Source organism: Pandoraea sp. NPDC090278 (genome assembly GCF_044772185.1).
Lineage (GTDB): Bacteria > Pseudomonadota > Gammaproteobacteria > Burkholderiales > Burkholderiaceae > Pandoraea.
The window spans coordinates 1,895,515-1,952,842 of record NZ_JBIVYJ010000001.1 but is presented as its reverse complement, the minus strand read 5'-3'; the positions used below and the strand labels follow the sequence as shown (position 1 = coordinate 1,952,842).

At 62.6% G+C, this 57,328-nt stretch carries 45 protein-coding genes, 1 tRNA gene and 1 pseudogene (1 of these 47 cut by a window edge); 25 read left to right on the top strand and 22 right to left on the bottom strand.

Going from position 1 to position 57,328, the window contains the following annotated elements; translation table 11 throughout:
* The 8 genes from ACIQWO_RS08410 to ACIQWO_RS08375 all read left to right on the top strand — a co-directional run.
* A protein-coding gene (locus ACIQWO_RS08410; protein ID WP_402821703.1) for an AMP-dependent synthetase/ligase crosses the window boundary here: on the top strand, window positions 1-1,390 show its 3' portion. Its footprint begins 584 nt before the window's first position; only the last 1,390 of its 1,974 coding nucleotides appear in the window; its start codon lies beyond the left edge, outside the window; its stop codon occupies window positions 1,388-1,390.
* Between the two features lie 70 nt (window positions 1,391-1,460).
* The gene (locus ACIQWO_RS08405; protein WP_402821700.1) at window positions 1,461-2,267 is read left to right on the top strand and encodes an ABC transporter ATP-binding protein; all 807 of its coding nucleotides are present in this window, start codon (window positions 1,461-1,463) and stop codon (window positions 2,265-2,267) included.
* An 80-nt stretch (window positions 2,268-2,347) separates the two neighbouring features.
* On the top strand, window positions 2,348-3,262 hold the full coding sequence (locus ACIQWO_RS08400; RefSeq protein ID WP_402821697.1) for a branched-chain amino acid ABC transporter permease: 915 nt from the start codon (window positions 2,348-2,350) through the stop codon (window positions 3,260-3,262).
* 67 nt (window positions 3,263-3,329) lie between these two features.
* A complete protein-coding gene (locus ACIQWO_RS08395) occupies window positions 3,330-4,406 on the top strand; it encodes a branched-chain amino acid ABC transporter permease (protein WP_402821694.1) in 1,077 nt (358 codons plus the stop codon).
* An 80-nt stretch (window positions 4,407-4,486) separates the two neighbouring features.
* Entirely contained in the window at window positions 4,487-5,821 is a 1,335-nt protein-coding gene (locus ACIQWO_RS08390) for an ABC transporter substrate-binding protein (RefSeq protein ID WP_402821691.1), read from the top strand.
* A gap of 72 nt (window positions 5,822-5,893) precedes the next feature.
* Window positions 5,894-6,706, top strand: coding sequence for an ABC transporter ATP-binding protein (locus ACIQWO_RS08385; RefSeq protein ID WP_402821688.1), 813 nt, complete (start codon window positions 5,894-5,896; stop codon window positions 6,704-6,706).
* A gap of 67 nt (window positions 6,707-6,773) precedes the next feature.
* Window positions 6,774-8,012 (top strand): phenylacetate--CoA ligase family protein, encoded by a 1,239-nt coding sequence (locus tag ACIQWO_RS08380; protein ID WP_402821685.1) that lies wholly within the window; start codon window positions 6,774-6,776, stop codon window positions 8,010-8,012.
* A 298-nt stretch (window positions 8,013-8,310) separates the two neighbouring features.
* Window positions 8,311-9,666, top strand: coding sequence for an MFS transporter (locus ACIQWO_RS08375; RefSeq protein ID WP_402821682.1), 1,356 nt, complete (start codon window positions 8,311-8,313; stop codon window positions 9,664-9,666).
* 87 nt (window positions 9,667-9,753) lie between these two features.
* Here ACIQWO_RS08375 and ACIQWO_RS08370 read toward each other — a convergent pair whose 3' ends face one another.
* The 8 genes from ACIQWO_RS08370 to ACIQWO_RS08335 all read right to left on the bottom strand — a co-directional run bounded on the left by ACIQWO_RS08370 (window position 9,754) and on the right by ACIQWO_RS08335 (window position 17,701).
* Window positions 9,754-11,130 (bottom strand): MFS transporter, encoded by a 1,377-nt coding sequence (locus tag ACIQWO_RS08370; protein ID WP_402821680.1) that lies wholly within the window; start codon window positions 11,128-11,130, stop codon window positions 9,754-9,756.
* A gap of 72 nt (window positions 11,131-11,202) precedes the next feature.
* On the bottom strand, window positions 11,203-12,345 hold the full coding sequence (locus ACIQWO_RS08365) for an FAD-dependent monooxygenase (protein ID WP_402821677.1): 1,143 nt from the start codon (window positions 12,343-12,345) through the stop codon (window positions 11,203-11,205).
* 29 nt (window positions 12,346-12,374) lie between these two features.
* Entirely contained in the window at window positions 12,375-13,163 is a 789-nt protein-coding gene (locus ACIQWO_RS08360) for an Asp/Glu racemase (RefSeq protein WP_402821674.1), read from the bottom strand.
* Entirely contained in the window at window positions 13,160-13,666 is a 507-nt protein-coding gene (locus ACIQWO_RS08355) for an acyl-CoA thioesterase (RefSeq protein ID WP_402821671.1), read from the bottom strand. The genes ACIQWO_RS08360 and ACIQWO_RS08355 overlap by 4 nt, the downstream gene beginning before the upstream one ends.
* A complete protein-coding gene (locus ACIQWO_RS08350; RefSeq protein WP_402821668.1) occupies window positions 13,663-15,372 on the bottom strand; it encodes an AMP-binding protein in 1,710 nt (569 codons plus the stop codon). The genes ACIQWO_RS08355 and ACIQWO_RS08350 overlap by 4 nt, the downstream gene beginning before the upstream one ends.
* Before the next feature lie 67 nt (window positions 15,373-15,439).
* Window positions 15,440-15,706 carry a hypothetical protein gene (locus tag ACIQWO_RS08345; RefSeq protein ID WP_402821665.1) on the bottom strand — a complete coding sequence of 89 codons (267 nt, stop codon included), beginning with the start codon at window positions 15,704-15,706 and terminating at the stop codon, window positions 15,440-15,442.
* Window positions 15,707-15,708: 2 nt separating this feature from the next.
* Window positions 15,709-16,359: a VOC family protein gene (locus ACIQWO_RS08340; protein WP_402821663.1), complete on the bottom strand. Its 651-nt coding sequence runs from the start codon at window positions 16,357-16,359 to the stop codon at window positions 15,709-15,711.
* Between the two features lie 49 nt (window positions 16,360-16,408).
* Window positions 16,409-17,701, bottom strand: a complete 1,293-nt coding sequence (locus ACIQWO_RS08335) for an alpha/beta hydrolase (RefSeq protein ID WP_402821662.1) — start codon at window positions 17,699-17,701, stop codon at window positions 16,409-16,411.
* A gap of 208 nt (window positions 17,702-17,909) precedes the next feature.
* Here ACIQWO_RS08335 and ACIQWO_RS08330 point away from each other — a divergent pair, with 208 nt between their 5' ends.
* Window positions 17,910-18,593 carry a TetR/AcrR family transcriptional regulator gene (locus tag ACIQWO_RS08330; protein WP_402821661.1) on the top strand — a complete coding sequence of 228 codons (684 nt, stop codon included), beginning with the start codon at window positions 17,910-17,912 and terminating at the stop codon, window positions 18,591-18,593.
* 27 nt (window positions 18,594-18,620) lie between these two features.
* On the opposite strand, the gene ACIQWO_RS08325 is transcribed toward ACIQWO_RS08330, so the two are convergent.
* Window positions 18,621-19,241, bottom strand: a complete 621-nt coding sequence (locus ACIQWO_RS08325) for a PolC-type DNA polymerase III (RefSeq protein WP_402821659.1) — start codon at window positions 19,239-19,241, stop codon at window positions 18,621-18,623.
* Window positions 19,242-19,607: 366 nt separating this feature from the next.
* Between ACIQWO_RS08325 and dxs the strand changes: the two genes are divergently transcribed.
* The 6 genes and pseudogenes from dxs to ACIQWO_RS08295 all read left to right on the top strand — a co-directional run bounded on the left by dxs (window position 19,608) and on the right by ACIQWO_RS08295 (window position 27,074).
* Window positions 19,608-21,521 carry a 1-deoxy-D-xylulose-5-phosphate synthase gene (gene dxs / locus ACIQWO_RS08320; RefSeq protein WP_402821656.1) on the top strand — a complete coding sequence of 638 codons (1,914 nt, stop codon included), beginning with the start codon at window positions 19,608-19,610 and terminating at the stop codon, window positions 21,519-21,521.
* A 24-nt stretch (window positions 21,522-21,545) separates the two neighbouring features.
* Window positions 21,546-22,450: pseudogene (locus tag ACIQWO_RS08315) on the top strand (polyprenyl synthetase family protein).
* A gap of 60 nt (window positions 22,451-22,510) precedes the next feature.
* Window positions 22,511-23,431: a 4-hydroxy-3-methylbut-2-enyl diphosphate reductase gene (ispH, locus tag ACIQWO_RS08310; protein WP_402821927.1), complete on the top strand. Its 921-nt coding sequence runs from the start codon at window positions 22,511-22,513 to the stop codon at window positions 23,429-23,431.
* A 33-nt stretch (window positions 23,432-23,464) separates the two neighbouring features.
* On the top strand, window positions 23,465-24,808 hold the full coding sequence (gene ispG / locus ACIQWO_RS08305) for a flavodoxin-dependent (E)-4-hydroxy-3-methylbut-2-enyl-diphosphate synthase (RefSeq protein ID WP_402821653.1): 1,344 nt from the start codon (window positions 23,465-23,467) through the stop codon (window positions 24,806-24,808).
* A 12-nt stretch (window positions 24,809-24,820) separates the two neighbouring features.
* Window positions 24,821-25,996 carry a 1-deoxy-D-xylulose-5-phosphate reductoisomerase gene (ispC, locus tag ACIQWO_RS08300; RefSeq protein WP_402821650.1) on the top strand — a complete coding sequence of 392 codons (1,176 nt, stop codon included), beginning with the start codon at window positions 24,821-24,823 and terminating at the stop codon, window positions 25,994-25,996.
* 10 nt (window positions 25,997-26,006) lie between these two features.
* The gene (locus tag ACIQWO_RS08295; protein ID WP_402821647.1) at window positions 26,007-27,074 is read left to right on the top strand and encodes a terpene synthase family protein; all 1,068 of its coding nucleotides are present in this window, start codon (window positions 26,007-26,009) and stop codon (window positions 27,072-27,074) included.
* Window positions 27,075-27,151: 77 nt separating this feature from the next.
* Here ACIQWO_RS08295 and acnB read toward each other — a convergent pair whose 3' ends face one another.
* The 3 genes from acnB to ACIQWO_RS08280 form a co-directional block, all read right to left on the bottom strand.
* On the bottom strand, window positions 27,152-29,737 hold the full coding sequence (gene acnB, locus ACIQWO_RS08290) for a bifunctional aconitate hydratase 2/2-methylisocitrate dehydratase (RefSeq protein ID WP_402821644.1): 2,586 nt from the start codon (window positions 29,735-29,737) through the stop codon (window positions 27,152-27,154).
* A 165-nt stretch (window positions 29,738-29,902) separates the two neighbouring features.
* Entirely contained in the window at window positions 29,903-30,688 is a 786-nt protein-coding gene (locus ACIQWO_RS08285; RefSeq protein WP_402821641.1) for an AraC family transcriptional regulator, read from the bottom strand.
* Window positions 30,689-30,872: 184 nt separating this feature from the next.
* Window positions 30,873-32,174 carry an MFS transporter gene (locus ACIQWO_RS08280; protein WP_402821638.1) on the bottom strand — a complete coding sequence of 434 codons (1,302 nt, stop codon included), beginning with the start codon at window positions 32,172-32,174 and terminating at the stop codon, window positions 30,873-30,875.
* 336 nt (window positions 32,175-32,510) lie between these two features.
* Between ACIQWO_RS08280 and ACIQWO_RS08275 the strand changes: the two genes are divergently transcribed.
* The 3 genes from ACIQWO_RS08275 to ACIQWO_RS08265 all read left to right on the top strand — a co-directional run bounded on the left by ACIQWO_RS08275 (window position 32,511) and on the right by ACIQWO_RS08265 (window position 36,192).
* Window positions 32,511-34,247: an FAD-binding protein gene (locus ACIQWO_RS08275; protein ID WP_402821635.1), complete on the top strand. Its 1,737-nt coding sequence runs from the start codon at window positions 32,511-32,513 to the stop codon at window positions 34,245-34,247.
* Window positions 34,248-34,323: 76 nt separating this feature from the next.
* A complete protein-coding gene (locus tag ACIQWO_RS08270; RefSeq protein ID WP_402821632.1) occupies window positions 34,324-35,289 on the top strand; it encodes a succinate dehydrogenase/fumarate reductase iron-sulfur subunit in 966 nt (321 codons plus the stop codon).
* Between the two features lie 24 nt (window positions 35,290-35,313).
* Complete coding sequence (locus tag ACIQWO_RS08265) at window positions 35,314-36,192, top strand: CoB--CoM heterodisulfide reductase iron-sulfur subunit B family protein (protein ID WP_402821630.1); 879 nt, start codon at window positions 35,314-35,316, stop codon at window positions 36,190-36,192.
* A gap of 28 nt (window positions 36,193-36,220) precedes the next feature.
* On the opposite strand, the gene ACIQWO_RS08260 is transcribed toward ACIQWO_RS08265, so the two are convergent.
* From ACIQWO_RS08260 to ACIQWO_RS08250, 3 genes are all read right to left on the bottom strand, one after another.
* Entirely contained in the window at window positions 36,221-37,108 is an 888-nt protein-coding gene (locus ACIQWO_RS08260; protein WP_402821627.1) for a hypothetical protein, read from the bottom strand.
* Between the two features lie 34 nt (window positions 37,109-37,142).
* Entirely contained in the window at window positions 37,143-37,661 is a 519-nt protein-coding gene (locus ACIQWO_RS08255; protein WP_402821624.1) for a nucleoside deaminase, read from the bottom strand.
* A 92-nt stretch (window positions 37,662-37,753) separates the two neighbouring features.
* Window positions 37,754-39,106, bottom strand: coding sequence for a nucleobase:cation symporter-2 family protein (locus tag ACIQWO_RS08250; RefSeq protein WP_402821621.1), 1,353 nt, complete (start codon window positions 39,104-39,106; stop codon window positions 37,754-37,756).
* Window positions 39,107-39,286: 180 nt separating this feature from the next.
* On the opposite strand from ACIQWO_RS08250, the gene ACIQWO_RS08245 reads away from it, so the two are divergent.
* Window positions 39,287-40,201 carry a LysR family transcriptional regulator gene (locus ACIQWO_RS08245; RefSeq protein ID WP_402821618.1) on the top strand — a complete coding sequence of 305 codons (915 nt, stop codon included), beginning with the start codon at window positions 39,287-39,289 and terminating at the stop codon, window positions 40,199-40,201.
* Between the two features lie 35 nt (window positions 40,202-40,236).
* Here the strand turns inward: ACIQWO_RS08245 and ACIQWO_RS08240 are convergent, their stop codons facing one another.
* The gene (locus ACIQWO_RS08240) at window positions 40,237-43,158 is read right to left on the bottom strand and encodes an autotransporter outer membrane beta-barrel domain-containing protein (protein WP_402821615.1); all 2,922 of its coding nucleotides are present in this window, start codon (window positions 43,156-43,158) and stop codon (window positions 40,237-40,239) included.
* Between the two features lie 388 nt (window positions 43,159-43,546).
* Window positions 43,547-43,636, bottom strand: a tRNA-Ser gene (locus ACIQWO_RS08235).
* A gap of 320 nt (window positions 43,637-43,956) precedes the next feature.
* Here ACIQWO_RS08235 and ACIQWO_RS08230 point away from each other — a divergent pair.
* Window positions 43,957-45,702 (top strand): acyl-CoA synthetase, encoded by a 1,746-nt coding sequence (locus ACIQWO_RS08230; RefSeq protein WP_402821613.1) that lies wholly within the window; start codon window positions 43,957-43,959, stop codon window positions 45,700-45,702.
* Window positions 45,703-45,774: 72 nt separating this feature from the next.
* Here ACIQWO_RS08230 and hemW read toward each other — a convergent pair whose 3' ends face one another.
* The 3 genes from hemW to rph are packed head-to-tail and all read right to left on the bottom strand — an operon-like array spanning window position 45,775 to window position 48,349.
* On the bottom strand, window positions 45,775-46,995 hold the full coding sequence (gene hemW / locus ACIQWO_RS08225) for a radical SAM family heme chaperone HemW (protein ID WP_402821610.1): 1,221 nt from the start codon (window positions 46,993-46,995) through the stop codon (window positions 45,775-45,777).
* 5 nt (window positions 46,996-47,000) lie between these two features.
* Window positions 47,001-47,618, bottom strand: coding sequence for an RdgB/HAM1 family non-canonical purine NTP pyrophosphatase (gene rdgB, locus ACIQWO_RS08220; protein WP_150737303.1), 618 nt, complete (start codon window positions 47,616-47,618; stop codon window positions 47,001-47,003).
* A gap of 2 nt (window positions 47,619-47,620) precedes the next feature.
* The gene (gene rph / locus ACIQWO_RS08215) at window positions 47,621-48,349 is read right to left on the bottom strand and encodes a ribonuclease PH (protein ID WP_402821606.1); all 729 of its coding nucleotides are present in this window, start codon (window positions 48,347-48,349) and stop codon (window positions 47,621-47,623) included.
* Window positions 48,350-48,561: 212 nt separating this feature from the next.
* On the opposite strand from rph, the gene ACIQWO_RS08210 reads away from it, so the two are divergent.
* The 4 genes from ACIQWO_RS08210 (at window position 48,562) to ACIQWO_RS08195 (ending at window position 52,952) form a co-directional block, all read left to right on the top strand.
* The gene (locus tag ACIQWO_RS08210) at window positions 48,562-49,491 is read left to right on the top strand and encodes a YicC/YloC family endoribonuclease (RefSeq protein ID WP_402821603.1); all 930 of its coding nucleotides are present in this window, start codon (window positions 48,562-48,564) and stop codon (window positions 49,489-49,491) included.
* 5 nt (window positions 49,492-49,496) lie between these two features.
* A complete protein-coding gene (gene gmk / locus ACIQWO_RS08205; protein ID WP_402821600.1) occupies window positions 49,497-50,174 on the top strand; it encodes a guanylate kinase in 678 nt (225 codons plus the stop codon).
* A 90-nt stretch (window positions 50,175-50,264) separates the two neighbouring features.
* Complete coding sequence (rpoZ, locus tag ACIQWO_RS08200; RefSeq protein ID WP_039397582.1) at window positions 50,265-50,471, top strand: DNA-directed RNA polymerase subunit omega; 207 nt, start codon at window positions 50,265-50,267, stop codon at window positions 50,469-50,471.
* Between the two features lie 60 nt (window positions 50,472-50,531).
* Window positions 50,532-52,952 carry a RelA/SpoT family protein gene (locus tag ACIQWO_RS08195; RefSeq protein ID WP_402821597.1) on the top strand — a complete coding sequence of 807 codons (2,421 nt, stop codon included), beginning with the start codon at window positions 50,532-50,534 and terminating at the stop codon, window positions 52,950-52,952.
* A 74-nt stretch (window positions 52,953-53,026) separates the two neighbouring features.
* Here ACIQWO_RS08195 and greB read toward each other — a convergent pair whose 3' ends face one another.
* Complete coding sequence (greB, locus tag ACIQWO_RS08190; protein WP_150574700.1) at window positions 53,027-53,587, bottom strand: transcription elongation factor GreB; 561 nt, start codon at window positions 53,585-53,587, stop codon at window positions 53,027-53,029.
* 219 nt (window positions 53,588-53,806) lie between these two features.
* Here greB and ACIQWO_RS08185 point away from each other — a divergent pair, with 219 nt between their 5' ends.
* Window positions 53,807-54,706, top strand: a complete 900-nt coding sequence (locus tag ACIQWO_RS08185) for a pirin family protein (protein ID WP_402821593.1) — start codon at window positions 53,807-53,809, stop codon at window positions 54,704-54,706.
* A 79-nt stretch (window positions 54,707-54,785) separates the two neighbouring features.
* Here ACIQWO_RS08185 and ACIQWO_RS08180 read toward each other — a convergent pair whose 3' ends face one another.
* On the bottom strand, window positions 54,786-57,248 hold the full coding sequence (locus ACIQWO_RS08180; RefSeq protein WP_402821590.1) for a cation:proton antiporter: 2,463 nt from the start codon (window positions 57,246-57,248) through the stop codon (window positions 54,786-54,788).
* Between the last annotated feature and the right edge of the window lie 80 nt (window positions 57,249-57,328).

Genomic DNA, 57,328 nt, shown 5'->3' with positions numbered 1-57,328 from the left:
GCCGAAAGGCGTCTGCCACTCGCATGCTGGCCTGATCGGTGCGGCATATCACGGCAGCACCTTCGACCGGCTTGGCCCGGGAGACGAGGTACTGTCCTATCTGCCGATGGCCTGGGTCGGCGACCACCTGTTTTCCTATGCGCAGGCGCTCGTGGCGGGTTTTACGGTCAATTGCCCCGAATCGCCCGACACGATCTCCACCGACATGCGCGAGATCGGTCCGACCTATTACTTCGCGCCGCCGCGGGTGTACGAGAACGTACTCACGCAAGTGATGATCCGCATGGAGGACGCGAACCGCCTGAAGCGCAAGATGTTCGCGCACTTCATGGACGTGGCGAACCGCTGCGGTGCGGCCGTGCTGGATCGTCGCCCGGTCTCGTGGCTGGACCGTCTGCAATACGCGGTCGGGAACCTCTGCGTGTATGGCCCGCTGCGCAACACGCTCGGGATGAGCCGTATCCGCACGGCTTACACCGCTGGGGAAGCTATCGGCCCGGACCTGTTCCGCTTCTACCGTGCCATCGGCATCAACCTCAAACAGTTTTACGGTCAGACGGAGACGTGCGCGTACGTCTGCCTGCAACCGGATCGTCAGGTGCGATTCGACAGCGTCGGCCCGGTCGCGCCGGGCATGGAAATCAAGATTGGCGATAACGGCGAAGTGCTCGTGCGCGGTGTGGGCTTGCTCAAGGAGTACTACAAGCGGCCGGATGCCACGCGTGAGGCGCTCGACGAGGGCGGCTATTTCCGCACCGGCGACGCCGGAATCATCGATGCTGACGGCCATCTGCGCATCATCGACCGCGCCAAGGATGTCGGCAAGCTCGCCTGCGGCTCGCTGTTCGCGCCGAAGTACATCGAGAACAAGCTCAAGTTCTTCTCGTATATCAAGGAGGCAGTGGCCTTCGGTGACGGCCGTGACGGCGTCTGCGCGTTCATCAACATCGATATGGATGCCGTGGGCAACTGGGCCGAGCGCAAGAACCTCGCGTACGCCGGTTACATCGATCTCGCCAGCAATCCGCTAGTCGCCGAACTGATCCTCGGTTGCATCGAGCAAGTCAACGCCGATCTCGCGAAGGAGTCGGCGTTTGCCGCCGCGCAGATCCAGCGCTTCGTGATTCTGCACAAGGAACTGGACCCGGACGACGACGAACTGACCCGCACGCGCAAGGTGCGCCGCGCGTTCATCGCCCAGAAATACGACGTGCTGATCGACGCCTTCTACACCGGCAAGTCGACGCAATTCATCGAAACGCGCGTGAAGTTCGAGGACGGACGCGAGGGCAGTGTCAGCGCCACGCTCACGATTCACCCGGCACGCGTGGTCGGGGTGCGTGCGCCTGTCGACGACCCTGCGCCTGCGAAGTTGCGCTGCGCGGCCTGATTGACCTGACCGACCTTGCACCCGACAAACCCAACGCTACCCCCGGCCCGGCATTGCCGCAGGAGAAGGTATGAGTGAGCACCGCAAGACTGGCGAAGTATTGCTCGATTTGCAGCACATCAGCTTGTCGTTCGGCGGCGTCAAGGCGTTGACGGATATCTCGTTCAACGTGATGACGCATGAGATCCGCGCCATCATCGGCCCGAACGGCGCTGGCAAGAGTTCGATGCTCAACGTCATCAACGGCGTCTATCACCCGCAACAGGGAACAATCGTCTTTCGCGGCGAAGTACGTCAGCGCATGCATCCGACGTCCGCCGCACGGCAAGGCGTGGCGCGCACGTTCCAGAACATCGCATTGTTCAAGGGCATGTCCGTGCTCGACAACATCATGACGGGCCGCAATACCCGCATGCGCGCCGGACTACTGGCGAGCGCTCTCTGGTGGGGGAAAGCGCGTCATGAAGAGATGGCGAATCGCGCCAAGGTCGAAGAGATCATCGACTTTCTCGAAATCCAGCACATCCGCAAGACGCCGGTCGGACGGTTGCCGTACGGACTGCAAAAGCGCGTCGAGCTGGCGCGCGCACTGGCCGCCGAGCCCGACCTGCTGTTGCTCGACGAGCCGATGGCGGGCATGAACCTCGAAGAGAAGCGCGACATGTGCCGCTTCATTCTCGAAGTGAACGAGGAGTTCGGCACGACCATCGTGCTGATCGAGCACGACATGGGCGTGGTGATGGACATCTCCGATCGCGTGGTGGTGCTCGACTACGGCAAGAAGATCGGCGACGGCACCCCCGCCGAGGTTCGCGCCGACCCCGAGGTGATCCGCGCCTATCTCGGCGCAGCACAGGGCATGCCTGCGGCGGCGTGATCGTCAGAGAGGTCGTCGGAAGCCTCGAACACCGAACATCGAATGGCAGTTGACTGAGCGTTGGCACACTGGAGACATCGATGCAGTTCTTCTTCGAAATCCTGATCGGCGGGCTGCTCTCGGGCGTGATGTATTCGCTCGTGGCGCTGGGCTTCGTCCTGATCTTCAAGGCGTCCGGCGTGTTCAATTTCGCGCAGGGCGCGATGGTGTACTTCGCGGCCCTGTCGGTCGTCGGTCTCATGGAGCGCGGCTTGCCGCTGTGGGCGGCGGCCATTGGCGCGTTCGTCGTGATGATCCTGATGAGCATGGCGACGGAGCGTTTCGTGCTGCGCAAGCTTGTGAATCAGTCGCCGATCATGCTCTTCATGGCGACCATCGGTCTGTCGTTTTTCCTCGAAGGTCTTGCGCCGCTCCTGTGGGGCAACGAAGTGCGTCCGTTGTCGCTGGGCATCGTGGACGAACCCATCGCCTCGATCATGGATTCGACGGGTGTGCTGGTGAGCAGCTTCGACCTTGCGGCCGCCGGGATTGCGGCGGTGCTGGTGGCGCTGCTGGCCCTGTTCTTCAAGGCGACCAGTATCGGCCGGGCGCTGAGGGCGGTCGCCGACGACCATCAGGCGGCGCTCTCGCTGGGCATCCCGTTGCAGCGCATCTGGGTGGTCGTGTGGAGCGTGTCGGGCTTCGTCGCGCTGGTGGCGGGCATGCTGTGGGGCTCGCGCAATGGCGTGCAGTTCGCGCTCACGATGACGGCCCTCAAGGCGCTGCCCGTACTGATTCTTGGCGGCTTCACGTCGATCCCCGGCGCGATTGTGGGCGGATTGATCATCGGCGCGGCGGAAAAGCTCGCGGAGATCTACGTGCCGCAACTGCTGCAAAGCCAGTTCGGCGGCAACTTCGGTGGCATCGAGGGCTGGTTCCCTTACGTCTTCGCACTGCTGTTCCTGCTGGTGCGCCCGGAAGGGTTGTTCGGCGAACGGCACATCGACCGGGTTTGACGGAGGCTGACCGCATCGGTCATTCGCATCGGAAAGCACGCGCAAGCATTCATCGCAGAGGCCACACATGTTCTATCGCGAAGCTGGGCAGTTCAAGACATCTTACGTCGCCGACAGCCAGATTTTCCCGATCCGGCAGGACCGGATCGCCGTTTGCAGCGTGCTCGTCGTGGCGTTCGGCATCCTGCCGTGGATCGCATCCGAGTACTGGTTGACGGCGATCCTCGTCCCATTCCTGGTGTTCTCGCTCGCAGCGCTGGGGCTGAACCTGCTGACGGGCTACGCAGGGCAACTGTCCCTCGGCACGGCGGCGTTCATGGCCGTGGGCGCTTATGCGTCCTACAACTTCCAGTTGCGTATCGAAGGCATGCCGATCCTGGCGTCGTTCGCGCTCGGGGGCGTGTGTGCGGCGCTCGTGGGCATTGCGTTCGGTCTGCCGTCGCTGCGCATCAAGGGCTTCTATCTCGCGGTAGCGACGCTCGCGGCGCAGTTCTTCGTGCTCTGGGTGCTGACCAAATTCCCCTGGCTCTCGAACAACAGTTCGTCGGGCGTGATCACGGCGCAGAAGATCTCGGTGTTCGGCGTGGACGTGGATACGCCGGTGCGCAAGTACCTGTTCGTGCTGGGAGTGGTGACGCTGATGGCGCTCATCGCGAAGAATCTGGTGCGCTCGCATATCGGCCGCGCGTGGATGGCCGTGCGCGACATGGACGTCGCCGCCGAGGTCATCGGCATTCCGCTCATGCGGGTCAAGCTGCTCGCCTTCGCGGTGAGTTCGTTCTACTGCGGCGTGGCGGGCGCGCTCTATGCTTACTGCTACCTCGGCTCCGTCGAGCCGGACGGCTTCTCGCTCGACCTGTCGTTCCGCATCCTGTTCATGATCATCATCGGCGGCGTGGGCAGCATTCTCGGCAGCTTTCTGGGCGCGGCGTTCATTCTGCTGCTGCCGATCTTTCTCGACAGCACGCTGCCGACGATTGCGACCTTCCTGCATTTGCCGTTCACCAATGCCACCGTCTCGCATATCCAGTTGATGGTGTTCGGCGGTCTCATCATCTTTTTCCTGATTGCCGAACCGCATGGGCTGGCGCGGCTCTGGCAGATTGCCAAGGAGAAGCTGCGCATCTGGCCCTTCCCGCATTGAGGTTTGCCACGCCGACGGCCTTTGTTACCGGTTGTCGGTGAATGTTCGGACACACACAAAACCACAGATGGAGACACAGCATGAACACGAAACAGTTGACGACATCGTTGGGCTCGCTGGCGTTGGCGCTGGCCCTCGGCGCGGGGGCGGTGGGGACGTCGTTCGCACAGTCGAACGATCAGTTCATCGCATTGGCTGACTATCGCGTTGGCCCGTACGGCGCGAACGGGCAGTCGTTCTACGGCGGGTTCATCGACTATCTGCAATACGTGAACCTGAAGAACGGCGGCGTGAACGGCGTGAAGCTCACGTGGGAAGAGTGCGAAACGGAGTACAACAACGCCAAGGGCGTGGAGTGCTACGAACGTCTCAAAGGCAAGAACCCGGTGACGAAGGGCACTGCGTATCACACGATGGCGACGGGCATCTCCTACGCGCTGATCGACAAGACGGCGACCGATCAGGTGCCGCTCGTCATGATGGGGTACGGGCGAACCGACGCGGTCGACGGCACCGTGTTTCCGTGGGCCTTCCCGTTGGTGACGACCTATCAGATGCAGGCGTCCGCCATCATCAAATTCCTCGCAGACAAGAACGGCGGTTCGCTCAACGGCAAGAAGATCGTCTTCCTGTATCACGACTCGGCATACGGCAAGGAGCCGATTGTCGCGATGCAAGCGGAATCGAAGATCAACAAGTTCAACCTGATCGAGATTCCGGTCGCACACCCGGGCAACGAACAGGGCGCGCAGTGGCTGCGCATTCGTCAGGAGAACCCGGATTACGTCGTGTTCTGGGGCTGGGGCGTGATGAACCAGACGGCGCTCAAGGCCGCGCAGAAGGTCGGCTATCCGCGCGAGAAGATCATTGGTAGCTGGTGGGCGGGCTCGGAAGAAGACACGATCCCGGCAGGTCCGGCGGCTAAGGGCTATATGAGTGCGACGTGGAACGTGGCGGGTAAGCAGGTGCCGCTGATCGCCGACATCGAAAAGGTGGTCTACGGCGCGGGCAAGGGGAATATGCAGGACCCGTCGAAGGTCGGCTCGGTGCTGTACAACCGCGGCGTCTCGGCGGCTGTGGCGACGGTCGAAGCGCTGAACACCGCGCAGAACAAGTTCGGCAAGGGGAAGGTGTCGACGCCGGTGCAGGTGCGCTGGGCGTTTGAGAACCTGAACATCGATGCTGCGCGCCTCAAAGCGCTGGGCGCGACGGGTCTGCTGCCGGACATCAAGACGAGCTGCGAAGACCACGAAGGCTCGGGCAAGGTCCGCATCCAGCAATGGGACGGCACCAAGTGGGTGATGGTGTCCGACTGGATCGAAGGCAATCGCCGTCTGATTCACCCGTTGTTCGAAGCGTCGGCCAAGCAGTACGCCAGGGAAAAGGGCATGACGCCCGCCTGCTTCAAGGGCTGATGAAGGGTTGATGAAGCGATGAGGATCCGCTGCCGGTCATGGGCACCGGCAGCACCGATTTCGGAGTGATGCATGGAAGCGAGTTTGCGCGTCAATAACATCGAAGTCATTTACGACCACGTCATTCTGGTGCTCAAAGGCGTGTCGCTGATCGTGCCCGAGGGCAAGATCGTGGCGCTGCTGGGCGCGAACGGCGCGGGCAAAAGCACGACGCTCAAAGCCATCTCGAACCTGCTGCATGCGGAGCGCGGCGAGGTGACGAAGGGCACCATCGACTATCGTGGCGAGCGGGTCGAGCAACTCACGCCCAACGGGCTGGTCAAGCGCGGTGTGATTCAGGTGATGGAGGGACGTCACTGCTTCGGGCATCTGACCATCGAAGAGAATCTGCTGACGGGCGGCTATGTGCGGCATGCGTCGCGCAGTGCGCAGCAGCACGCGCTGGAGCGCATTTACGCGCACTTCCCGCGTCTGAAGACGCGGCGCAAGTCGCAGGCGGGCTATACCTCCGGTGGCGAGCAGCAGATGTGCGCCATCGGGCGCGCCATGATGGCCCAGCCGTCGATGATTCTGCTCGACGAACCGTCGATGGGGCTTGCGCCGCAGATCGTCGAGGAGATTTTCACGATCGTGCGCGACCTGAATCAGCGCGAGAACGTCAGTTTCTTGCTCGCGGAGCAGAACACGATGGCGGCGCTGCGCTATGCGGACTATGGCTACATCCTCGAGAACGGGCGTGTCGTGATGGATGGCGATGCGACTTCGCTGCGCGATAACGAGGACGTCAAGGAGTTCTATCTGGGCATCGCCAAAGACGGGGCGAGCAGCGCGGGGAGTTTCCGCAACGTCAAGAGCTACCGGCGGCGCAAGCGCTGGATTGCCTGACGCTTGCTTGCGTGAGTGGTTCGCCCGCTCGTGATTCTTCGTTAATTCTCATCGTTGATCCGTTGATATGAACGATTACTTCGACACGCTGGAAATCCGTGCGCCAGAGGTTCGCGAGAAGGCGTTGCTGGCGGCGCTCCCGGCGCAGGTCTCACATGCGCGAACGCATGCCGCCTACTTTTCCGAGACGCTGAGCGATATCGACGCTGGCGAGATCGACTCGCGTGACGCGCTGGCCGGGTTGCCCGTCACGCGTAAATCGGATCTGGCGGCGTTTCAGGTGCGTCATCCGCCGCTGGGCGGTCTGAATGCGACGCCTGTGAGCGGTCTCGCGCACGTCTACCAATCGCCCGGTCCGATCTACGAGCCGGACGGGCGCGGCAGCGACTGGTGGCGCTTTGCACGGGCGATGTACGCGGCGGGGCTACGTCCGGGCGATCTGGTCTACAACACGTACTCGTATCACTTCACCCCGGCTGGCATGATGATCGAGACCGGGGCGGCACGACTCGGTTGCTGTGTGTTCCCCGCTGGCGTCGGACAGACGGAACTGCAACTGGAAGCCATTCGGCACCTGAAGCCGGGCGCGTATGCAGGCACGCCGTCGTTCCTGAAGATTCTGATCGAGAAGGGCGAAGCGGCCGGGGCAGACCTCAGTTGCATCCGTCGCGCCACGCTCTCGGGCGAAGCGCTGCCGCCGTCGTTGCGCGAGTGGTTCAACGGCCGGGGGATCACGGCGCGCCAGTTATACGGCACGGCCGATCTTGGGCTGATCGCCTTCGAGAGCGATGCACAGGCCGGGCTGATCGTCGACGAAAACGTGCTGGTGGAACTGGTCGAGCCGGGCGGCACGAAGCCCGTGCCCGATGGTGAGATCGGCGAAGTCGTGGTGACGAACTTCAACCCGGATTACCCGCTGATTCGCTTCGCGACCGGCGACCTGTCTGCGGTGGAGTCGGGCATCAGCCCTTGCGGGCGCACGAACATGCGTCTCAAAGGCTGGCTCGGGCGCGCGGATCAGACGGTGAAAGTGCGCGGCATGTTCGTGCATCCCGGGCAAATCGGTGAGATTGGAAAGCGCTATCCGGAGCTGGTGCGATTGCGTCTGCGTGTGGAAGGGCGGGTGGGGGACGACCGGATGCGTCTGCTGTGCGAGACGAACGACACGCCGCCGGATGGACTGGCGGCACGTCTGCAAGAGACATTGCGCGATGTGACGCGACTGCGCGGTGAGGTGGATTTCGTCGCCGTCGGATCGCTGCCGACCGATGGCAAGCTGGTGGAGGATGCGCGGGCTTACGACTGACGTGAGCGGATGGCGGTTCGATTCTCGCCAGGCCCCGATGCACTGTTGTGGTGCTTCGGGGCTTTTTACTTTGGGGCGACTGCGAACTTGTGACCTTGAATCGGGAGGTGCTGAGAAAAACGCATCACCCGATAATTTAATGTTGCTTTACCGCTGTGTCATGGTGTCCGAATAATACGCGACCCCCTTTTGACGGCTCGCGAACGACATCCAAAGACTCAGGCCTCGGCCGACGACACTTTGCCGTCGACAGAAGAGAGGGGGATAACAAGATCCGAAAACATCACCCCCGGAGACAATGACGTCGGAATTGAATCAATCGCAAGAGAAATCCCGTCAGGCAAGACGTGCTGCACTAGGGGCCTTCATCGGCACAACCATCGAGTGGTATGACTTCTACGTCTACGGTACTGCTGCCGCGCTGATCATCGGAAAACTGTTTTTTCCCTCAGACGACCATCTGGCGCAAACCCTCCTCGCACTCGGCACGTTCGCCTTCGGCTTCTTGCTGCGTCCCATTGGCGCTATCGTCTTCGGCTACATCGGGGACAAGATCAGCCGTAAATCGTCGTTGCTGATCACGCTGTTGCTGATGGGCGGCTCGACGATGTGTATCGGCTTGCTGCCGACCTATCAGTCGATCGGTATCTGGGCACCGGTGCTGCTCGTGCTGCTGCGCCTGGCGCAGGGCCTTTCGGTCGGTGGCGAGTGGGGTGGAGCGGTGCTCGTCGCGTCGGAGGCGGCACCGGCGCATCGCAAGGCGCTTGCGGCGTCGATGGCGCAAATGGGCTCACCTGCCGGTTCGTGTCTCGCCACGCTCACGTTCATGGCGATGAGCGACGATTTTCTGATCAGTGGCGGCTGGCGAATCCCGTTCCTGCTCAGCGGCGTGTTGCTCGTCGTCGGATTGTTGATTCGCATGACGCTCGAAGAGAACCCGGAGTTCATCGCGGCACGTGAGCGTCAGAAGAAAATGAAGGAGACGAGTGCGCCGCTGACCAATGTCCTCAAGCAGTTCCCGCTCACAAGCCTGTGCGTGTTCGTCGGATCGTTCGCGGTGTCGGGTGTCTACTTCCGGAACATCTTCGCGCTGAACTGGGCGACGGGGACGCTGGGCATCGACAAGAGCCTGTTTCTCAGTGCGTTGCTCGCTGGCGCGTTCGTGCAGATTTTCGTCACGCCGATGGCCGCGATGATCGCCGACAAAATCTCGGTGCAACGCGCACAGATCATCTTTACGGTGTTGTATCTCGTGTTCGTGCCGGTGCCGCTGATCGCGCTGGTCAAGGACGGTGGCGCGACCAGCATCTTCGTCGGCGTGATCCTGTCGTATGTCGGACACGGACTGTATTACGCGACGTTGTCGGGATTCTTTACGACGTTGTATCCCGTCGAGTTGCGATTCACCGGGATCTCGTTCGGCTATCAACTCTCGGGCGCATTGGTATCTGGCATCGTGCCGATGGGCGCGGTGGCGCTTGTCAGTGCGTACTCGCCGAGCATTCTTCCGATTCAGCTCTTTTACTCTGCGCTGATTCTCGTCAGCCTCGTCGCGATCTGGTACGGCCCGCGTGTCGCGCGTACGGAGCTTCAGAATCGGAGATTGCCTGAGGCAGTTGCGTTGCCCGTGATGGAGGAGGTGCGCGGGCGATAGAGCCCGCTAAAGCCCATGCAAGCACGCATTCCGATGCGGTAGAAGAACGGCCCGTTACGAGTGCATCTCGACGGGCCGTTTGTCTTTTTAGGAGAGCGCTGTCGGCGACGGCGCGCTGACAGCCTCCGGTGCCTGCGTCGCCCGGCGGTGCTTCGTCCCTGCCAGCAGAATGCCGAGCGCTGCGAGCATGGCCGGTATCGCCAGAATCGTAAACAGCCCGGCGTTGCTCCAGCCAGCAGCCAGCAGGAGCGCCCCGCCGAACGATCCCGCGACGGCACCGATACGGCCGATACCCAGCGCCCAGGCCACGCCCGTCGCGCGATTCGACGTCGGGTAATACGCCGACGCAATCACGTTCGCGCAGACCTGCGAGCCGCTCACGCAGAATCCCGTGATGAAGATGCCCACCGCGAGCCAGACTGCACTCTCCGTCAGCGCCAGCGACGCCAGCGACGCCGCCCCGAGCAGATAGGCCACCGCGACCACCTTGTAAGGATGGAAGCGATCGATCAGCACGCCCAGCACAATCGCGCCCAGTACACCGCCTCCTTGCAGCAGCCCGGCAAACATCGACGCCTGTTTGAGTGTCAACCCGCTACGTTCCGCGAGAATCGGCAGCCAGTTGATGAGCAGGTACAGGAGCAACAGGCTCATGAAGAACGCCAGCCAGAGCAGCAACGTGCCGCGCCGGTAGTCGCGGTGGAACAGTTGCACGACGGGCGAGGACGGCAGGCGGTCGTCGGCGGCGCTGTACGTCTGACCGGCGACGACAAGGCTCGGTGCCACGCGTTTGAGCGTCGCGGCGATCTGCGCCTGCGTACCTCCTCGGATGGCCAGAAAGCGCACCGACTCTGGCAACGTGAACCACAGCACGGGGACGAGCGCGAGCGGCAACAGTCCGCCAATCGCCAGCAGCCCGCGCCAGCCGACACCGGCCACCAGATATGCTGTGACCACGCCGCCGAGTGCGGAGCCGAGCGAGAACCCGCAGAACATTAGCGTGAGCAGCGTGCCGCGACGTCGCTCGGGACTGAATTCGGACGTCAGCGTGATCGCGTTGGGCATCGCGCCGCCCAGCCCGAGGCCAGTGAGGAACCGCAGCGCGATGAGCCACGCGACATTCGGCGCGAGTGCTGCGCCGACGCTCGCCGCACCGAACCACGCGACGGACAGGATCAGCACCCGGCGACGCCCGATCCGGTCGGCCATCGGCCCACTGCAAAACGCGCCGACCATCAGTCCCAGCAAGCCCGCGCTGAACAGCGGGCCGAGCGACACCATCGACAACTGCCATTCGCTGCGGATATGCGGCGCGATGAAGCCGATGATGGCGATGTCGAACCCGTCCAGCGCCACGATCAGGAAACACATCGTGCTGATCAGTATCTGGAAGCGCGACACCGGGGCCGCGTTGATGAAGTCCCGCACGTCGACTGACGTGTGCCGGGTGTCGTGCTTGTCCATGAATTGTCTCCTGTCCTCGGGTGGCGTTTTTGCCTTGTTATGGATGTTTTGGAACGACGGCCTGACGTGTTGTTACGCGGCGTGCGCCGGGGTGGTCAGCGCCTCCACCTGTGCGACGAACTCGGGATCGCGCGCCCGCAGGTCTTCGTGCGTCACACGTCCCGTGCGCAGCATGTAGTCGTAGGCGAAGCGCACCGGGTCGAGCTGCATGCGGGTGTCGACGGACTCGTACCAGTCGAGGCTGCGGCGAGCGGCATCCTGAAAACGGTCCGAGGCGCTGCGACGGCTCTGCTCGAAGGCCGCAAAGGCAGCGGGAACATCGCTGCGGTTCGCACTCAGGGCTTCGAACAGCGCAATGGCGTCCTGCATGGCCATACGCGTGCCCGAGCCGAGCGAGAAGTGGACGCTGCGCAACGCATCGCCCAGCAGCACCACGTTGCCGTGCGACCAGCGCGCGTTGCTCACCACACGCGCCTGGAACCAGTTGGAGCGGTTCGTCAGCAGCGAGTGGCCTTGCAGGTCGTCGGCGAAGATCTGTTCGCAGAAGGCGCGGCTTTCGTCTTCGGTGGCCGTGTCCAGCCCGCAGCGTTGCCACGTGTCGGGATCGACTTCGACCAGGAACGTCGACCGGTCGGGGCTGTACTGATACGCATGCGCCATGAACACGCCGTGCGGCGTCTGGCGGAAGATGAGCGACACAGGATGGAACGTGCGCGACGTGCCGTACCACGCGAACTTGTTGCGGCGCTCGTCGAAGCTCGGGCCGAAGTGCTCGGCCATGCGCGTGCGCACCTCGCTGTTCACGCCATCGGCCGCCACGATCACGTCGGCGTCTGGCAACTGCGCCGGATCGGTGACGTGGCTCTCGTAGCGCACCTCCACACCGGCCTCGGCGCAGGCTTGTTGCAGCACGCGCAGCATGTCGATGCGCGACGTGCGCGAGAAGTGGTTGTTGGACAAGCGCACAGGCACACCCTGATGCACGATCTCCATGTGATCGCAGCGCGTGTGATGCGCCGTGAACTTGCGGAAGAACGTTTCATCCGCGTCCTTCAGGAAGGCGAGGGCGATGTCGGAGAACACGACGCCCCAGCCGTAGGTGGCGTTCGCCGCGTTGCGTTCGTGCACGACGATTTCGTCTTCCGGATGACGTTGTTTCATCAACAACGAGAAGTACAGGCCTGCAGGCCCGCCACCGATGACGGCGATTTTCATGATGGGCTCCTTGATGGGATGCGGGGAGATCAGGCGACGCGCGCGGACAATGCCTCTCGCCCGGCGGCGAGCAGCGCACCGGCATCGGGAACCACAGGCGCGAGGCCGAGGTGGTCGAGCATCTGTCGCACCGTGCTGACGGCCGTGGACGTCACGGGAAGGCCGAGTTGGTCCTGCGCCAACTGAATGGCTGGCAGGGACGGCATCTGCACACACGCGGAGAGCACGACGGCATCCGCATTGGCCGTGTTCAGGCGCTTGACGTCGTCGAGCAACTGCATCGGGTCGCGACGGCCGACTTCAAGGTTGTCCGGGATTTCGAAGGACAGCGCATCGATCACTTCAATGCCTTCGTGCTCGATGTACTCGACCACGGCTTGCGTGAGCGGCTTCATGTAGGGCGCCATCAGCGAGATCTTGCGAGCGCCTAACGTCTTCAGACCGGCGACGAGTGCGCCCGCCGAGGTCATGATGGCGGCGTCGCAATGGTTCTCGCGCGCCACGCGCCGCAGGTCTTCCTCGACCTGACGGTGGTAGCCCGGTCCCATGGCCATGATGGCGACGAGGCAAGCCGTACTCATCACATCCACGCGTGCATCGGCGAGTTCGGCGGCGCAGCGCAGGCCTTGAAGGTTCATCGCGGCGAGTTCTTCCTTCACCACGCGATGCATGCGCATGCGGCTCGAATGGAACGTGAAGCGCTCGGGCAGGATCTGTTCGCGGGCGCGCAGCATCGCGGGAATCTCGGTCTCCATCGTGGTGTTGGAGCTGGGCACGATCTGGCCGATGCGGAAGGGCGTTTGCAGGGTTTGCGTCATGGTGTCGGTTCTCCGGCGAAAGCGGCGGAAGTGTCGGTGGCTGAGGCCGAAAGCGGGTCGCAGCGGGTTCGGTATTGGTCGAGCGCCGCACGCAGCACGACAGGCATCTCGATGGATTCGCGCACACCGCGCTGAATGCAGATCGGCGTGAGGCGGGCGATAAAGGCGATGTCGCCGTCTTCCTTGCGCGCCGTCATCGTCAGCGTGAAGGTTCGCGTGCGAATGTCGGTGACTTCGACGGTCACGTCGAAGACATCGTCCGGCCATAGCGAGCGGCGAAAGTCGAAGTCGAGCGCGCGGGTGGGCGTGCCGAAGCCGTGATGGTTCTTGACGGCTTGCGGCGTGCCGTCGAACAGCGAACCGTAGAACAGCTCGGCGATGGAGATCACGTACTCCGAGAACGTCACGGTGTAGACCACGCCCGCCGGATCGCAATCGCCCCATTTCACACGGCGACGGACGACGAACGGGCGCTCGCTCACCACATATTCGGTGCTGATCATGCGTCCTCCCGGGCAGGCTGGGCGGACGTGGCGAGGGCGGTCTCAGACGCGACGCGTCCGGCAATCGTCGAGCGCAACGACGCCTTGTCGACCTTGCCCACGCGCGTCACCGGAAACTCGTCGATGATCTCGATGCGCTCGGGACACTTGAACTTCGCCAGCCCGTGGCTCACGAGAAACGCACCCAGTTCGCCGACGGACGGCGCAGGCTGGCCGGGGCGCAGGATCAGATAGACGCAGCCGCGCTCGCCATAGAGCGGGTCGGGCATGGCGACGAGTTTGGCATCGGCCACGGCGGGGTGATGGCTCACGAACGCCTCGACTTCCTCGCAACCGATCTTCTCGCCGCCGCGATTGATGTTGTCGCGCAAGCGTCCTTCGAAGGCGAAGCAGCGCACGCCGTCGATCACCTTCGCCGTTACCATGTCGCCGGTGCGCACGAAGCCGTCCGGCGTGAGCGTCTGCGCGGTGGCTTCGGGGGCGTTGAAGTAGCCACGCAGGCTCGACGGGCCACGGAAGCAGAGTTCGCCCGGGGTGCCGTCGTCGACCGGCGTATCGGTGCCGGGCGTCAACACGCGGATCTCGTCGTCCTCACAGCCGGACAGCCCTTGCGTGTGATGACGAAGGTCCGGCGCGAGGTGCGCGCCTGCGCCCATCAGCAACCCCTCGGTCGTGCCGTAGAGGTTGAAACAGGGCACGCCGAGATGCGCTTCGAGCGAGTCGGCGCGGCTCATCGTGCCGAAGAGTTGCAACGACGTCAGATCGTGTTTGGCGATGTCCTTGTACGCGATCATCTGCGGCGCGACGGGCCCGATCGACAAGCCGTGCGTGACACGATGCGTCTCGATCAGCGTGAGCATGCGGGCGATGTCGACGCGCGGCATCAGCACTGTTGTCATGCCGCTGGCGACCGTCGACGCGAGGACATACAGTTGCCCGGCGTTGTGCAGCAACGGCAGCGACCAGATCATGCGGCTGTGCTCGGTCATGCCGATGTGACGCATCCACGCCAGCGAATGGCCGATGTACTCCGCGTGAAAGCGCGGGATGATCTTCGGCACGCCCGTGGTGCCGCCGGACAACTGGAAACTCAGGACGTCTTCACTGCCGATGCGGGTGTCGGCCAGCACGGCGCGCGCGCGCTCAAGCGGCATGCCGTCGATCAACTGATCGATGGCGCAGCTACCGGCGACGGCGTCGTGTTCAACACGGCCGCGCGCGACCAGCAGATGCTCGATCGATGCGTGCCGGTCCATCATCTGGCGGGCGAAGCCGACGAGGTCGAACGCCGAGAAATCGGCTTGCACGAAGTAGGCGCGGGCGTTCGATTGCGACGCCAGTTGGCCGATCTCGACTTCCCGGTACTGCGGCACGGCGCATACGGGCACGACGCCAGCCTTGTAAGCGCCCATTAGCGCCACGACCGTATCGACGTTCGTGCCCATCTGGAAGATAGCGCGGTCGCCCGGGCGCAGCCCCAGTCCGAGGAGCGCTGCGCCAAGCCGTTCGCTGCGTTCGTCGAGCGCGGCGAAGCTCAGCGTGGCTTCGTCGCTGAGGTAGGCCGGGCGGTCCGGCACACGCGCGGCGGTCGCGCGCAGGGCGTCGCCGAGGGTGATGTCGTACCAGGCGTTCGACGCGAAGTAGCGTTGCGCCAGATCCGGCGCACAGTACGTCACGCCGTCGATAGGGTGAAAAATACCGCTCATGGTGTCTCCTGCACGTACTTTGGCGACTTTATCGGGGGCGCCTGTGTTCAGTCAGTGGTTCGGTGGTTCAGTGGCTGTGACGAGGCGCGATCCGCACGATGTCGCGCTCATAGCTTTCGATCTCGCCGTCGAGCCCGCCGGTAAAGAGGCCGTACCAGACGGCAGGCTTCAGACCCAGCGCGCGACGCCCGAAGGTGATCGGCACGTCACTGGAAATGATGGTGTAGTCGCCGGTGTTCTCGACGCGGCACTCAGGCATCGCGCGGGCGGCTTCGGTCAGCGACGCAAACTCGGGCACGTTCAGCACGTAAATCTGCAACGGTTGTGAACTCATGATTAACGCTCCTGACGCAGGTGTTGGCCCAGACGCTGCGCCTTGCGCTGCCAGACGGCGTCGATCCGGGTGAATGGCGCACCCCCGGCGAGGGCTTCGTCTTCGATTTGCATGGCCGCTTCGAGGGTGCCGGCGGCGTCGCGTGCGTCGATGTCGGCCAGTGCGCGCAGCTTGCGCGTGATCTCGATGAAGTAGCCGTTCGGATCGCGGAAGTAGATCGACTCGATGACCTCGTGCGCCGTCTCAGCTGAGACCGTCACGCCGCGTGCTTCCAGACGGGCCTTCCACGCGTGCAATTCTTCCTGCGTGTCGACGAGCCATGCGGTGTGCGTCGCGTCGAACACATGGTCTTCGGGCAGCGGTGCGCGTCCCGGACGGTCGGCGAGCGCGGCGGGGACTTCGCCGCCGAGATAGTAGAAGAACGCGATGGTGCTGCCGTTGCCGCTATCGAAGAAAAAATGCAGGAAGTCGGGGTGCGTGGCCGGTCCCCAGCCTCGGGCGGAAATCGTGTGGATGAGCGGCAGGCCGAGCACGTCACGGTAAAACTCGACGGTCTCGCGCAAGCGCCAGGTCGGGCGCGCCGTGTGATCGACGCCATGCAGACGCAGCGCAAGATCGGCAGCGGCGGCGGCGGGGATGTCATTCAGTTTCATTGGGACTCCGGGAATTCGGTCAGTCAGTTGTTCAGGCAAATGGGGGATGTCACTGCGGAAACGTTTCGCGCATCCAGTCCTGCAACAGGCGTCCGGCGATGTAGCGTCCGGCTTCTTCACCGTCCGCTAACGCACGGCCGTGATGGTCGCCGCGCACGCGTCGGTGCGACTTCTGTGTTGCGCCGAGGCTCGCGTAGATGTCTTCGATGACGCTCGGGAAGCACGCCTGGTCGCCGGTGTATTCGATGAGCAGAGTGGGCTGCACGATGGCGGCCGCCGTCTTCGAGAGAAGCGCGTTCGAGGACAGTCCCGACCATGTCGAAAGCCATGCTTCCGGCGAACACACGCGGCCGAAGCCGACAGAGCCGTAGTTGGACGTGAACGGGTCGCTGCCCCACAGGGAGCCGTAGCGACGGTCGGACGGGTCGAGCGTCAGGTCGAAACAGCGCAGGTCGGCGTCGGTGCGCCAGATCGTCATCAGCGGCGTGTGTGCAGCCATGCGGCGCAGGCGGGCGTCGGTGCTTGCTGCGCCGGTATCGCGCTTGAGACGTTCGCGGGCGCCCTGGCGTGCGGCGATCAGATCGCGTGCGGTGGCGTCAAGGCGTGCGACGCGGGCACGTTGTGCGGCGCGGTAGCGCGTGACGAAGTCCACGTCGTAGCGTGATTGGGTCGCTTTGCCCGGCTGACGATGCACGTAGCCGTTGGCGGCGTCGAACGGATCGAGCGACGGATCGACGGACAGGGCGTCGTGTTCGTTCGTGACGGACGGGTCGATGCAGGTTTGCAGCAGCGCGCCTTGACCCGGATGCGGTGCCACGAACACGACACCATGCACGGGCGGCATGTCGAGTGACGCGAGCTTCGTCGCGCGGCCACCGGGCGTGCGTTCGATGCGCTGCGCCGGATCGAGATTCGACTGCTGGACGTAGAGCGCGTAAAGGCCGCTGCCGCCCGAGTTGCCGAGCATTACGATGCGCTTGAAGCCCGCGTCCCGCAGAAACTGCATACCGGCGGCGACGTCGTACAGCGCGAATTCGTGTTCGAGCCGCATGTCGTTGCCGACCGAGCGCGGTGCCTGCGTCCATGCGGCGAAGCCTGCGCCGACGATGTCGGGAATCAGGTAATGACAGGCCATGAACTCACGCGGATGCATGATGCACACCACGGTGTCCGTTGACCCGGAGACATACAACGATCCGCTCGTGGCCGCGCCGTCCGGCGTGCGCAGAACCACGTTGCGCGTGGTCGTGCCCAGCGGCAGATCCCGCGGATTCCAGTCGGTGTTCAGGAACCCTGCCGTCGCGCTCTGACCGTCACGGCGTTCCGCTTGCTGCTGACTCATCTCTCAACCTCCGTTTTTTACATCCTAGTTCAATTTTTTACGAATTGGTAAACATTTTTGTTGGAATTTGACGGATACGTAAAAACCCTGAGAGTCAGATGCCTTGGGGTTTTCTAGGGTGAGGAATTTGGTTATCGTTGGGTTTTCTGACACTTGCGTCAAAAATTTGGCAGGTGTCGATGCATCGGTATGAAACGAGGGAGAGGCGATGAGCAAAGCGCAGACCAAGAGCGACGCGTTGCGGGAGAACATTCTGGAAGTCGCGACGCGGCTGTTCATCGAACGGGGATTCGACGGGACGAGCTTTAACGACATTGCCGACGTGGTAGGTGTGACGCGTCCTGCGCTGTACTACTACTTCAAGAGCAAGGAAGCGATTCTGGAAGTACTGACGGCGGTGGTGACGCGGGCGGCGGGGGAGTTGGCGTCGGAAGCGATGCCGGACGATCTGCGGCAACCGTCGGCGATGCTGCGGCATCTGGTGCTGCGTCACGCGCATTTGATCCTGACGCATCCGCTGCAATTTCGCGTGGTCGAGCGCAACGAGGACAATCTGCCGCCCGAGCAGCGCCAGTTGGCGGAGCAGTCACGGCGTGCAGTGCTGGAGCAGTTCCGTCACGCGATCGAACTGGGCATCGAGCGCGGTCAGTTCCGGGTGATGGATGCAAAGGTCGCCGCGTTCTCGATCATCGGCATGTGCAACTGGACGGCCTGGTGGTTCACGCCGTCCGGCTCACGTAACGTCGAGGAGATTGCGGCGCAGATCGCCGACATGGCGCTTCGTTCTGTTGAACAGGATTCGGCGCGGCAGCTTGGCGAGCAGGGCGCTGCGGGTGTGCTGAAATTACTGCGGGACGATCTGGATTTGCTTGAACGGCATATCAAGCGGTAAGGGTGCTGGCTGGCGGAATGACGCCTGTTATGCCGTCGTTCCTTGTGCGAGCGTGCGCAACAACGTCGGTACTTTGTCCTTGCTGGTAGTTTGCACGCGGGCGAACAGCGCGTGATCCACGCGCTTGATGCCGTAGGTGCGTGAGATGTCGTCGTGCATGCGACGCCAAAGGTGCGTCGTCATCTCGGCGTCGACCATCGCCCGGTGGGCACGACCGGTCTTCGGAAGCTGAAGGAGATCGGCGAGGCTGGAGAGGCGGTGATTCTGGGCGTGCGGGTAGAGGCGTCGGGCGGTCAACATCGTGCAGGCGAAGACGTGATCCGAGCGCGCGCCCAGCATGGCGAGTTCGGCTTGCCAGAAGCGCTTGTCAAACCCCGCGTTGTGCGCGACGACCGGACAGTTGCCAACGAACTGCGCGGCCTCGCGCATGACCTGCGAGACGGGCGGTGCGCACGCGATCATGTCGTTCGTAATGCCCGTGAGCGCAGCGACGTCCGACGGAATACGCCGTCCGGCATTCATCAAACTCTGGTAGCGATCGACAATTTCCCCGTCACGCAAAAGGATGACGGCGATTTCTGTCGCCCGGTCGCCCTGTGTCGGCGAAAGGCCGGTGGTTTCGAAGTCGAGGATCGCTACTGTTTGCATGCCGTTTCCCAAGATGACGTCGTCGAGTCGGCGACAACGTGGGTCAATACCAGAATTTGCCCGTGATTCTACAGGGGTTAAATGATGTGCAGAACTTGACGTCACTTCCTGATCGCCCGACCCCAAATAGGAAACGCCTCAATTGGCGGAAAATTTCTTTGGTCTATATATCTGGCTACCTATCATTCAGCATGTCTTGAATTAAAAATTAAATAAATGAATTCTATATGATCGCGTAAATATAAAGATCGAATTGCACCATTCGTAGGAGTTGTTTAATTAAAAACAATTCTCCGTTAATGAAATATCAATAAATAAAAAAGTTAAATGACATAGGAATATTTCGCCAATAGCGATGCCCAAGCCATGCAAAAACTACTGCAATCGATAGACAGCCCAGTTAACTTGCGAGAACTCCCCTCGAACGTGCTGCCGCAATTGGCCGACGAACTGCGCGATTTCGTATTAACAAGTGTCTCCCAAACCGGCGGGCATTTGTCGTCCAACCTGGGGACGGTGGAACTCGCCATTGCTCTGCACTACGTGTTTGATACGCCACGCGACCGTATCGTATGGGACGTCGGGCACCAGAGCTATCCGCACAAGATCCTCACGGGGCGACGCGACGCAATGGCGACGATCCGCCAGCTCGATGGGATTTCCGGCTTCCCGCGCCGCAGCGAGTCCGACTACGATCACTTCGGCACCGCGCATTCGAGCACATCGATTTCCGCAGTCCTGGGCATGGCCCACGCCGCACGCCTGCGCGGGGAGGCCCGTTGGGCCATCGCGGTGATCGGCGACGGTGCGTTCAGTGCTGGCATGGTCTTCGAGGCGTTGAACAACGCCGGATCCTACCCGGACGTGCCGTTACTGGTCATCCTGAACGACAACGATATGTCGATCTCGCCGCCGGTGGGCATGCTGCGACAGTACTTCGCCAAGCTGATCGCCAGCCGAGCCTACGAGCGGGCCGAAGAAGCCACCAGACGACGTCTGTTCGCGATGCGGCCTGCACTGGAATCGACACCAACCCTTGACGTACTTGCCGATGGGCGCGTCCCACCTGCTGCCTTGTTTGAGGCGTTTGGCTTCAGGTACACCGGTCCGATCGATGGTCACGATCTGGATGCGTTGCTCCCGGCTTTGAACGACGTCAAGACTCGGCGAGGGCCGCAACTGCTCCATGTCATGACCCAAAAAGGTCACGGCTATTTGCCTGCCGAGCTGGACCCGATCCTTTATCACGGCCCTGGCAAGTTCGATCCGGCGCTAGGCATCCTGCCCAAGCCAAAGTCGGCCGGTAAGCGCACCTATACCCAGGTGTTCAGCGACTGGCTGTGCGACGAAGCCGCGCACGACGAACGCGTGGTCGCCATCACGCCGGCCATGCGCGAAGGCTCGGGCCTGGTGGAATTCGAACGGCGTTTTCCAGAGCGTTATTTCGACGTCGGCATCGCCGAGCAGCATGCGCTCACCTTTGCTGCAGGGCTGGCCGCTGAAGGACTCAGGCCAGTGGTCGCGATCTATTCGACCTTCCTGCAACGCGCCTACGACCAGTGCATCCACGACGTGGCGTTGCAAAACCTGCCGATAACGCTGGCCATCGACCGGGCTGGCATCGTGGGCGCGGACGGCGCAACGCATATGGGGGCTTTCGACATCGCGTACCTGCGTTGCATTCCCAACCTGACCGTCATGGCGCCCGCTGACGAAAACGAGTGCATGCGCATGCTGCACACCGCCTTGCATCACGATGGTCCGGCGGCCGTGCGCTACCCGCGCGGCACAGGCCCTGACGTAGGACCCGCATTGACATCGGAACCGCTGCGCCTTGGGGCAGGTGAGCTCCGGCGCGAATCGTCGCTACCGGCAGGCGAGCGCATCGCCATTCTGGCGTTCGGCTCTATGGTCGCACCGAGTCTGGCCGCAGCCGAACGGCTCGATGCGACGCTCGCCAATATGCGCTTCATTAAGCCGTTGGATGAAAACCTGGTCCGGACACTGGCCGAAACCCACGACGTGCTGGTCACTGTCGAAGAAGGCTGCATGATCGGCGGTGCCGGTTCGGCGTGCGTCGAATCGCTGGCTAGGCAGGGCCGCATCATCCCTGTGCTGCAGCTAGGCCTGCCGGACAAGTTCGTCGAGCATGGTGACCCCGCCAAGCTGCTGACAGCCTGCGGCCTGGACGCAGAGGGACTGGAGCAGTCGATCAGGGCATTCGCCGACATTGATCGATGCGCAGCACAGCCCGTGCCGCACATCGTCCCCGCTTTTTGAGTGGCCGCCATGACGTTCTCTTATATGGCATCTGATTCCGATCGAGCATTTGCGCAATGGGCCGAGCAAGCGGTCAATGGCACTGAGCAGGCGCTCAAAATCCATCTGCCGACATCCGATACCCCGCCCGCCTGCGTCAGGCCATGCGGTACGCCGCGCTGGGAGGGGGCAAACGCATCCGCGCGCTTCTCTGTCACGCTGCCGGGGCCGTTGTGAATGCCCCGCCGGGTGCGCTCTGCAGTGCCGGCGCTGCAATCGAGATAGGCCACGTCTACTCGCTCGTACATGACGACATGCCTGCCCTGGACAACGACAGCCTGCGCCGAGGCAAACCGACCTTGCATGTGCAATACGACGAGGGAACGGCCATGCTCGCAGGCGACGCGCTGCAGGCGCTGTCGTTCCTGATCTTGAGCGAATTGCCATTGCCACCGGAGCGTGGCATCGCAATGATCCGAGAACTGGCTTTCGCCCTGGGGCCTCAGGGCCTGGCGGGTGGTCAGGCACTCGATCTGCAATACGTAGGGGAAAAGCCAACCCTTCCGGCGATTGAGCAGATGCATCGCATGAAGACTGGCGCATTGATACGGGCGGCGGTACGTATCGGGGCGATGTGCGCCGTCACGCCATCGAGCGAATCCTCGACGCTGTACTGCGCGCTTGACGAATACAGCGCCGCGATCGGCCTGGCGTTTCAAGTGGTCGACGACATTCTCGACGTGGTCGGCGACACCGCCACGTTGGGCAAGACAGCTGGCAAAGACGCCGACGCGGATAAGCCAACTTACGTATCGCTACTGGGTCTGGACGCGTCGCAGGCACTCGCACGCGAGCTTCGCGAGCAAGCCCACGCCGCCATTGAGCCGTTGGGGCAACTCGCCCGTCGGCTCCGGAATTTGGCGGACATGATCGTCCATCGCATCAGTTAAACCGTCACGAGAGCCATCATGACCCAGTGCCTTGAACCACGGCCAAAGGAGCGAGCCTGCCTGCGCATCATCCTCGCTCAACCTCGCAGCTTTTGCGCGGGGGTCGTACGCGCCATCGATACCGTTGAGCATGCGCTGCAACGTCACGGCCCGCAGGTCTATGTGCGCCACGAGATCGTTCACAACAAACACGTCGTGGACAAACTCAAAGCGCAAGGCGCCGTATTTGTCGAAGAGCTGGCCGAAATTCCCACCCACGCTGTGGCCGTGTTCAGCGCCCACGGGGTGAGCCGGGATGTCGAAGCGGAAGCCGCAGAGCGAGGACTCCGCGTGCTCGATGCGACCTGTCCACTCGTGACCAAGGTGCACGAGCAGGGCCGACGCTATGCCGCTCAAGGCTACTCGCTGATTCTGATCGGGCACGCTGGCCATCCGGAAGTGATCGGTACGCTCAGCCAGGCGTGCGCGCCTGTCGTGCTCGTGCAGTCGGTAGGCGACGTCGAAGCGCTGACATTCCCCGCCGACACCCCGCTTGCCTACATTACGCAAACCACACTGAGCCTGGACGACACGCGCAACGTCATCGATGCGCTTCAGGCGCGCTATCCCCAGATCGTCGGTCCCGACACGCGCGACATCTGCTATGCCACGCAGAATCGGCAAGCTGCGGTGCGCGAACTGAGCCGCCTGGTCGACGTGGTGCTAGTGGTCGGCGCGTCCAACAGTTCGAATTCCGCGCGGCTGCGCGAGATCGCCGCGCAGGGCGGTGTGCCCAGCTACCTGATTTCAGACGGAAGCGAATTGGCACGCGACTGGGTGTGTGACGCCAAGGTGGTCGGCATCACGGCCGGCGCGTCGGCGCCGGAGGCGATGGTCGAAGACGTGATCGCCGCACTCGGCAGACTGGCGAATGTCGAGGTCACGACACTGCCGGGGCGCGAGGAGCGCGTGGTGTTTCGTTTGCCGAGCGATCTTTCGTAGGCCGAGGATCCAACGCCGAAGGAGAAACGCACTATGTTCGACGCCGAAACCACCACACCTTGTCGTCACCCACGTCGCGCTTCGCGACAGGTTCGAGTAGGGGCTGTCACCATCGGTGGCGATGCACCCGTCGTGGTACAGGCCATGACCAACACGGACACCGCCGACGCGCACGCCACAGCGGCCCAGGTTGCAAGTCTGGCGCGGGCTGGCGCTGAATTGGTTCGGATCACCGTCAACAACGACGAGGCGGCAGCCCAGGTTGCGCGAATCCGGGAGTTGCTTGATCGACAGAACATCTCCGTGCCGCTCGTGGGGGACTTTCATTTCATCGGTCATCGTCTGCTTGCGCACTATCCCGATTGTGCGCAAGCGCTATCCAAGTACCGCATCAATCCCGGCAATGTTGGCAAGGGCGCCAGACGCGACGAGCAGTTCTGCCAGATGATCGAATTCGCTTGCCGCTACGGCAAGCCCGTGCGTATCGGCGTCAACTGGGGCAGCCTGGATCCGGCGTTGCTGGCGCGCTTGATGGACGTCAACGCCAAGCGAGCGCGACCTCTGGACGCCAACGCCGTGATGCGCGAGGCGCTAGTGACATCTGCCCTGGAAAACGCGGCGCGCGCCGTTGAGGTCGGCTTGCCTGCAGAGCGCATCGTACTCTCCGCCAAGGTTAGCCAGGTGCAGGATCTCATCGCCGTCTACTGGGATCTAGCCGCGCGTTGCGATTATCCGCTGCACCTCGGCTTGACCGAGGCCGGTATGGGCTCAAAGGGCATCGTCGCATCGGCCACGGCGTTGGGCGTGCTGCTGCAGCATGGTATTGGTGACACGATCCGCATCTCGCTGACACCGGAGCCGAACGGCGAGCGTGAGCGCGAAGTCTGGGTTGCGCAGCAGATCCTGCAAGCCATGGGTCTGCGCGCTTTCAGCCCCACGGTCGTGTCGTGCCCGGGGTGCGGGCGCACCACCAGCACTTTCTTTCAGGAACTGGCCAGTCGGATCGAGACCTGGCTGCGTGAGCAGACGCCGATATGGCGTGGGCGGTTTCCCGGGGTGGAAGACATGCATGTGGCTGTCATGGGCTGCGTCGTCAATGGTCCAGGGGAGAGCCGACTGGCGCACATCGGCATCTCGCTACCAGGGTCCGGCGAGCACCCGGCCGCGCCGGTCTTCATGGACGGGGAGCGCGTGCTGACACTCAAGGGCGAATCCATCGCATCCGACTTCATGCGGCTAGTCGAAACGTACGTCGCTGCGCGGTATGGGGCCGACCTGCAGGCACAAACCAGACTCGCGAACTGGCTTGAACACCGTGACAAGCCCAGCGTCGAACACGCCACGTTAGCGCACGCGGCACCCATCATCGACAGGTAAGTCATGCCGCCTATGCAACGCCTTACGCTTCTCGGCGCAACCGGATCCGTCGGCAGAAGTACGCTCGATTTGGTCACGCGCCATCCTGATCGATTCTCGGTATACGCACTGACGGCACACCGAAATCTGGACGCACTGATTGGCTTGTGCCTCGCGTTTCGTCCCGAAGTGGCTGTCGCCGCAGATGCGCAGGATGCTGCGCGCTTGCATGCGAGGTTGCGCCAGGAAGGCGTGCGCTCCGAAGTCGCTCATGGACCTGAGGCGCTATGCGAAGTGGCCCGTTCGTCGGCATGCGATAGGGTAATCGCCGCCATCGTAGGCGCGGCGGGCCTGTTGCCCACTATGGCAGCGGCACGCGCGGGCAAGAGAATCCTGCTTGCCAATAAGGAGGCGTTGGTCATGTCCGGCGCGCTGTTGATGCATGCCGTCGCGGAATCCGGCGCGATGCTGCTGCCGGTGGACAGTGAGCACAATGCCATCTTCCAGTGTCTCCCGCAGCAGGGGACGGCACGCAATGGCGTTTCAAGGCTGACCCTGACAGCTTCCGGGGGGCCTTTCCTGACTCGTCCTCTGGACACCCTCCACGCTGTTACCCCCGACGAGGCCTGCGCACATCCGAAATGGAAGATGGGGCGCAAGATTTCAGTCGATTCGGCGACGATGATGAACAAGGGGCTTGAGGTGATCGAAGCCCGCTGGTTGTTCGACATGCCGGACGAATGCATTGACGTGCTAATCCACCCCCAGAGCGTCGTTCATTCGATGGTGACCTATGCAGATCAATCCGTGCTCGCGCAATTGGGCAATCCCGACATGCGCACGCCCATAGCGCACGCGCTGGCGTACCCCGAGCGCATCGATTCCGGTGTCGTACCGCTGGACCTTGCGCAGATAGGCGCGCTGACCTTCATGGCGCCGGATCCGGTGCGCTTTCCGTGCTTGCGCATTGCGTTGGAAGTCGTTCGCGCAGGCGCAAACGCCGTTGTGCTCAATGCGGCAAACGAGGTTGCCGTGGCGGCCTTCCTTGAAGGGCGCCTGCGCTTTACCGGCATCGCGGAGGTGGTCGACGCCGCTTTGCAGCGGACATCCGGGCCTGATCCCTATGACCTGGAGAGCATCCTGGCAACCGATCGCCGCGCGCGCGATATCGCAAACGCAATGGTGATTGGCACATCAACCACGAAGTAAGGAGGCAAATATGCCAACTCAATCCAGTCAACAGAATGCCAGCAAGCCTTGCCTCGGCGATAAGGTGTACATCCCTGCATTCGACTTTGCGTTACCAACCAAGCAACACCCCGACGCAGAGATAATGGAACGCCGGGTTGTAAAAGATATCTGGCCTTACATCTTTTCTCACTTCAAAAGCGAGGCGGCGGCCAAGGCATACGCAGCTCAGCGGTGCCCTTCTTTTTCCACTTTTGCGTATCCAAATACGTTGAAGGACCGAATCTATCTGGTGATGCAAGCGGCGGATGTCATCACCTTGATGGACGAGGAATTCACAAACCAAAAGGTGCGGGACGATGCGAGTCGGCGTATGACGTTGCGCGGACACTACCTTCATGCGATCGATGGCGTTCGCCCCCCCGACACCGTTCCGATTGCGCAATTGCTTTTCGATCATCTGCAAGCCATTCTTGCAACACTTGCATCCCGGCCGGGCGTGCGAAATTGCTTGATCAACGCCATCCGCGATCAGATCAATACCTTGACTGATGCTTCCGTCAACAATGTCCCTACGCTCACGTTCGAGCAGTACGTGGCGTGGCGCAGAATTGATGGGTTTGGCGAATGGCTTGCCACGTTGACCGAATATGCGCTGGACGTGGATATGAGCGCTGCGCTTAACGAGAGCTCCGCATTGCGGGAGATAAGAACCGCATCCATTGATTCCGTCACTCTTGTCAACGACCTCATGTCGTTCCGCAAAGAATTTGGCAGTCAAGACGCCACGAATGGGCTCTGGGCATTGATGCGGGAGCATGACCTTAATCTCCAGCAGGCGATCCTATGTCTCGTCGATCGGTGCCGTGAGAACGAAAAGAAGCTGATCGATGCACGCAATTGCTTACTGGCAACGCCACTCGGTCAACGCGCCGATGTCATTAGATACATGACGGAGCTGGAGCACTTGCATACAGGCAATGCCGAATGGTCTTCGTATACCACCCGCTTTCATGGCCTCGACTTTCACGGGCGATTTACCTCGGGCGAGATCACAATCGATCCAGTGTTACTGCCGCAACACATTGCGAATCAATAAAAAAGCGCCACCAGCATTTCGCTGGCGGCGCTTTTTCAAGCTACGGTGCAGACATCGCACCGTAGTCCGGCAAGTGCTTAGATCTGCACCGTGTCGGCGACTTCCTTGAAGTCTTCGATCTGGTCGAAGTTCATGTACTTGTAGATCTTGTCGCCGTTGGATGCGAGCACGCCCATGTCGGCCATGTACTCTTCCTTGGTCGGGATCTTGCCCAGACGCGAGCAGATCGCAGCCAGTTCCGCCGAGCCGAGGTACACGTTCGTGTTCTTGCCCAGACGGTTCGGGAAGTTACGGGTCGACGTCGACATGACCGTCGCGCCTTCGCGCACTTGTGCCTGGTTACCCATGCACAGCGAGCAGCCCGGCATTTCGGTACGGGCACCGGCCGTGCCGAACACGCCGTAGTGACCTTCTTCCGTCAGTTGCTTCTGGTCCATCTTGGTCGGCGGGGCGACCCACAGCTTGACCGGAATGTCGCGCTTGCCTTCGAGCAGCTTCGATGCGGCGCGGAAGTGACCGATGTTGGTCATGCACGAACCGATGAACACTTCATCGATGGTCGCACCGGCAACGTCCGACAGCGTCTTCACGTCGTCCGGATCGTTCGGGCAGGCCACGATCGGCTCATGGATGTCGGCCAGATCGATTTCGATGACGGCAGCGTATTCGGCGTCGGCATCCGGCGAGAGCAGTTGCGGGTCGGCCAGCCACTGTTCCATGGCCGTGATACGGCGTTGCAGGCTACGCGGATCCTGATAACCCTGCGCGATCATCCACTTGAGCAGCGTGACGTTGCTGTTCAGGTATTCGATGATCGGGTCCTTGTTCAGGTGCACCGTGCAACCGGCGGCCGAACGCTCGGCGGAGGCGTCCGACAGTTCGAACGCTTGCTCGACCTTCAGTTCGGGCAGGCCTTCGATTTCGAGGATGCGGCCCGAGAAGATGTTCTTCTTGCCTTGCTTGGCGACCGTCAGCATGCCTTGCTTGATGGCGTACAGCGGGATCGCATTGACGAGGTCACGCAGCGTGACGCCCGGCTGCATCTTGCCCTTGAAGCGGACCAGCACCGATTCCGGCATGTCCAGCGGCATCGTGCCGGTGGCTGCGGCGAAGGCGACCAGACCCGAGCCTGCCGGGAAGCTGATGCCGATCGGGAAGCGGGTGTGCGAGTCGCCGCCGGTGCCGACGGTGTCGGGCAGCAGCATGCGGTTGAGCCACGAGTGGATCACGCCGTCACCCGGACGCAGGGCGATACCGCCACGGTTGCTGATGAAGTTCGGCAGCGTCTGGTGCGTCTTCACGTCCACCGGCTTCGGATAAGCAGCCGTGTGGCAGAACGATTGCATGACGAGGTCGGCCGAGAAGCCGAGGCAAGCCAGATCCTTCAGTTCGTCGCGAGTCATCGGGCCCGTCGTGTCTTGCGAGCCGACCGAGGTCATCTTCGGTTCGCAGTACGTGCCCGGGCGGACGCCTTGACCTTCCGGCAGACCGCAAGCGCGACCCACCATCTTCTGTGCCAGCGAGAAACCCTTGCCGCTGTCCGACGGCTGTTGAGCCAGACGGAACAGCGTCGACGGAGCGAGACCCAGCGCTTCACGCGCCTTGGCGGTCAGGCCACGGCCGATGATCAGGGGAATACGGCCACCAGCACGCACTTCGTCGAACAGCACGTCGGACTTGACCTGGAATTCGGCGATCACGGCACCGTTCTTCAGCGCCTTGCCTTCGTACGGACGCAGTTCGACCACGTCCCCCATTTCCATCTGCGACACGTCGAGTTCGATCGGCAGTGCGCCGGCGTCTTCCATCGTGTTGTAGAAAATCGGGGCAATCTTGCTGCCGAGGCACACACCGCCGAAGCGCTTGTTCGGGATGAAGGGGATGTCTTCGCCCGTGAACCACAGCACCGAGTTGGTGGCCGACTTGCGCGAGGAACCCGTGCCGACGACGTCGCCCACATAAGCGACGAGGTGACCCTTTTCCTTGAGCGACTCGATGAATTTGATCGGACCGCGCTTGCCGTCTTCTTCCGGGGTGATGCCGGGGCGGGCATTCTTGAGCATCGCCAGGGCGTGCAGCGGAATGTCGGGGCGGGTGGTGGCGTCCGGGGCCGGCGAGAGATCGTCGGTGTTGGTTTCGCCCGTGACCTTGAACACGGTGATGGTCAGGCTTTGCGGGACTTCCGGGCGGCTCGTGAACCATTCGGCATCGGCCCAGCTTTGCAGGACGGCGCGTGCGTTGGCGTTGCCCTTGTCGGCGAGTTCCTTGACGTCATGGAACTGGTCGAACATCAGCAGGGTTTTCTTGAGCGCGTCGGCCGCGACGGTGCCGACTTCGGCGTCCGACAGCAGTTCGATCAGCGGGGCGATGTTGTAGCCGCCGAGCATCGTGCCGAGGAGTTCGGTGGCGCGGGCGCGGGAGATCAGCGCGCAGGCCGTTTCGCCCTTGGCGACAGCTGCGAGGAAACCGGCTTTCACGCGGGCGGCTTCGTCAACACCGGCGGGCACGCGGTTCGTGATCAGATCGACCAGCGTCTGCGCTTCGCCAGCGGGCGGGTTGGTCAGCAGTTCGACCAGTTCGGCGGTCTGCTGAGCGGTCAGCGGCAGGGGAGGAATACCCAACGCGGCGCGGGCGGCCACGTGTTCACGATAGTTTTCAAGCATGAGGAGACCTGCTGATGTTGCGTTTCGGGGGAGGTTTTGAGGCCTCCAGGGCTTGTTCCAGTACGGCTTTTGCCCGTGATTTTAGTCCCTATGCAACGTAAGGTCAAATGTCTTATGTCTTATATAAGACTTGATGCGAAAGTCGGTGCCGACCGCTGCCCTGGATCAGGCGAAGTACTGGCCGGGCGTGCGTCCGAGGGATTTGCGGAACATCTCGATGAAGCCCGTCGTGCTCTCGTAGCCCAGCTCGTTGGCGACTGCGGAGACGGCTCGGCCTTCGGCCAGCCGGTACAGCGCTTCTTGCAGGCGGACGTGGCGTCGCCATTCGTCGAACGTCTGATTGAGTTCGCGGGTGAACAGGCGCGACAGGGTCCGCGAACTGGCTCCGACGTGATCGCCCCATTCCTGGAGCGTCCGGTTGTCGGACGGCTCGCGCAGGAATTCGGTGCAAAGGCGGGCGAGACGTCGTTCACGCGGGATTTCGAGGGAGAGCGGGATTTCGTCGCTGAATTCGAGTTCGTCGCGGATGATCTCGAAGAACTTGTCCACGTGACGCTTGCGCAGCAGCGGTTCGTCGGTGGATGCCGCGCGCAGGATCAGTTCGCGCATCAGATTGGAGACGACAAGCGGCTCGCATGTCTTGGGCCAGTCGGCGACGACGTGCGGCGAGATCAGCAGATTGTGCATGCCGAACGATGCCCGCAGCCGTACGGCGTGCAACGTCATCGGAGGAATCCAGACGGCGCGCTGCGGCGGCACGACCCAGGTGCCGCGCGGCGTGTCGACGCACATGATGCCTTCGCCACCGAACAGCACCTGCCCGTAGGGATGGACGTGGGGTTCGACGCCGCCGCCTTCGGGAAACTCGAAAGCGAGTCCGACCATAGGGGCGGGGGAAATTCGCGACTCGAAAAACTCGACGTCCTGTGCGGTGATGATCCGGGTCTGCATGACGGCCCCCGAGGCGTTAACGTGCGGTAACGGACGTTAAGAGACGTTAAAGGAAAGAAATGCTCGTTTCATTCTTTCCTTAACATCGGTCGTCGGACATGGGGGTTAACGTGGGTGGAGGGTGGGATAGGACAGAAGGCGGGGGGCGGCGCCGGAGGAGCGTGCTGCCCTCCGGCGTCATGGCTCATTCGAGCGGTTGACCGCGAGTCTCGGGCATCCGGACCACAGCGAGGACCGTCAGCAGATTGAGTGCGATCAGATAGGCGGCGAACCACGCCAGATGGCCATGATCGGCCATCCAGTTCTGAAGGTAGGGGGCTGTGCCTCCGAAGATCGCGACCGTCAGCGAGTACGGAATGGCCACGCCGGTGGCGCGGATGCGCGTGGGGAACAGTTCGGCATAGACCGCCGGGGCGATGGCCGTCCAGGCGGCGAGGACGACCAGCCCGGCGCAGATCGCCAGCGTGAGGCGCGCAAAAGAGCCGTCGATGAGCATCAGCAGGGGCACGATAACGAGCGCTGAGCCGCCGGCCCCCATCAGCAAGTTCGGCTTGCGGCCGATGCGATCGGACAGTGCGCCCCAGAACGGTTGCACGGCCATGTACACGAGGCAGCCGATGCACAGCGCCCATAGCCCCTGACGGGCATCGACGCCCTTGAAGTGCGTGGCGAACGTGATGGCTCCCGACATCCAGGTATTGAACGTCAGCGTCGGTCCGGCGGTGAGCGCGATGATTCGCAGCACCGATGCACGATGTTCCCAGATTGCGTGCGCCATCGGTTGCACGGGCGCACCGGCGCGCGCTTCGCTTTGCTCCTGTTCGAAGGCAGACGTTTCCTTGAGCCTGCCGCGCAGAAACAGCGCATACACCCCGAGGGCCGCACCGAGGAAGAAGGGGATGCGCCAGCCGTAGCGGGTCATCTCGTCCGTGGAAAAGACCTGCGTGAGTATCAGTCCCACGGCGGTGGCCAGCAGCGAGCCGCCCGTAATGGCGATGAACATGCTGCTCGACCAGAGGCCCCGACGGTGCACGGGAGCGCTTTCCACGAGGAACGTGAACGATGCGCCGATCTCGCCGCCAAGCCCGAAGCCCTGGAGCAGGCGTCCGAAGACGAGCAATGCCGGTGCCATCAATCCGATGGAGGCGTACGTCGGCGACACGGCGATGACGAGGCACCCTGCGGCGGTGACGGCCATTGAGGCCACCATTGCAAAGCGGCGTCCCCGGCGGTCGGACAGCCAGCCGAAATAGATGCCGCCGATGGGGCGCAGCAGGAAGCCGACGGCGAACACGGCAAGCGTGGACAGGAAGGCGGCGGTCGGGTCCTCGGCGTGGAAGAACTGGGTCGAGAAATAGCGGGAAAAGAGTACGAACGACGCGAAGTCGTACCACTCGAGCGCGTTACCGATACCCGCGCCCAAGATGACCGACTTGGCGGGCGAACCGCGCTCGTTGCGGGCGACGGCTTGCAGGGTCGCATCCATGGTGTGTCTCCTGATGGCTGATTGTCGTTGTGGTTGGTCTTGTTTGTCCTGATGCCCTGACCACATTAGCGCCGCTCGCCTGCCGCGCACACCGCGCGCGGGACAACACATATCGCAAAACGGACAGAATTTTCGAGCGGCCCGCGCGCGCGGCTGCCGATGGCTGTCGTCTGCCCACTTTTCTTTGCTTTCCCGATCGTTTCCCTCACTTTGGCCGCTTTGCTGGATGGCGTGTCCCGATCGCCGCATTGGCGCGAGGGCGGGCTGTCCACAATGGTCACGTTCCATTCAGCAGTTTCAAAAATCCATGACCGGCCCGAGGAGGGCGCTACTGCGATGAGGGTGATCGATTGCGATGTCGTAGTCGTGGGCGGCGGCGGTGCGGGCACCTATGCCGCGCTGCGTCTGCACGACCTGGGATTGAAGCCGATGTTGATCTCGAAGGGACTGGTCGGCAAGAGCGGTGCGTCGATCATGGCCGGGGCGGTGATCGTCGGCTCGAAGATGCTCGGCGGCAACGCGCAGAACGCCGCCAGCTCTCTCGAATTCTTCGCGAAGTACTACAGCCACTTTCTGGTCGATCAGTCCTATCTGGCGGCGGCGGGGCACTGGATCGAGAACACCTTCTATCCCGAGATGGAGTCGCTCGGTTTGCTGTTTTCGCGCGAAGCCGACGGGCAGATCGCGATGAGCCACTCGCCCGTGCGCTGGGCGGTCGCGCCCATGCAGGGACAGACCGGCATTCTGTTGATGGATATCCGACGCAAGCAGTTGCAGGCGCGCGGCATTCCGATGCATGAGGAGTGCGTGGTAACGGCGCTGCTGCGCAATGAGAACGGCGAAGTTTGCGGGCTGACGGCGCTCGACTACGTGCGCGGCGAGATGTTCGCAGTGCGTGCCAAGGCCGTCGTGATGGCGACCGGACACGCCGACAGGATGGTGCGTCGCTCCACGGGAACGCGGGAGCAAACCGGTGACGGCATCGCGCTGGCGCTGCGCGCGGGGGCCGAGATGACCAATCTGGAGATGCAGTTCTGGCACATCAGCGACTTTGCGCATCCACCGACGTGGCAGCGTCTGCACATCTATCCGAATCCGCTGGTCGGCACCGATCAAAGTTCGCGTGTGTACAACGCGCAAGGCGAGTGCTTCTTCGAGCAGTCGCGCGACGCGCCTGCTGCGCTCGCGCCTTACACGCTTCAGGTCAAGCGACTCACGCAACAGGTGCTCGCGGGCAAGGCGCGCTTCAGTGGCGGCTACTACACGTCTTACAGCCACGTCGACGCCGATGTGTTGCGGCGTTACCAGTACGCCGGTTCGGCGTTCGAGAAGCTGGGGCTCGACATTACGCGCGACAAGGTCGAGGCGCGTACCACGATGCACTACCGACAAGGCGGCATCGAGTCGGACCCCCATTCGATGCGCACCAGTGTCGACGGATTGTGGGTCGCGGGCGGCGTGGGGGCGCATGTCACGGGGAGTCTGGCCGTCGCGATTTACGACGGCGGGCTGGTCGCCGAGTCGATTGCCGGTAGTTTGCCGGACCGTCATCGTCACGACGGCTTGACCGAGCGGCAGATTCGGGCGGAAGAAGCACGGGTGGAGGGGTTGCGGCACAGAGCCGCCGATAGCGAGGCGGGTCAGCAGGCGATTGCCCCCATGCACGTCAAGACGGGCATTTGGGACGTGATGGACGAGGCGTATGGACTGATCAAGAGCGGTGACACCATGCGCGCCGGTCTGGCGAGGCTTGCGGCGATGCGCGAGCGCGAGCTGCCGCGCATGACGCCGCCGAGCGCCTCGCGCCGGTTCAACACGGCCTGGCTCGATGCGCTCGACGCCCACAACCTGATCGACGTGTGCGAAGTCACGCTGCAAAGCGCGCTGAAGCGGGAGGAGAGCCGGGGCAGTTTCTACCGCACGGACTTTCCGTACGTCGATAACACGGCATGGCAGTGCAAGAACATCGTCGCCCGCGACGGCGGCGCTTACCGGTTTCGACGTGAGCGCTACCCCGAGGGGGCCATCGCACCCGGATTCGAGCGACAGGAGTATTTCAGCGTGCCGTGGTGAGCCACGGAAGGCTCGGCGGCGGGCATCGAAACACGGATCGGGGTGGACCGGTCGACTTTGCAGGGAGAGGGGACACATGCATTCGGACGTCAGGCAATTTCGGGGTGACAGCGATCGCAACAGTGAACTGACGACGGTGACGCTGCACATCTCGCGTTTCGATCCGGAGACGGACGCTGCGCCCTATGTGGAGACCTACGCGGTGCCAGCGGTGCCGCACATGCGAATCATCGACGCACTGAACTACGTGCAGGAAGCGCTCGGGGTGGACATCGGCTATCGATGGTATTGCGGCACGAAGAAGTGTGGGACTTGCGCCGTTCGGATGAACGGTCGGGAGGTGCTGGCGTGCTGGGAGGCGGCGCAAGCGGAGATGCATATCGAGCCGCTGCGTCATCTGCCGTTGATTCGCGATCTGGCGGTCGACCGGGCACCGGCCGAGGCGAAGCTGGTGTCGTTGCAGACGTGGCTTCAGCGGACGCGTCCGTATGGCGGGTTTCCCGAGCCGGTCGATGCCACAAACGCCGCGACACTCCGGGCGACGATGGACTGCCTGAGTTGTCTGGCGTGCTATTCGGCGTGTCCGGTGCTCGATTTTCCCGACGACATTGCGTTTGCGGGGCCTGCGCCGTTGGTGCATCTGGCCCGTGTTGCGCTCGATGCCCGGGACGACGCCCCCCGTCTGCAAGCCATTCTGGACGAGGCGCATGTCCACCATTGTGTCTCCTGCTATCAGTGCGAAGCCGTTTGCCCCGCGCATATTCCGATCGTGAGTGCCGCCATCGAACCGCTCAAGCAGTTGGCGTATGCGTGTGCGCCGGAGGCGTCGCCGCATGCGCGCACGTTCATGGAGATCGTCGGGAGACGTGGCCGCATCGAACCCATGTTGCTGGTGCTGGGGACGCGTGGCTGGCGAGCGGCGCTACAACGTCCCGGACGGACCTTGAAGCTAATGCTGCGCGGCAAGGTGCGGCCGCTGGCGGCGCTGTTGCGCCGACCGGTGGACGGGATTGAAGCGATCCGGCGCATTTTCTTTCGTTGAATTTTTTTCTGGTGAGGCATTGCCATGCGAATCGCTTTTTATCCGGGGTGCAGCGCCCGTACGACTTGTGGTGAGTTATTGACGTCCACGCAGGCGGTGGCCGAACGGTTGGGCATCGAACTGGAGACGCTGACTTCTGCGACCTGCACCGGAAGCCGCGAGATTCGCGCGGCCGACGCGGAGCGCTTCGTCGCACTCAATGTGCGGATCATCGCGCTGGCGGAGGCGCGCGGCCTCGATCTGATGACGATCTGCAATACCTGCACGCTGAACCTGCTCGAAGCCAAGCAGCGCGTGGACAACGATCCCGCATTGCGCGCGCGGGTCGATAGCAAGCTTGCCGAGGAGGGATTGGTCTACCGGGGGACGGCGCGTATCACGCACTTTCTCTGGTATCTGCTCGAGGAGGTGGGGGAGACGCGGCTGCGCGCGCTGGTGAAGACGCCGTTGTCGTCGCACACGATTGCCGCGTTCTACGGATGCCATATCGTCCGGCCGCCGTCAGTGTTTGGCGACATGGATGCGCGCGATGTCCGGTCGATAGAAACGCTGGCGCAGATTCTTGGATGCACGACTGTCGCCTACTCCGGCAGGACAGCTTGCTGCGGCTTCCATTGTTCGGCGCAGAGCGATGTGATTCCCATCAAGCTGAGCGGGCGGCATGTGGCGTCTGCGAAAACGGCCGGGGCGGACGCCATCGTCACCCCGTGCCCGCTATGTCACACGGTGCTCGACACCTATCAGGACGACATGGCACGAGATCTGAATACGCCGCTGGATCTGCCCGTCCTCCACTTGCCACAGCTTGTCGGACTGGCGCTGGGTATCGATGCGGCAGCGCTGGGGATCGACAAGCATGTCGTGCAAGTAGAGGAGGTTCGGTGGGTGCAGAAGTGGGTGTAGTGGTGAGTACCCGGCGCTCAGCTCCCCGTCAGAAATGGACGGCGGCCTCCACGAATGCCGTGCTCTGGATGGCGCCGGGAACACGGTGGTGATCGCTGCCGAACTTGTTGTACCAATACTCCCAGCCGACCCCGGCCTCCAGCGTGCGCGCTTTCAGGTTCAGCCAATGCCCGACATCGAGCATGACTTTCGGGTGCAAGAGAATTTCGGTTCGCGTCTGCGCGCCGAAGCCGTCTTGCCCTTTGGGGGCGACCACGTTGGCAAAGCCCTCGAAGTGCAAGGGGGTGCCGCCGAGGTGAAACGGGATGCTCCACGCCGTTTCCATCATGGCCGTGTTGCTGAAGTGCACGCTTTGCCCGACGATCCCGTTGTAGTTCCGCTCCGTGCGAAACAGCAGCGAAACGTTCCAGAAGCCGGGGACGTCGAATTGAAGGGTCGGTCCGACCACGAACATGCGCTTTTCAGGAGCAAATGCGGTGTTCTTCGTGTTCAGGTCGAAGCCCGCAGCGATCGATACGTCGCGCAGCGGACCACGCGTGAATAGATTCGATCCCGTGACGGCATTCAGACTCAGTTGGTGCCGGTACGTCGCATAAAACTCCGTAGCGCCGGTGCTGCCGTTATTCGCCGGGTCCGCCTTGTTGGACATCAGCATGTCGACGTTGAAGAAGTTCGTGCCGTAGGCGTAGCCGTCGCTATGCGTGAGCGACACGATCTGCTTGGCGATTTGCGCGGCACGTCCGCTGGCATCGGTGACGCCCGGTTCGCGGAAATCGTTGCCATAGGCGTAGTGAATCGACGTATCGCTCCAGGTGAATGCTGCCGCAGGCGCGCTTGCCAGCGCCCCGACGGTAGCGAACAGTGCCATGGATCGCCAGGTCGGCGAGGGCGGTGCCGCACGCTCGGACGAGTTCATATTTGTCTCCCCCTGATTAGTTTTTGTTTGACGCTTATCCCCAGAAACCGGCATGCGAACCGGCGGCCTCGTCTTCGATCAGCGGGCCGATCACTTCGACCGGACGTTGTCCGCGCACGAAGACTTCGCGGCAAGGCAGCGAGAAGGTCGGGTTCTCCGGGTGGTCACCGGTCAATCCCAGCAGCTTGTGCTCCGACAGGGCGTAGACCACGCGCCCGATGTTGCACCAGTAGATCGCCCCGGAACACATGCAGCATGGCTCGGCGCTCGTGTACAGCGTGCAACGCGCAAGCGCCTCGGGCGACAGAAGTTTGGCCGCAGCTGCGGCGGCTACCAGCTCGGCGTGCTGCGTGGGGTCGCCTTCCGGCGGCATCGAGTTGTTGCCTGCTGTGACGATGACGTTGCCGTGTTCGTCGGCGACCAGCGCACCGAACGGATGGCGGCCGCGCTCGCGCGAAGCTTCGGCCAGCGCGATGGTTTGACGTAGCAGGGCCATGTCCTGCTCGGAAAGGTTGGCGAGGGGGGCGGCAACTGCGGCGTGACGTACGTTCATGAATGACTCCATGTCATGTGGATGATTGGGGCGCGGCAATGCGTGACTGCCGCGACGAAGCGAAGACGTGCTAGGTGAGGAAAGCGCCCGTCTCAGTGGGTTTCGGCTTCCGCGATAGGGAGGTGGGACGGGGCCGCGTGCTCGGCGCGCTGATGGCGGTTGAGCAGGAGGTTGAGCGTGATCGCGGTGATCGCGCCGAGGAAGATGCCACTGTCGAGTACGAGCTTCAGCGGACCGTGGACATGCTCGAACAGCGCAGGGAACGACATCGGCAGCACACCGACGCTGACCGATACGGCAACGACGATGGCATTGCGGGTGCCGTCGAAGCGCACGCGGGTGAGCTCCTGAATGCCCGCAACAGTGGTCATGCCGAACATCACGATCGCGCAGCCACCGAGTACGGGGCGCGGCACGCAGGCGATCAGGGCACCGAGCTTGGGGAACAGGCCCATCAGGACCATGATGGCTCCGGCAGCAGCGACGACGTAGCGGCTTTTCACATTCGATAGCGCGATCAGGCCGGTATTCTGGGTGAAAGCGTTGTAGGGGAAGCTATTGAAGATGCCGCCCAGCACCGTCGACAGACCGTCGGCGCGAAACGCGTCGCCCAGGGTGCGTTGCGACGATGGCCGCCCGATGATCGTGCCGATGGCCAGTACGTTGCCAGTGGTCTCGGCCATGATGACCAGCATCGCGAGCGTCATGACCAGGATCGGCGTGAGGGCAAAACTCGGCGGGCCGAAGGCGAAGGGCGGACTCAGTTCGAACCAGGCGGCGCGACCGACGTCGTCGAAATGTGTCAGGCCGAAAGCCGCAGCGAGCGCGGTACCGGCAATCAGGCCGATCAGCACCGACAAGTTGGCGATGAAACCAGTGAATCGCGCATAAATGACGAGTGTGATGACCACCGTCGCCAGTCCGAGCAACAGATTGGACGCCGCGCCGAAGCTTGCGTCACCGGGATTGCCGCCACCTAGCCAGATGGCTGCGGCGGGCATCAGCGACACACCGATGATCGTGATCAGACTGCCGATGACAACGGGCGGGAACAGGCGCAGCAGGCGGCTAAAAATCGGTGCGATGGCAATGGTCGCTGCGCCACTGGCGATGACCGCGCCGAACACGTGATCGATACCGTACTGCTTGCCGATCATGATCATCGGTGCGATGGCGATGAACGAGCAGCCCTGGATCAGTGGCAAGCGCGCGCCGAACTTCCAGATCCCGATCGTCTGAATCAGCGTGGCGATACCGGAGGTCAGCAAATTGGCGTTGATGAGCAACACCATTTGTTGCGACGTCAGGCCCAGCGCGCTCCCGAGAATCAATGGGACGGCGATCGCGCCGGCGTACATCACCAGCACGTGTTGTAGGCCGTAGCTCAACAGTTGCCGCAACGGCAGAACTTCGTCGACCGGATGGGTCGCTTGCGAGTCTTTCATGAGGTGTCTCCTTCCTCCGGGATTTGATGTGTCCGACGCGCTTCTTGTGCGCTTTTCGCCGTCTTGTTGCCGCTTTCTTTCCGCTTTACGTGGCGTTCGTCGGTGGCACATAATCGGTCGTTCTTATCGATGGTAAAAGTTGATAACCATCGAAATCTTCAATGGATGGAAGGGGGCGGGATGCGCTATTCGCTGGAACAACTGGAGACGTTCGCGGCCGTGGCCAATGCGGGTTCGTTTTCTGCTGCGGCCCGGCGCCTTGGGAAGACGCAGTCGACCGTCAGTACGGCGATTGCCAATCTCGAGATCGATCTTGGCGTCGAGCTGTTCGACCGTACCAGTCGAATCCCCGGGCTAACCGACGCTGGCCGTAAGCTGCTTCGTGAGACGGAGCTGATCCTTGAGCGTTGCCTTGCGCTCGACGCGCATGCGAATGCACTCGGGGAGGACGTGGAGCGAAAATTGACGTTGGCGATCGAGGTGCCGCACAACACATTGATGGCGCCGTTGACCGACTTTGCGGAAGCGTTTCCGTACGTTGATCTCGACATACGGCATCCCGTGCATGGCGACGTGACGACACTGGTGGGTGACGGCACCGCAGATTTCGGCATTGGTTTCGCCAAGCCGCGCTATTCGCGTGACTTCTCGTTCACGCAGATGGGCAAGCTGACTTTGATCCATGTGGTCAGCCGTGAGCATCCGCTGGCGCAAGTGGAGCGCGTGGACTTTGGCGTGCTCCGACAGCATCGTCGGCTGATCTTCAGCGCGCATGGCGAGACGCTGCCAAGTACGGAGTATCTGGAAGCGACACGCGTATGGCAGGCCGATAGTTTTCTGGCGTTGCTTGAGATGATGCGGGCCGGGCTTGGCTGGACGACGTTACCGCGTCAGATGATCCGGCACGGGTTGGAGCGCGGCGAATTCGTGGAGCTGCAATTGTCCGCGTATCCCCATACCGACTGGCATGTGGGGGTGGACCTTGTGTGGGCCAAAGCCCACGTCATGGGTCCGGCCTGCAATTGGCTGATGCGGCGCATGGCGCAGCACAAGGTGTTTGAGCTGGATCGCAATGGGAATCCGACGACGCTTTGACCGAGGGCGTCACGTAGCGGGATTCCGATGTCGATTCAGAACAGGTACCGTCCGCCCACGTTGAACAGCCAGCCGCGCATGCCGGCGTTGCCGACGTCCTTCGACCACGACACACGCGCATACGCCGACATGCGCTCGCTCATGGTCGCGTTCGCGCCCAGCGAGAGCCGCAGTGCGTCGCCCAACTTGCCGCTGGTGAAGCCGACGCCACCCACGGTGACCTGCGTGCCGCCGGTGAATGCGTGCAGATAGTCGATTGCCGCGTAGGGCGTCACGCGCCCCTTGCCGACTTCGAACGCGCGCGTAAGCCGCATGCCGAGACGGCCGAGCCATTGGTTCTGACCACCGATGTTCACGTTGAGGCCGTCGGCGTCGACCTGATTGTTGAAACTGACGTGTTGAGCGACGAGTTGGGCCTGAGGTTCCAGCTGCAAGCCCGCGCCGATACCCAGCGGGTAACCGGCTTCGATGGACGCGGCGATATCGTGGCCCTTGAGGGCGGACGCATTGGCGTAAGCGTTGGTGCTCACGTTGCCGTCGAACCAGCCGAACGACAGGACGTTGTCGACATACCAGCCCTGCGTGCTCTGGTAGGTCGCGTAGCCAGACACGCGAGACGTGCTTGTGCGCGCGCTGCTGTAGCCGTCCACGGCTTGTGGCTCGAAGTGCAGCGTGCCGATCGTGCCCGCGAGCCCGAAGCGCCACAGACCGTTGTCGTCGCGCCGTTTGAACAGATTGCCGCCGAACTGGATGGCGCTGTAGTCCATGCTCGCGTTGTAGCCGTATTGCTGGAAGGAGCGGTTACTGCGGTAGTTGAAATTCCCGCCGTACACGCGCACGAAGGCTTCGCTGTCGCCATGGTCCCGGCCGAGATCGCGGTCGTCGCGTATTTCGCCAAGACGCCGATGCAGCGTGTCTATGTCGATGAGGCCAGCATAAAGCAGCGCAGCTGGCGAGCTCAGATACGCCGCCACTTGTGGCACGACTTCCGGGCGCGCATCCGTGGGGATCGGTTCGGGTTGCCCGGGGGCTTCGGGATCGACCTGACCGCCGGGATCGACGAAGGCCGTCTGGAGACGGTAGTCCCAGTAAGTGCCGCCCGAGCCGACTAACGTTTGGGTCGGGTCGGCCACCCCATATTCCGAACCGGGGCCGTAAGCGTAAAGGTGATATTGGAACGGCAGATTATCGGCCGTCGCGTAGCCGTTCTTCAGCACGAAGGCCCCTTGTGTCGACGCACCTGCCACCTGAACGATGGAGATGCCGTCGGACGACGAAAAGAGTTCGTGAGACGGGGCGCCGAGCAGACCGCGCTGGAGGTGAGCCTGAAAGGCCTTTGTCGGGCCGGTGCTGCCTTCGACCGCCTTCACGTCGACGAGCGTAGTGCCGCTCGCATTGCCGCCAATGAGCAGTCGGTCGGTGTACTGGTTGCTGAGAGTGCCACCGAGGTTGAGGAACGTATTGAGCACCAGTGTGCCGTTAGTGCCCGTGTAGTTACCCGCCACGTTGACCGTGGTGTAGGACGACCGCATGGTCGGCGCAGTGGTTTGCGCGGCCGTGGCCTGCACGTTGATCGTGCTGTTGTCATTCGCGAGCGTGGTCATGTTCGAGTTGCCGGTCACGTTCCACGTCGAGCCGTTGCGTAGTACAACGCCGGATGTGCTGGTCGCGTCGGTGAGAATCGTGCCGGTCAGCGTCGAAGCATCGGAGGTGAGGGTTACGTTGCCCGGCGACGTGCCGTCAGCGCTGACGTTCAACGCGGCGTAGCCAGGACTGGCGAGCACCGAGGTCCCGTTCGTGAGCGTGATCGTGGCGTTCGGGCCGGTCACATGGATGGCGTCGGACTGGTTGCTTTGCACGACTGAGTTCGATAACGAGGCGATTTCGTTCGAGCCGGTGACCCCGGTCATGAACAGGCCGTAGGCACCGGTACCTTGTGCGTGCAAGGTAGTGCCCGACGCGGTGAACGTGGCGGAATCGCCTGCGAACAAATTCGTGAGCGAGGCGGCGTGCGCCTGTGCGCCAGTGGTCGAGACACTGGAGCGTGTGCCGGTCGAGTCCGATGCGATCGTCAGTTCGGGACTGCCCGTGGACGTGGTGCCGTTGGCGGAATCCACGAGACGGATACCGTAGGCGCTCGCCCCGGTGGTTTGAACCTGCGTGTTGTGAATTGCGGTGGCGCCGTTGCCTTCGCTCTCGATGCCGTGGGCCTCGGTGCCACTCGTTGAGATCGTGCCGTTGCGATAGACCAGCGCGGCGGTGCCCTCATAAGTGCCGTGGCTTGCCCGGTTGAGCAGGCCGTAGGCATAGTCGCCGGTGGTGAAGATCCGGCTGTTTGTCAGCGAGATGGCGCCGCCGCCCACCGCACCGGCGCCCTGGGCGGAATAGCCCGACGTATTGATGGTGAGCGCGTCGCCGGTGATGGTGCCGCCCGACGTGGCCCATAGCCCCGCGCCGCTGGAGCCACCGCCCGTGACGATCGAGGTGCCCGAGCCGAGGTCGATGAATGCCTGTCCGTTGGTCGTGCCACTGGCGACGACGGCAAACGAGAAGTTGCCGAAGGCGGAGATCGACACCCCGTAGCCGCTCGCCGAATTGATGGTGAACCTGGCGACAGAGCCGTTACCCGATGCCGAGACCTGTATGGCGGCGTTTGTCGGGCTCGAGACCGACATGGCGCTGGTCGGCGCGAACGTCATCGATGAACTCCCGCCATTGCTGGCGGAAATACGGATCGCCGTCGACGTATTCATGGCGCCGTTGGTGTATGTGACGTTAGCGCCGTTGCCGATCGAGATCGGCGTAGTGGGTAGGGTCTGCGCCATGGCGTGGCGCTCGGTGAGTCCCGCACAGCACAGGCACGCGAGCACGATGCTCGTGAGGCGCAATGGCTTGCGCTTGTCGCGCAATGGCGCGCGAGCGTGGCGATGCTCTGGTGGCCGAGTCCATGAAAGCATGACGTCTCCTCACTCTTGCTGAAAGACTGCGAAGCGTTCCGGCGATGGTGCGCACCTGTTTTAGTGCCAGACACCCCCGATCACCGTGAGATCGCGACAGCACGAAAGCTTCTTTGAAGTTGGGGGTGTTGATGCTGTTATTAACGTATTTGTTTTTAAGTTATTTAAATTACTTTAAATAATTTATTCGTTAATTTTTTGGCTTATTTGAATTGAGAATATCATTTGATTGGTGTTGGTGGGATTGTTGTTTTAATTTTTTAATAATCCCTTGAAGCCAGAGCCGCGGGCCGGTTTGAGCCGTTGCGCAGGCGCTACTCAGAGGTGAGTGTGGCGAGTGGCCTGCGCCGAAAAGGCAGCGGACACCATCAGGAAAACCAAGAAATTCTGGCGGAGGCGGTGAGATTCGAACTCACGGAAGGGTTACCCCTTCGCCGGTTTTCAAGACCGGTCCATTAAACCACTCTGGCACGCCTCCGGGGCGTTGCGCACGATGCAGGATCGTGGCTTGGGATGTCGTACGGGTGACGACTTGAGATGCGTGCGGTCCGGTGGAATCGGCGTCGGAGTCGTTTGCGCTCCAACGCAGGCCAGTACCGCACGGCAGCGCGCATTATACCTGCTCATCCCGCCATGTGAAGCTTTCTCGCAACCAAAATCGCCTCACACCCCGCTAATTTCCTAGGATCGCCCCGTCCCCCTTGTCTTGTCACCGCCCGGCATGCATCATGCTTGAAGACGTGCGGTGTACGCCCCCGGCGTTACCGTGCGAGGCCAGACATGACCCGGAGACACCGCATGGATGCCGACACCTCCCGTGCCCCCGCCCAAGAGACGTCAAATGACGCCAGCGGCGAGCGCGTGACCCACGCGCCAAACAAGAACGCGACCAACCCGGCTGCCGCGCCCTTCACCTGGCAGATCCCCACGCTCTACAACATCGGCGTCGACGTCTGCGACAAGTGGGCCGACGGCTCCAACCGTCTCGCGCTCATCCACGAAAGTGCAGACGGCGCCCACGTGCGCCTCACGTTCGACGTCCTAAAACAACTCTCCAATCAACTCGCCAACGAATGGCGCGCCAACGGCGTCAAGGCAGGTGACCGCATCGGCATCTTCCTGCCGCAGTCGCCCGCCACACTCGTCGCCCATGTCGCCGCGTACAAACTCGGCGCGATTGCCGTCCCGCTATTCACGCTGTTCGGCCCCGAAGCGCTCGCCTATCGCCTGCAAAACTCCGGCGCGGCAGTGCTCGTGACCGACCTGGCGAGCATCGGCAAGATCGACGACATCCGCGCCGAGCTACCCGACCTGCGGCTCGTGTACGTCGTCCATGACGATCTGCCCGAAGCGCACCATCACGTCGCCGACGACGAAGACTGGGGCGTCGCAGAAGACGGCCTGCTTGCGCTGTGGCCAGCGATCGCCTCGCGCGATTCGCACTTCGAACCTGTCCAAACGCGCGCCGATGCCCCGGCCGTGATCATCTACACCTCCGGCACTACGGGCAAACCCAAGGGCGCGCTGCATGCGCATCGGGTGCTTCTGGGACATTTGCCGGGCGTGGAGACGTCGCATAACGGATTCCCACAGGAGGGCGATCTGATCTGGACGCCCGCCGACTGGGCGTGGATCGGCGGGCTGCTCGACGTGCTGCTGCCCGCGCTCCATCACGGCGTGCCGGTCCTGTCGCGACGCTTCGAAAAATTCGATCCGGTGGCCGCCTTCGATCTGATGGCGCGTCACGGCGTGCGCAATACGTTCCTGTCACCGACCGCCCTCAAGATGCTGCGCACTGTGGCATCGCCTCGCGACCATTGGCCGCTGCAATTGCGCTCGGTCGCCAGCGGCGGCGAATCGCTCGGCCCCGAGCTGCTGGCGTGGGGACGGGAGCATCTGGGCGTCGACATCAACGAGTTCTACGGGCAGACGGAGTGCAACATGGTCGTCTCGTCGTGCGCTGCCGAATTCCCGGCGCTGCCCGGCGCCATCGGACGCGCCGTGCGCGGGCACGACGTCACCATCGTTGACGACGATGGCACGCCGCTACCCACAGGGTCTGTCGGCAACATCGCCATCGCTCGGCCCAACCCGGTCATGTTCCTCGGCTACTGGCACAACCCGGACGCCACCATGGACAAGTACCGTGGCGACTTCCTGCTTACGGGCGATTCGGGATTCGTCGACGAGAACGGGTACATCACGTTCACCGGCCGGTCGGACGACGTCATTACCAGCGCTGGTTATCGCATCGGGCCGGGACCGATCGAGGACTGCCTGATCCGGCATCCGTCGGTGCAGTTTGCAGCGGTGGTCGGTGAGCCCGACGACCTGCGTACCGAGATCGTGAAGGCGTTCGTCGTACTGCGCGAGGGACATGAACCCTCGGATGCGCTGGCGAAGGAGATTCAGGACTTCGTCAAGCACCGCCTGGCCGCGCACGAATACCCGCGCAAGGTCGTTTTCCTGCCGGAACTGCCAATGACCGTGACCGGCAAGATCATCCGCAAGGCACTCAGGGAAATGGGAGCAGCGCTGGGGTAGGGGGATGGCAAGAAAAACGGCGGGACATCGCGATGATGTCCCGCCGTTTTCATTTGTGTCGTCGCAGGCCGATTACTTCTTGTCGCCTTCCAGAAACATCCCTTGCAGATCGTTCAGGAAGCGCTGTCCCAACTCGGTCGGGGCGATCCGTTGCGGATCGTCGACGAGTAAGCCCTTTTCGACCCCGGCGGCGAGCGCCTTGGCGATCTTCGCCATCGGCAATCCCGTGCGGTCGGCAAACAGCTCGCTTTTCACGCCATCGGTCAGACGCAGCGCATTAAGCATGAATTCGAACGGTAAATCACGCGCATCGACTTCGCGCTCTTCCTGAATCGCGTTCCCGGCGGCGGCGGCCTCCATGAACCGCTGCGGATGCTTATGACGCACCTGACGCAGCACACGATGCGGGAACGAAATCTTGCTGTGCGCGCCTGCACCGATGCCAAGATAATCGCCGAACTCCCAATAATTCAGATTGTGCTTGGCGCGTCGGTGCGGCTGGGCGTACGCCGACACCTCGTAGCGTCCGTAGCCCGCGGCCGCAGTGCGCTCGGCAATCCAGTCCTGCATGTCGGCCGACGTGTCGTCGTCCGGCACCGTCGGCGGATATTTGTGGAACTGCGTGTTGGGTTCGAGCGTGAGGTGATACAGCGACAGGTGCGGCGGGGCGAACGAGATCGCCGTCTCCACATCCTGCTGACATTGCGCGAGCGTCTGATTCGGCAGCGCAAACATCAGGTCGAGGTTGAAATTGTCGAAATTTGCTTGCGCGATCTCGATAGCGTGACGGGCTTCGTCGCCGTCGTGAATACGGCCGAGCGCCTTCAGATGCTCGCTGTTGAAGCTCTGGATGCCGATGGAAAGACGGTTGATCCCGCTCGCGCGGAAGCTGCGGAATTTGTCCGCTTCGAACGTGCCGGGGTTGGCTTCCATCGTGATTTCGGCATCGGCGTCGAGCGGCAGCAGGGCACGCAGATCCGAGAGCAGACGATCCAGACCTGCAGCCGACAACAGACTCGGTGTGCCACCGCCGATAAAGACCGTATGCACCTGACGTCCCCACACCAGCGGCAACGCCTGTTCGAGATCCTGACGCAATGCATCCAGATAAGCCTGCTCGGGAAACGCCTGCGCGCCTCCCTCGCCGCGCCACTCGTGCGAGTTGAAATCGCAGTAGGGGCACTTGCGCACACACCACGGGAAATGCACATACAGCGACATCGGCGGCAAGGCGGGCAAACTGATCTTGCCGGGCCGCAGAAAGTTCTGCACGGGCAGCGTGGATTCACTCATACGACTTACGCCTCCCGCCCCAGCTTTTCCAGCAGCACGCGCAATGCGCGAGCGCGGTGGCTATGGGCGTTTTTCACGGCGGGATCGAGTTCGGCAGCCGTTTGATTCAACGAGCGGATAAGGAAGTGCGGATCGTAGCCAAAGCCATGTGCGCCACGTGCGTCGTCCACGATCTCACCGTCCCAGCGTCCCTCGGCGATGATCGGCTGCGGGTCTTCTGCGTGACGCACGAGCACAAGCGCCGCGAAGTAATACGCATCGCGATACCCCGGCGTGTCGGCATGCGGGGCCAGTTGCTCGATCAGATGGCGGTTGTTCGCAGCATCCGACTTCTCGCGGCCAGCGCGTGCGGCATAACGTGCGGAATACACGCCAGGGGCACCGCCGAGAATCGGCACGCACAGGCCGGAGTCGTCGGCGAGCGCGGGCAGGCCGGTGGCAGCGGCGGCGTGGCGCGCCTTCGTCAATGCGTTCTCGATGAAAGTGACGTGCGGCTCCTCGGCTTCGGACACGCCGAGCATGCCCTGCGGCACCAGCTCGATGCCGAGCGGCGCGAACAACGACGCGAACTCGCGCAGCTTGCCCGGGTTGTTCGACGCCAGCACGATCTTCTGCATGGCCATCGTCAGACTCCCAACGCGCGCTTTTGCGCGTCGATCAGTTGACGGATACCGGCATCGGCCATATCGAGCAGCACATTGCTTTGTGCGCGCGTGAACGGTGCGCCTTCGGCCGTGCCTTGAATTTCGACGAAACCGCCTTCGCTCGTCATGATGACGTTCATGTCCGTGTCGCAGGCCGAGTCTTCGACGTAGTTCAGGTCGAGCACCGGCTGTCCCTGATACAGCCCGACGGAGACGGCTGCCACGTGTGCGCGGATGGGCGACGCTTCGAGCTTGCCGTCGGCGATGAGCTTCGAGACGGCGTCATGCGCGGCGACGAATGCGCCGGTGATCGAGGCGCAACGCGTGCCGCCGTCGGCCTGGATGACGTCGCAGTCGATCTGAATGGTGCGCGGGCCGAACTTCTCGAGGTCGAACACGGCGCGCAACGAGCGGCCGATCAGACGTTGAATTTCCTGCGTGCGTCCGCTTTGCTTGCCGCGTGCGGCTTCACGGTCGCCACGGGTGTGCGTGGCGCGCGGCAGCATGCCGTACTCGGCGGTGAGCCAGCCCTGGCCCGAATCGCGCAGGAAACCTGGCACTTTCTCTTCGACGCTGGCCGTGCAGATGACCTTGGTTTCGCCGCACTCGATCAGCACGGAGCCTTCGGCGTAGCGGGTGTATTGGCGGGTGATGCGCACGGGGCGCAATGCGTCTTGCGCACGGCCGTCCGGGCGGTTGATTTGCGTCATGGATGTTTGTCCTGCGAGGTGAATTTATGCGGCAATACCCGAATGGTATCGCTAAACGCCAAAAGCTTGGCGGCGCGCGCCGGTGTCGTGCGCGGATTCAGGAGCCTTGGGCCGGAAAATGCGATAATCCCGTTTCATCCATTGCATGCGAAACCGGTTGCTGCATCGCCCCGCTGAAAAAGTGTCACGGCGCTGTGGTAACGGTCACCCCGATGAAAGACAACAATATCTACAGTATGACCGGCTACGCCAGCGTCACGCGCGACATTGCGCATGCCGATGGAGCCGCAGGCGCGAGCGTGTCGGTCGAATTGCGCACGGTCAATTCGCGCTTCCTCGATCTGGCATTCCGTATGCCCGAAGAAGCGCGTGCGTGCGAGCCGTCGCTGCGTGAATCGCTGACTGCCAAGCTCTCGCGCGGCAAGGTCGATATCCGCATCAACGTGCAACGTCCCGAGAGCGGCACCAACGGTGCGCTCAATCTCGACGCCGTCAAACAACTCGCCGATCTCGAGCAGCAAATCCTCGTTCATTTCCCCGATGCCGAACGCATGCGCACCGGTGAAATCCTGCGCTGGCCGGGCGTGCTCGGCGAAGAGTCGGTGACCGCCGAAGCACTGCGCGATGCAGTGATCGATGCAGGCCGTGCCGCCATCGGCGACCTCGTCGACGTGCGCCGTCGCGAAGGTGCTCAGCTCAAGGCCAGCCTGATCGAGCGAATCGAGAAGATGGAGACGATTCTCACGGGCCTGCAACCGCTCGTGCCGGATCTGATCGCGCGCCATCAGCAGAAGATCGTCGATCGTCTGCAAGAAGCGCTGGGCGTGGTCGTGCCGGAAGGCTCGGCGGCACCTAGCAAGGAAGAAATCGCAGAACGTATTCGTCAAGAAGTGACGATCTACGGTGTGCGCATCGACGTTGCGGAAGAACTCACGCGACTCGACGCCCACCTGAAGGAAACCCGTCACATCCTCGATAAGGGAGGATTGGTCGGCAAACGGCTCGACTTCATGATGCAGGAGCTCAATCGCGAAGCGAATACGCTCGGCTCGAAGGCAGCCTCGAAGGAACTCGCCGATGCGTCGATGGAGCTCAAGCTCTACATCGAGCAGATGCGCGAGCAAGTGCAGAATCTGGAGTAAGTCGTATGACCCCGCAATCACACGCCCCGCAACCCACCTTGCATGCCGAGTATCCAGGCAATCTGTTCATGGTGGTCGCCCCCTCGGGTGCGGGCAAGTCCACGCTCGTCAACGCGCTGCTCGCGCAGGATAGCGACGTTCGTCTGTCGATTTCCTGCACGACACGAGCACCGCGCGCCAACGAAGAAGAAGGCGTGCACTACAACTTCATCTCGGTCGAGCAGTTTCTCGAGCGCCGCAAGCGTGGCGAGTTTCTGGAAAGCGCCGAGGTGCACGGCAACTATTACGGCACATCGCGCGTGTGGATCGAAGAGCAGATGCGCGAAGGCCGTGACGTGCTGCTGGAAATCGACTGGCAAGGCGCGCAGCAGGTGCGCAAGCGCTTTTCGAACGCGGTCGGTATCTTCATTCTGCCGCCGTCCATCGAAGCCCTGGAAGAGCGCCTGAAGAAGCGCGGGACCGACGAGCCGAAGGTCATTGCACGACGCTTGCTGGCGGCCGGTGGCGAGATCGCCCACGCGCCGGAAGCGGACTTCATCATCATCAATGACGAATTCCAACGCGCGCTGGATCAACTGCAATCGGTGTTCACCGCGGTGCGTCTGCGATTCGCTTCGCAGTATGCGCGGCACAAGACGTTGTTCACCGATCTGGATATCCACGCGCCGAACGATCACGAGTAACACCGTCGCATTCGCTGGCAACGCTCGTGTTTTGCGCGAGCGCGCGCCGGCTGCGATAGAATACGCCTTATATTGAGAAGGAACCTCCTTATGGCCCGAATTACCGTTGAAGATTGCCTGAAACAAATTCCGAATCGCTTCGAGCTCGCACTCGCTGCGACCTACCGCGCCCGCCAACTGGCGCAAGGTCATACGCCGAAGCTCGAGAACAACAAGGACAAGCCGACCGTCGTCGCGCTGCGCGAAATCGCAGCCGGCCAGGTGGGCATCGAGATGCTCAAGAAAGTGCCGCTCTGATCGGGAGACTGCACTGATGCGATGTGACGTTCCGGGCCGCTCGACGAAGCAGGTACATGTATGAGTCATGCGAAATCACCGGCCACGTCCATCGCTGCGGATGAACCCAAAGCGGGGGAGCCCAAGCCCGAGCGCAAGAAAAAGAAGGGCGAGAGCGCCACGCGACAGTACATCGACGCGCTGCTGGAGCAGTCCTATCGGCACCTCTTCGGTCCGACGGCAACGCCCGAGCAGCCGCGCAAGCATGAGGTCGTCTCGATTGCCCGTCTCAAGGGCATGCTTGGGGAGTACCTCAAGGAAAGCGACCTCGCGCAAATCAAAGAAGCCTTCCAGTTCAGCGATGAGGCCCATCTGGGTCAATATCGCCAGAGCGGACAGCCTTACATCACCCATCCCGTAGCAGTCGCCGAGATCTGTGCCGAGTGGAAACTCGACGCCCAGTCGATCATGGCTGCCTTGCTGCACGACGTGATGGAAGACCAGGGCGTGACCAAGGCCGAACTCGCTGAGCGATTCGGACCGAAGGTCGCCGAACTGGTCGACGGCCTGTCGAAACTCGACAAGATGGAGTTCAGCAGCCGGGAAGAGGCGCAAGCCGAAAGCTTCCGCAAGATGCTGCTGGCGATGGCGCGCGACGTGCGCGTCATTCTCGTCAAACTGGCCGACCGCTTGCATAACATGCGCACGCTGGGCGTGACGTCGACGGAAAAGCAGCGCCGCGTGGCGCGCGAAACGCTCGACATCTACGCGCCGATTGCGCACCGCCTCGGCCTGAACAATACCTATCGCGAACTTCAGGATCTGAGCTTCGCGAATTACCATCCGCGTCGTTACGCCGTGCTCGACAAGGCCGTGAAGGCCGCGCGTGGCAACCGGCGCGAGGTGGTCGGCAAGATTCTCGACGCCGTCGAGAAAGCCCTGAAAGACGGCGAAGTCAGTGCCGACGTCTTCGGCCGCGAGAAGACGCTCTTCAGCATCTATACGAAGATGCAGGAAAAGCAGCTGTCGTTCTCGCAGGTGCTGGACGTCTACGGCTTCCGTGTGGTCGTCGAGTCGAACGCGCAGTGTTATCTCGCGCTCGGCGTGCTGCACGCGCTCTATAAGCCCGTACCGGGCAAGTTCAAGGATTACATTGCGATTCCGAAGGTCAACGGCTATCAGTCGTTGCACACGACGCTTGTCGGCCCCTTCGGCACGCCCATCGAATTCCAGATTCGCACGCGCCGCATGCATGAGATTGCGGAAGCGGGCGTGGCCGCGCACTGGCTGTACAAGAACGGCGGCGCGGACATGAACGACGTGCAGAAGCATGCACACCAGTGGCTCCAGTCGCTGCTCGATATTCAGAGCGAGACGGGCGACTCCACCGAATTCCTCGAACACGTCAAGATCGACCTGTTCCCCGACGCCGTCTACGTCTTCACGCCCAAGGCGCGCATCATGGCGCTGCCGCGCGGTGCGACGGCGCTCGACTTCGCGTATTCGGTCCACAGCGATCTGGGCAACCAGTGCGTGGCCGTCAAGATCAACAACGAGTTGCTGCCGCTTCGCACCGAACTGAAGAACGGCGATATCGTGGAAGTCATTACCGCGCCGTACTCGAAGCCGAACCCCGTGTGGCTCGGCTTCGTACGTACCGGCAAGGCGCGCTCGGCCATTCGTCATTACCTTAAGACGATGCGCTTCGCCGAGTCGGTGCAGCTCGGCGAGCGTCTGGTCGAGCAAGCGCTCAAGGGTTACGGCCTGACGATGAGCGAGATCTCGCCAGAGATCTGGGACAAGCTCGCGCAGTGGACGGGCAACAAGGATCGTCAGGACATCTTTGCCGACATCGGGCTGGGACGTCGTGTCGCGGCCGTCATGGCCAAGCGCCTCGCGGTGCTGCTGTCGGGCAAGGAAGGCGAGAACGACGACAGCCCGGACGATCCCGATTCGCCGCGTACGGGCGAGGAAAACGTCGGCCCGCCGGTGCTCATCACGGGCACGGAAGGCATGTCGGTGCAGTTCTCGGCATGCTGCCGTCCGATTCCGGGCGACGCCATCATGGGCTATATCGGCATCGGGCTGGGCATGGCGATCCACACCACGGACTGTCCGGTCGCGCGCCGTATCCATCGCAAGGATCCGACGCGCTGGATCGACGTGGCGTGGGCACCGCAGCCGGGGCGTCTGTTCGACGTCGGCATCAAAGTGCTGGTGCATCACAACCGTGGCGTGTTCTCGCGTGTGGCGGCCGATATCACGGCGTCCGACGCGAACATCGTGCACATCGGAATGGACGAAGTGGTGCCGGACGAATCCGCCACGCTGCGCTTCCTCATTCAGGTGAGCGACCGCGTGCATCTAGCCAACGTGATGCGCCGCATCCGTGTGAATCCGGACGTCATGCGCGTGGCGCGCGAGCGTCCGAGCGAGCGGCATCAGGACGATGGTCACGCCAATCACGCCATGCGCATTTCGCGCGAACGCGGCAACTACTGATTCGCGGCATCGATGAAATGAAAACGCCTCCCACGGGAGGCGTTTTGCATGGTGTCGCGCAGTGAGCGGTGCGCTTACTCGGACGGCGGATAGCGCACGTCGAGAATCTCGATCTGATCGAGCCCGGCCGGTGTGCGCAACGGCACGGTGTCGCCGATCTTCGATTTGGTGATGGCGCGGGCGATGGGCGAGATCCAGCTGACGTGCCCACGGTCGAGATCCACTTCGTCGATGCCGACGATCATGATCGTATGCTCGTCGCCGCGGCCGTCCGCATAGGTGACTTCCGCACCGAAAAACACCTGATCGACGTTCTCCTGACGACGCGTGTCCACCACTTCCGCGTTATCCAGACGTTTCGTCAGAAAGCGAATACGCCGGTCGATCTCACGCAGACGTCGTTTGCCGTAGATGTAATCGCCGTTCTCCGAACGGTCGCCATTGGACGCTGCCCACGACACGATCTTCACCACTTCAGGGCGCTGATTATCGATGAGATCCAGCATCTCATCCTTCAGACGACGGTAGCCAGTGGGCGTGATGTAGTTCTTGGTGCCCGCAGGAATCTCCGGCGCGCCTGCGTCGAGATCGTCATCATCGTCGCCATTATCTTCTTTGACGAAGGCCTTATTCATAAGTCGATGCCCGCGACGCGCGCGAGCCAAAAGCGTTAGACAATCCCTGCATTATAGGAGCGATGTCGCAGGAGCATGCGCGCCACCCGATTTTCGCGTCGACGGACATCATGCTCAGGTGTCATGGAGCGCGCCCGCAATGTCCTCTACAATCGGGCGACAGCACCCCACATGAACGCCACACTTCGCCGCAAGTGTCGAACGCAGGAGAACCGCGCCATGACCGATTCCACGAGTCCCTTCCTTGCCGTGCTCAAGCCGCATCTGAGCGATATCGGCGCATTCACCGTGCAGCGCAGTCTGCCGAGCCTGCCGTTCAAGACCGTCGGGCCGTTCATCTTCTTCGACCACATGGGGCCCGCAACGCTGCCGCCCGGTGTGGGGCTGGACGTGCGTCCGCACCCGCACATCGGGCTGGCGACCGTCACCTATCTGTTCGACGGCGAAATCTGGCACCGCGACAGTCTCGGCAGCGATCAGCGCATCACGCCGGGAGCAGTGAACTGGATGACGGCCGGACGCGGCATCGTGCATTCGGAGCGCTCGCCGGACGACGTGCGCGAGCGTGGCGGTGACGTCCACGGCATTCAGACGTGGGTCGCGTTGCCGCAGGCCGACGAGGAGACCGCGCCGTCGTTTGCGCATCACGAGGCGTCGTCGCTGCCGGACATCTTCCTGCCGGGCGTGCATATGCGTCTGATCCTTGGCGAGGCGTTCGGTGAGAAGGCGCCGGTGAAAGTGTTCTCGCCGATCTTCTATCTCGCCGTCGAGATGGAGCCGTGCGCGGCGTTCGTGCTGCCGCCGGAATACGCCGAACGCGCCGTCTACACGGTGCAGGGCGAGGTGACGGTGAACGACGAGGCGCTGCCCGAGCATCGGATGGGGGTGCTCGCTCCGAGTGGCGATATGCGCATCGTGGCCGGTGATCGACCCGCACGACTGATGCTGCTGGGCGGTGCGCCGCTAGACGGCGAGCGCTTCATCTTCTGGAACTTCGTGTCGTCGAGCCGTGAGCGCATCGAACAGGCGAAGGCCGCCTGGACGGCGCAGGAAATGGGCAAGGTACCCGGTGAAACCGAATGGATTCCGCTGCCGGAGCGGAAGCCGTCGGCGAACTGAGTTTCATCGCACTAAGCGCGAAAAACGCCTGTTGACGGTCTGCCGCAACAGGCGTTTTCCATTGAGATGCTGTGAGGCGTCAAGCACTCAGTACGATCACGGAACAACGGCGCTCTTCCAGCAAACGATGGGAGACGGCACCGAAGTTGAGTCGGTCGCCAAAGCGCGGTTGCACGCCGAGCACGAGCAGGTTGTGTTTGCCGTGGTGGATCTGATGCAGGATGGCGTCGTCGACCTTGCCGCCTGCGAGCAAACGCGTGCGTAGCTTCACACCGTTGCGCTCGGCCAGCGAGTGCAAGTTCTCGAGCATGGCGGTTTCGGCGGCGTCCGGACGCAGCACGCGCGGACGCCACCGGCGGTGCAGCATCCCTGGAGCCACGCGCGCCGAGACATGCAGCGCGGTGACCGGCGCCTTCGCCGCACGCGCGAGTGTGATCGCCAGTTCGGCCGCGTGGCGCGAATAGTCGGTGCCCGAGACCGGCACGAGGATGTTGAGCGGTGCATCCGGCTGGCGAGCGTGGTCGCCATGCGCGAGCACGATGGCGATGGCCCCGTCGAATGCCTTGGTCAGCGGCAGCACGCCCGTCGGCAGGGGGAGCGGGGGGACGTCCGAGTCCGACTCTTTGCCCGGCGCATCGAACCCGGCGATGACGAAGCCGTAGCCCTTGGCGATTTCGTCGGAGATGCGGACCGCTTCGTCGCTGCTCTCCGGCTGGGCCGCTTCCTGTTCGCGTGCAGTGTCGGACGGATCGTCTGCGACGAATTCACCTTCCTTCTTCGCCTCGCTCACGCGCTTGTCGTCATGGGCTTCGCCGACCGGTTCATGCTTCGGGGCGGCTTTGGATGACGTTTCGTCTTCCGGTGTCTCGTCCTTACCTTCCTTCACAGGACCATGCGGCAGTTCCGGCGTCTTCTGCGGCGCTTTGCCCGTGCGTTCGCGCAGCACCAGACGTGCAGCCTCACGCGCCTTCTCGCCCGGTTTGACGGGCTTGTCTTCCTCCACGCCCGGCGTGCCCGGGGCACGACTCACCGAGTGTGTGGCGGCCGCAAGGGCGATCTCATAAGCATCTAGCCCAGCGCATTCGCCCGCGTCGACGGCGGCGCTATCATCGGTCGCAGCAGGGGCAGGGGCGAGCACCGTGGTCAGTGTGCCGCGCACACCGGCCGTCAGCCCGGCGATCCACGCGGCGAAGCGTCCGTTGGCGCTGCCGTCGACCGCCGTCAGAATGCGCTCGACGTTCGGCAGGAAGTCCTTCTCCTCGGCGGCTTCCTTCTCCAGCCGCGCTTTCTCTTCGGCGGACAGCGGAATGCGCACGAGCGCACGGCGCAGCACTGGCGGCATGATGAGCGTGGTGATGAGCGCCATGATGACGATCATGGTGAACAGGTCCTTGCTCAGCACCCCTAGCGACAACCCGATGCTAGCGACGATGATCTCGGTCGAGCCACGGGCGTTCATACCGGTAGCCAGCGCAAGCGCTTCCGCCGAGGACATCCCGCCCAGACGTCCACCGATAAAGCATCCCGTGAACTTGCCGATACTCGCGATCAGGATCAGTCCGGCCACCAGCCCGAGCATTCTCCAGTCGAGCAGAATCGTCAGATCCACCGACAAGCCCGCCACGCCGAAGAACACGGGTGCAAAGAGCGCGACGATCAGCCCGCGCAACTGCGCCTCGATCTGTTCGCTGAGAATGGGCGACTGCCCGATCATCACACCGGCCATGAACGCGCCCAGCGCCGTGTGCACGCCAAGTTTGTCGGTCGCGAGCGCCAGCACGAACGTGATGACGAGAATCGCACTGAGTACCGGCATCTCCACGGTGAAGCGGTCGTTCGTCCAGCGAATGGCCACGGCCACAGCGCGCTTGCCCACGGTAAAACACAGCACGATGAACAGCAGGGTGCCACCGAGGCTGAACGTCAGATGGCCGAGGTCGACTGAACCGCTGGCCCCCAGGCCTGCGATGGCGGCGATGATGATCCAGCCGGTGGTGTCGTCGAGAATGGCGGCCGCGAGGATGATCTGGCCGATGTTGCGCCGCAGATAATCGACTTCGCGAATGACCATCGCCACGACTTTGACGGACGATATCGACAGCGCCGTGCCGAGAAAGAGCGACGTGACGAGCCGCGCTTCCGGATGCGGCAGCAGGTTGTCGGGCAGATGCCATCCGAGCGCGAAACCGCAGACAAACGGAATCAGCATGCCGCCGGCCGATGCGAAGATGGCCATGCGCTTCATGCGTCGCACGAGCCCCAGATCCGTCTCCAGTCCGGTGGACAGCAGAAGCAGCAGCACGCCGAGCTCAGAGACGGCGTCGAGCATCTTTTTCTGCGCTTCGTTGTCGGGAAAGACGGCGTGTTGCCAGGCGGGCATCAGCGCGCCGAAGATGGACGGGCCGAGCAGCACCCCTGCGAGCAACTGGCCCATGACGGCTGGCTGACGCAGCCGTTGCATGACCTCGCCGAGCAGACGGCCGACGAGTACCAGCAAGAGAAGTTGGGTAAAGAAGATCGCCGTGCCGTGGCCTGCGTGCATGTGCCTCCCTGCCCGTCGTTGGACTTTGCGATTACCATGCTTCAAGCTGGCGGCTGTTTTCTATGAGTAACGGCCGCTAT

What these genes read in the sequence shown, in the direction of transcription:
- acnB (WP_402821644.1), bottom strand. Translation starts at nt 29,737, where the DNA reads ATGCTTGAAAACTATCGTGAACACGTGGCCGCCCGCGCCGCGTTGGGT.
- hemW (WP_402821610.1), bottom strand. Translation starts at nt 46,995, where the DNA reads ATGAGTGAATCCACGCTGCCCGTGCAGAACTTTCTGCGGCCCGGCAAG.
- ACIQWO_RS08395 (WP_402821694.1), top strand. Translation starts at nt 3,330, where the DNA reads ATGTTCTATCGCGAAGCTGGGCAGTTCAAGACATCTTACGTCGCCGAC.
- ACIQWO_RS08180 (WP_402821590.1), bottom strand. Translation starts at nt 57,248, where the DNA reads ATGCACGCAGGCCACGGCACGGCGATCTTCTTTACCCAACTTCTCTTG.
- ACIQWO_RS08325 (WP_402821659.1), bottom strand. Translation starts at nt 19,241, where the DNA reads ATGCAAACAGTAGCGATCCTCGACTTCGAAACCACCGGCCTTTCGCCG.
- ACIQWO_RS08230 (WP_402821613.1), top strand. Translation starts at nt 43,957, where the DNA reads ATGGATGCCGACACCTCCCGTGCCCCCGCCCAAGAGACGTCAAATGAC.
- ispG (WP_402821653.1), top strand. Translation starts at nt 23,465, where the DNA reads ATGTTCGACGCCGAAACCACCACACCTTGTCGTCACCCACGTCGCGCT.
- ACIQWO_RS08270 (WP_402821632.1), top strand. Translation starts at nt 34,324, where the DNA reads ATGCATTCGGACGTCAGGCAATTTCGGGGTGACAGCGATCGCAACAGT.
- ACIQWO_RS08370 (WP_402821680.1), bottom strand. Translation starts at nt 11,130, where the DNA reads ATGGACAAGCACGACACCCGGCACACGTCAGTCGACGTGCGGGACTTC.
- dxs (WP_402821656.1), top strand. Translation starts at nt 19,608, where the DNA reads ATGCAAAAACTACTGCAATCGATAGACAGCCCAGTTAACTTGCGAGAA.
- ACIQWO_RS08355 (WP_402821671.1), bottom strand. Translation starts at nt 13,666, where the DNA reads ATGATCAGCACCGAATATGTGGTGAGCGAGCGCCCGTTCGTCGTCCGT.
- ACIQWO_RS08250 (WP_402821621.1), bottom strand. Translation starts at nt 39,106, where the DNA reads ATGAAAGACTCGCAAGCGACCCATCCGGTCGACGAAGTTCTGCCGTTG.
- rpoZ (WP_039397582.1), top strand. Translation starts at nt 50,265, where the DNA reads ATGGCCCGAATTACCGTTGAAGATTGCCTGAAACAAATTCCGAATCGC.
- ACIQWO_RS08375 (WP_402821682.1), top strand. Translation starts at nt 8,311, where the DNA reads ATGACGTCGGAATTGAATCAATCGCAAGAGAAATCCCGTCAGGCAAGA.
- ACIQWO_RS08240 (WP_402821615.1), bottom strand. Translation starts at nt 43,158, where the DNA reads ATGCTTTCATGGACTCGGCCACCAGAGCATCGCCACGCTCGCGCGCCA.
- ACIQWO_RS08295 (WP_402821647.1), top strand. Translation starts at nt 26,007, where the DNA reads ATGCCAACTCAATCCAGTCAACAGAATGCCAGCAAGCCTTGCCTCGGC.
- ACIQWO_RS08260 (WP_402821627.1), bottom strand. Translation starts at nt 37,108, where the DNA reads ATGAACTCGTCCGAGCGTGCGGCACCGCCCTCGCCGACCTGGCGATCC.
- ACIQWO_RS08330 (WP_402821661.1), top strand. Translation starts at nt 17,910, where the DNA reads ATGAGCAAAGCGCAGACCAAGAGCGACGCGTTGCGGGAGAACATTCTG.
- gmk (WP_402821600.1), top strand. Translation starts at nt 49,497, where the DNA reads ATGACCCCGCAATCACACGCCCCGCAACCCACCTTGCATGCCGAGTAT.
- ACIQWO_RS08285 (WP_402821641.1), bottom strand. Translation starts at nt 30,688, where the DNA reads ATGCAGACCCGGATCATCACCGCACAGGACGTCGAGTTTTTCGAGTCG.
- ACIQWO_RS08255 (WP_402821624.1), bottom strand. Translation starts at nt 37,661, where the DNA reads ATGAACGTACGTCACGCCGCAGTTGCCGCCCCCCTCGCCAACCTTTCC.
- ACIQWO_RS08340 (WP_402821663.1), bottom strand. Translation starts at nt 16,359, where the DNA reads ATGAAACTGAATGACATCCCCGCCGCCGCCGCTGCCGATCTTGCGCTG.
- ACIQWO_RS08390 (WP_402821691.1), top strand. Translation starts at nt 4,487, where the DNA reads ATGAACACGAAACAGTTGACGACATCGTTGGGCTCGCTGGCGTTGGCG.
- ACIQWO_RS08245 (WP_402821618.1), top strand. Translation starts at nt 39,287, where the DNA reads ATGCGCTATTCGCTGGAACAACTGGAGACGTTCGCGGCCGTGGCCAAT.
- ACIQWO_RS08385 (WP_402821688.1), top strand. Translation starts at nt 5,894, where the DNA reads ATGGAAGCGAGTTTGCGCGTCAATAACATCGAAGTCATTTACGACCAC.
- ACIQWO_RS08185 (WP_402821593.1), top strand. Translation starts at nt 53,807, where the DNA reads ATGACCGATTCCACGAGTCCCTTCCTTGCCGTGCTCAAGCCGCATCTG.
- rph (WP_402821606.1), bottom strand. Translation starts at nt 48,349, where the DNA reads ATGACGCAAATCAACCGCCCGGACGGCCGTGCGCAAGACGCATTGCGC.
- ACIQWO_RS08195 (WP_402821597.1), top strand. Translation starts at nt 50,532, where the DNA reads ATGAGTCATGCGAAATCACCGGCCACGTCCATCGCTGCGGATGAACCC.
- ACIQWO_RS08275 (WP_402821635.1), top strand. Translation starts at nt 32,511, where the DNA reads ATGAGGGTGATCGATTGCGATGTCGTAGTCGTGGGCGGCGGCGGTGCG.
- ACIQWO_RS08345 (WP_402821665.1), bottom strand. Translation starts at nt 15,706, where the DNA reads ATGAGTTCACAACCGTTGCAGATTTACGTGCTGAACGTGCCCGAGTTT.
- ACIQWO_RS08265 (WP_402821630.1), top strand. Translation starts at nt 35,314, where the DNA reads ATGCGAATCGCTTTTTATCCGGGGTGCAGCGCCCGTACGACTTGTGGT.
- ACIQWO_RS08380 (WP_402821685.1), top strand. Translation starts at nt 6,774, where the DNA reads ATGAACGATTACTTCGACACGCTGGAAATCCGTGCGCCAGAGGTTCGC.
- ACIQWO_RS08360 (WP_402821674.1), bottom strand. Translation starts at nt 13,163, where the DNA reads ATGACGCAAACCCTGCAAACGCCCTTCCGCATCGGCCAGATCGTGCCC.
- rdgB (WP_150737303.1), bottom strand. Translation starts at nt 47,618, where the DNA reads ATGGCCATGCAGAAGATCGTGCTGGCGTCGAACAACCCGGGCAAGCTG.
- ACIQWO_RS08405 (WP_402821700.1), top strand. Translation starts at nt 1,461, where the DNA reads ATGAGTGAGCACCGCAAGACTGGCGAAGTATTGCTCGATTTGCAGCAC.
- ACIQWO_RS08400 (WP_402821697.1), top strand. Translation starts at nt 2,348, where the DNA reads ATGCAGTTCTTCTTCGAAATCCTGATCGGCGGGCTGCTCTCGGGCGTG.
- ACIQWO_RS08280 (WP_402821638.1), bottom strand. Translation starts at nt 32,174, where the DNA reads ATGGATGCGACCCTGCAAGCCGTCGCCCGCAACGAGCGCGGTTCGCCC.
- ACIQWO_RS08365 (WP_402821677.1), bottom strand. Translation starts at nt 12,345, where the DNA reads ATGAAAATCGCCGTCATCGGTGGCGGGCCTGCAGGCCTGTACTTCTCG.
- greB (WP_150574700.1), bottom strand. Translation starts at nt 53,587, where the DNA reads ATGAATAAGGCCTTCGTCAAAGAAGATAATGGCGACGATGATGACGAT.
- ACIQWO_RS08350 (WP_402821668.1), bottom strand. Translation starts at nt 15,372, where the DNA reads ATGAGCGGTATTTTTCACCCTATCGACGGCGTGACGTACTGTGCGCCG.
- ispC (WP_402821650.1), top strand. Translation starts at nt 24,821, where the DNA reads ATGCAACGCCTTACGCTTCTCGGCGCAACCGGATCCGTCGGCAGAAGT.
- ACIQWO_RS08335 (WP_402821662.1), bottom strand. Translation starts at nt 17,701, where the DNA reads ATGAGTCAGCAGCAAGCGGAACGCCGTGACGGTCAGAGCGCGACGGCA.
- ACIQWO_RS08210 (WP_402821603.1), top strand. Translation starts at nt 48,562, where the DNA reads ATGAAAGACAACAATATCTACAGTATGACCGGCTACGCCAGCGTCACG.